This is a genomic window from Undibacterium sp. FW305-107 (assembly GCF_058788535.1).
Window position 1 is genome coordinate 1 of sequence record NZ_JBYTAV010000007.1, and the last position, 56958, is coordinate 56958.

Genomic DNA, 56958 nt, shown 5'->3' on the forward strand with positions numbered 1-56958 from the left:
TTTCTTCATCATGTTGAGGCCTCTTTGTGATTGAGTTTCCTCTTATTTCACTGTCCTGGCAAATTAGACCACTACATCCCTTTGCTGCAAGTCAAAAAATGGGAAATCCCCGAAACTCGCTTCGCTCAAGCACGGGTATTTCTTCATCCATTTTCCGCCTCGCATCAAAGGCATCGACACATCGGAATTCGACGTCAAAATCAACTGCAACGTCATCGCGACCGATATTTATATTTCTCAGGGACTCGGTTATTCATCCCTCCAGTAAAGATCGCGATTCCATTCGTCCTTTTAAATCTGCACCCAATTTCCCTTGAATATAATTGGCCCAGATGGTTTTTCAGGATTGCCCGATCCACCTTTTGGTTCCAGCGTCACCGCCAGCAAAGGCACGCTGTCTGCGGTCATGTCTTTAGGCATGGGCAGGGTGATGATGCCTTTGTCGGCCACCAGGCCCAGCGACTTGACCTTGCCGTCTTTGCCCACAGCCCACAGTTCCAGGCTCTTGTCGGCAGCGATGTTTTGCGCTGTCACCATACGTATCTGTAACTGGCCGCGCTTGCTGTCGCCGGTAATCACTGCGATAGCCTGTGCCTTGTCATCCAACAAAGTGGCGACATAATTAGCTTGTGGTGTTGCTTGCTGTTGATCCGCCTGTTTGCTTAGCAAGACTGATACCAGCACCACGGCGGCAGTGGTCGAGAACATGCCCAGGCCGCGCCAGAAGGCCAGGTCCTCGCGCAATTTGCCCCAGTTGCGCCAGTAGGCAAATGGATCTTTGGTGGTACTCAGGTTCAGGCGCTTTTCCAGTGCTGGCCAGACGGCTGCAGGTGCTGTGACAGCAGGTGCAAATTCAGCCATGGGAACCAGATGTGCCTCCCATTTGCCTACCACCTGGCGTAGGGCCGCATCCTGTTTGAGCCAGGCTTCAAAGCGGCGGCGTGCGCCACCGCGCAGGGTGCCCAGCACATATTCAGAGGCCAATTTTTCTTGCAAAGCCGGATTATTTTTTATCTGGTGCAAATTCATCATGCCTCCAGACGTGTGAGGCAGGTACGCAATTTGTCGAGTCCGCGCCTGATCCAGGTTTTTACTGTGCCTATCGGCAGTTTCATATGTTCTGCCACTTCGCTGTGCGAGAGATCATGGAAAAATGCCATCGCCATTGCCTGCCTGTGCAAACCTTCCAGACGTGACATGCAAGACGCCAGTGCTTTGGCATCCTCAGTCAATTCCAGCGTCTGTGCTGGTGTCGGCTCAGTGCTTTCCATGGCTTGCATGATTCCCATATCAAAATTGTCAGCATCTATTTCTACATCGTGATCAACACGGCGCAGGAGGTCGAAAGCGCGATTGCGTACTATCGTTGTCATCCAGGTCATCGGTGCTGCCAAACCGGCCTGATAACTGCCTGCGTTATTCCAGATGTTGACAAAACTCTCTTGTAAAACCTCTTCTGCCAACTCACGCTTAACTAATATACGCAGCGCGAAGCCAAACAGTTTCGCTGAAGTGGCGTCATACAGTAATTTAAATGCTTGCGCGTCTTTGCGGGCGACGGCGGCTAGCCAATGTTGTAACTGGCTGGTATCCAGAGCGGCAGTGGGCAATTGCTTATCCAATCTTGGCTGGCCCTATAAGTGATAAGGCTGACGTGGGTAGAGATGCGCTGATTTTAGTCGATTTCCAATTTGTACACAGTGCGTGTATCAGGATTTGTTGCTTTCCGTATGCATAAACAGGGAAGGGTGTTGCTCGGCATATTCACGCAAGAGATTCCAGACCACACGCACTCTTTGCAGACGGTACAAGTCACTGGGTGCAGCCAGCCAGTAAGAACGCTCGGTAAAGAAACTGTCCTGCAAAACCGGTACCAGAGTACCGCTAGCCGGGATGGCATACGGCGGTGCCATGATCAAGCCCATGCCAGCCGCTGCGGCTTCGCATTGCGCCATCATGCCAGTGCAGCACAAGCGCCTTTTTGGCGTAAAACCCAGCTTGTCAAGGAAATTGAGTTCATTGCTGGCCAAGCGATCTTGCACATAATCGACAAATTCATGCTCAGCCAGGTCAGCTTCACTGCGTATGGGAGGGTGGCGCGCCAAATAATCAGGCGAGGCATACAGGTTGAGGCGAAAGGTAGCCAGACGGGTAAACACATAGCGCCCGGTATTCGGCGGGTCTAGCATGACACCCAGGTCTGCCTCGCGGGTTGCCAGGTTGGCGAAACGGGGTTGTACCAATAAATCCACACTCAGTTCTGGATGGTCTTTGAGCAGATGTACCAATAAAGGGGCGATGACCAGGGTGCCAAACATTTCCGGCACTCCCAGGCGGACGACGCCGTGGGCGGAGACACTGGCAGCCCCCAATTGATCGGTGGCAGTCAGGGCAGCACTTTCCATGGCTTCGGCATGGGGGAGCAGGGCATGCCCCATCTCGGTCAGCTCATAGCCCTCACGGCTGCGGTCAAACAGGGTGGAGCCAAGCTGGCTTTCCAGCCTGTCTATGCGGCGTGCCACTGTTGTATGTTCGACCCCCAGCCGACGCGATGCACCCGAAAGCGTGCCAGCACGGGCAAGCTCCAGGAAGTAACGCAGGTCAGTCCATTCAGGCATGCTATTCATGCAGCCAATTGTGCGACAAAGCACATACAGCGGCAAGGTTTAATCCATTTCTTCTTTGCAAGAATGAAAGAATTGGGGGTTTTGCACAACAAGTGGGCAGTTTTAATAGTGCTGTCTTCACTCTGATGTGCATTTATGCACAAACGGTGGGCGTGCATGCGCTTTCTGGGTTTTTCCTTTCCGTGCACACTGCCTGCCATGCGACATACAACATGTAAGAACGTGTTTGCGATCTTACTGTGCGTGCGTGATCGGGGCTCATGCGCTGCTCAAAATGCTCATGTACTTAAGTACATTCCGCTTTTTGCGCTGCGTTTTTGTTACCCCGACCCCGCTGACGCTCGCTCGCTACAGATCGTAAACGCGTTCTAAAAGGCGCACATAAAAAATACAGGAGACATAAATGAACCAGAGCAAGAGAAAGCAGAAATTCTTACGTCAGTCCGCCGCTGCATTGTTGGTCGCATCAGGAACCGTTGCAGGCAGTGGCATCAGCCAGGCACAAACAACAACGCCTCCGGCAACGACTGAAACAGCCAATGCAGAACCGACCACGGTAGTCGTGACTGCCCGCCGCCGTGAAGAATCCCTGCAAGATGTGCCAGTATCCGTCACGGCTTTCTCTGCTGATCAGCTCTCTAAAACGGCAATACCTGACATCGTCGGTCTGGTACAAAGTTTGCCAAACACGACCATGAAAGCTTCGCGTGCGACGAATTCAACGCTGACAGCCTTCATCCGCGGTGTTGGTCAACAAGACCCGCTGGCCGGTTTTGAAGCCGGTGTTGGTATTTATCTGGATGATGTGTATATCGCCCGCCCGCAGGGTGCCGTGGCTGATATCTATGATGTAGAACGCATAGAAGTCTTGCGTGGCCCTCAGGGTACTTTGTACGGTCGCAATACCATAGGTGGTGCCGTCAAATATGTGACACGCAAACTGCGCCCGGAAACTGATGTACGCCTGAAAGCCACGGTAGGCACATATGGCCAGACCGATGCCGTATTGACGGCCAGTACTCCGGTATCAGACAGCCTCAGGGTTGGTGCATCGCTGGCAAAATTCAAGCGCAATGGCTTTGGTAAAAATCTGCTGACCGGTGCAGAAAATTATGACAAGGACGTAGCCGCTGCCCGTCTGAGTGCAGAATTCACACCAACTAATAACCTGTTCATACGCGTATCAGCCGATACCAGCCAGGATGATTCCAGCCCCAAGAACGGCCATCGCCTGACAGTCAGCAATGCCAGCAAGGCACCGATACTCGACAATGTATTTGATACCCGCGCCAATCTGACGACGGCGCTGGGTCATTTGCAGCAAGTAAAACAAAGCGGTGGTTCTGCCCTGATTGAATGGCAGATCAATAATGAGCTGACCTTGAAATCCATCACTGCCAGCCGCCGTGATACATCTTATGCGCCTATCGATTTTGATTCCCTGCCTGTGGTTGATCTGGAAGCACCGGCCGTCTACAAAAACCGCCAGTTCAGTCAGGAATTACAACTCAGTTATAGCGGCAAGACGATACAGGGTGTGGCCGGTGTGTATTACATAGACGCCAATGCCTATAACAAATTCGATACCCTCCTGAATGGTGCCTTGCCCCTGTCGGTGTATACCATGGGTGACGTTGATACCAAGGCCTGGGCGGTGTTTGCCGATGGCAGCATGAGTTTGTCGGACACGATCAGCGTTTCTGCTGGTGGCCGTTATACCTCGGACACGCGCCAGGCTGCAGTCTTGCGTCAGCTGTATCTGGGTACCAAGAGTTCACCTGAAATGGGTAATCCAAGTGCAGTGCTGTTCCGCACTGACACCAATCTGACCAAGAGCGATCTTGACCGTACGGATACCAAGTTCACCCCGCGCCTGTCGCTGAACTGGAAAGCCAATGCCGATAACAATGTGTATGCATCCTGGTCGCAAGGCTTCAAGGGCGGTGGCTTTGATCCGCGCATGAATGTGGTTGGCACCAAGATCAGTCTGGCCAAGGCAAAAATGGGTTACGAGCCGGAAGAAATCGAAACTGTGGAACTGGGCTTGAAGTCGCAATTCGACAAGGGCCGCATCATGACCAATGCCGCACTGTTCTTCAGTAATTACAAGAACGTGCAGATACCTGGCTCGGTCGCGGTGGATACAGATGGTGACGGCAAGGATGATAATTTTGCTGGCGTCACCACCAATGCAGGCAAGGCTCGCATCAAGGGTTTTGAGCTGGAAGCGACAGCGCGTGTTACTGACGCTTTCCGCTTGTCTGGTATGTTCAGCTATATCGACGCCAAGTACACGCAATTCATCGTGGCCGGTGTCGATGTCGCCAGCCAGAAAGTATTCCAGAATACGCCGAAGCAATCCGCCAACCTGACAGCGAGCTATGACTGGCCGCTCAACATGATAGGCAAGAATGGCACACTGTCACTGATCTCCAGCTATTCTTACCGTGGCGCGACCAACCAGTTCGAGACACCAAATGCCTTGCTGGATCAGGATGCTTATTCGCTGTGGGACGCCAGCCTGGTCTGGACCAGCACAGACAAGCGTCTGCGTGCCGGCCTGCATGGCAAGAACCTCAGCAATACCAAATACAAGGTTGCCGGTTATCTTTTCCCGACTTTGGGTTTGGAAGGCACTACCACTGCCTTCTATGGCAATCCACGGACAGTCTCGGCCACGGTTGAATACCGCTTCTAGTCTGTGACAGCGAGAGGAAATTGCGTGACTACTTTCACTGACATCAGCTTTACCAGTAGCGATGGCCTGCAGTTGTATGCGCGGGATTATCCGTCGCGTGGCGGCCAGGCCAAATGTGCAGTCATCTGCATCCATGGTCTGACCCGCAATTCTGGCGATTTTGAAGAGCTGGCACCGTGGATAGCAGAGCAGGGCAGGCGTGTGATTGCGGTCGATGTCAGGGGGCGCGGGCGCTCTCAGCATGACGCCGACCCCGAACACTACAATACTGTCATGTATGCGAATGATGTCATCAAGCTCGCCCGTGACCTGGGCATAGGCCGGGCAGTGTTTATAGGCACCTCCATGGGGGGGCTCATCACCATGACGGTGGCAGCGCGCAAATTGAACTTGATTGCTGCCGCCATCCTCAATGATGTGGGACCAGCCTTGTCTCCCAAGGGATTAGGCAGGATCGCCGGCTTTGCCGGCAAGACAGTGGAAGTGAATGACTGGGAAGAGGCTACACACTATATACGCCAGGTCAATCTGTCTGCTTTCCCGGATAATAGTGTGGAAGAATGGGGCAAGTGGGCCAGACGGGCTTTTGCGGCAAATGTCGAAGGCAAGCTGGCACTGCAATATGATCCGAATATTGCCAGGCCCTTGCAAACCGGTCAGTTGAAAAGCAAATCCTGGGTCGCCAATTTTGCTTTCCGGCGTCTTGCCAGAAACCGGCCTGTGCTGTTGATACGCGGCGATTTGTCGGATCTGGTCGAACCTGAACAACTCGCCTATATGCAAGACCTGGCACCCGACATGCAATATGCTGAAGTGAATGGCGTAGGCCACGCACCGATGCTGATGGAAGCGCAGGCACAAAAAGCTATCAGGGAATTTTTAGCCACAGTGGATTAGGCGATTTGCAGTATGCTTATGGGCACAGTCAAAAAAAAGAGCATGGAAAATGCCGTCTACAACATCTGCGTAATATGACAGTGACCACAGTGACCACAACGTAAAACTAGCAGGAGACAAAATGCAACAAAAAAACAGCTTTAAACTCGTCTGTCTGAGTCTGGCCCTGAGCAGCGTATTCGCCTCAGCCAGCAGTCTGGCGCAAGATTTGAAAATTGCCCTGATCGCAGGCAAGACCGGTGCACTGGAAGCCTATGCCAAGGAAACCGAAACCGGCTTCATGATGGGCCTGGAATACCTGACCGGCGGCAAGATGGAAATCAATGGTCGCAAGCTCAAGGTCATCGTCAAGGATGACCAAAGCAAGCCTGACCTGGGACGCACTGCACTGGCCGAAGCCTTTGGTGATGACAAGGCTGATATCGCAGTCGGGACCAGTTCTTCTGGTTCAGCGATTGCGATGCTGCCAGTGGCAGAAGAATATAAAAAGGTACTCATCGTAGAACCGGCAGTGGCTGATGCGATTACAGGTGAAAAATGGAACCGCTACATCTTCCGCACCAGCCGCAATTCCATGCAGGATGGCCTGGCTGCTGCCAGCACCATCAAGTCCGGTGGCAGTATTGCCTTCCTGGCGCAGGATTATGCTTTTGGCCGTGATGGCGTGAAAGCAGCCAAGGATGCATTGAGTGCAGTCGGTGCCAAGGCCAAGATAGTCCATGAAGAATATGCGGCACAAAACACGACCGACTTTACCGCAGCGGCTCAGCGCATTTTTGATGTGCTGAAAGACAAGCCAGAACCGCGAGTCTTGCAAATCATCTGGGCGGGTCCCAATCCCATGAACAAGCTGGCTGACATGAAGCCGGAACGCTTCGGCATTACTCTGGCTCCCGGTGGCAATATCCTGCCAGTCATGAAAAACTGGAAGACTTATGTAGGAACCCAGGGCACGATTTATTACTACTACGACTTCCCCAAAAACAAGATGAATGACTGGTTGGTGGCGGAGCATACCAAGCGTTTCAAGGCACCGCCTGATTTCTTTACTGCGGGCGGTTTTGCTGCCGCCAGTGCCGTGTATACAGCCATCAGCAAGGCCAAATCCACTGATACTGAAAAGCTCATCACGGCAATGGAAGGCATGGAATTTGACACACCTAAAGGCAAGATGAATTTCCGCAAGGAAGATCACCAGGCCATGCAATCCATGTACCATTTCAAGATCAAGAAAGACCAGAAGAGTGAATGGGATTTGCTGGAACTGGTCAGGGAAATACCCGCCAGCGAATTGCCAGTCCCGGTCAAGAACAAGCGCTGATGATGGCAGGCGAAGCTATGAGTGGTGCACCATCGCTATCTACACGTGATCTCAGCATAAGGTTTGGCGGTCATGTGGCCGTCAACCAGGTAACGGCAGACTTTTATCCCGGCACCCTGACTGTCATCGTCGGCCCTAACGGTGCGGGTAAAACCACTTACTTCAACCTGATGTCTGGGCAACTGCCTGCCAGTGCAGGCAGCGTGCATCTGTTTGGTGTGGACATCACCAGCAAGGGGGCGGCTGAACGCACGCGCAGAGGTATAGGCCGGGCTTTTCAACTGACCAATCTCTTTCCTAATTTGTCAGTCATAGAAAATGTGCGTCTGGCTGTGCAAAGCAGGGCAGGCCTGGGTTTGAATATTTTTTCTCTATGGTCATCCCATGCCAGCCTGTTGAAACGTGCAGAGCATTATTTGCAAAAGGTTGCACTGGCAGACCGCAAATCAGACAAAGTCGCCGCACTCTCACATGGCGACAAGCGCAAATTAGAAGTTGCGATCCTGCTGGCGCTGGAGCCTGAAATCATGATGTTCGATGAACCCACGGCAGGCATGAGTGTTGATGAAGTGCCGGTAGTGCTGGACCTGATCCATCAGGTCAAGGCAGAACGCAAGAAAACCATCTTGCTGGTAGAACACAAGATGGATGTTGTACGTTCACTCGCTGACCGCATCATCGTCCTGCATAACGGCGCGCTGGTGGCAGATGGTGAACCTGTCAGTGTCATGGCATCGGCCATCGTGCAGGAAGCCTATCTGGGCGTTGCCCCGGAAACCAAGGAAGAGCAACATGTCTGAAGCTTTACTGACATTGGCCGGTGTGCATACCCATATCGGTGAATACCATATCCTGCAAGGCGTGGACATGCAGGTGCCGCGTGGCGGTCTCTCGGTTTTGCTGGGGCGTAATGGCGCAGGCAAGACTACTACTTTGCGCACCATCATGGGCTTGTGGAAAGCCAGCCAGGGCAAGATACATTTCGATGGCCGCGATATCACTGCCATGGCAACGCCAGACATTGCCCAGCTGGGCATTGCCTATGTACCTGAAAGCATGGCGATATTCTCAGACCTGACAGTCAAGGAAAACCTGCTGCTGGCCGCACGCAATGGTCCGCTCGATAATCAGCGTGTTGAATGGATATGCGGCTTTTTTCCGGCCTTGAAAAAATTCTGGAACTACCCGGCAGGCAATCTGTCCGGTGGCCAAAAACAAATGGTCGCGATTGCCCGTGCCATCGTTGAGCCGCGCAAATTGATACTGGTGGATGAACCGACCAAGGGCCTGGCACCCGCCATCATCCTTAGCCTGATGGCCGCCTTCAATGAATTGAAAGCCAGCGACACCACCATCTTGCTGGTCGAGCAGAATTTCAATTTCGTGCGCAAGCTGGGGGATACTGTGGCCGTCATGGATGATGGCCGTGTCGTCCATACCGGCGGCATGCAGGCACTGGCTGAAGACAATGACTTGCAACAGCACTTGCTGGGCCTGTCACTGGCTGCGCATCAATAAAGCAAGAGGAAGAATAATGACAGATACTGTTCTGGACAATACCGCAAAGCCAGAAGTTGCCAGCCTGCCGACAGCGCCACGCGATATCTGGCCGCTGGTACTGGTGCCGGCCCTGGCCTTGCTGATGCTGCCGTTGGTGGGCAGTTTCCCGACCTGGATCACCCTGACCGTCGCAGGCCTGGCCATGGGCATGATGATCTTTATCATGGCCAGCGGCCTGACCCTGATCTTTGGCTTGATGGATGTATTGAATTTTGGTCACGGTGCTTTTGTATCCGTTGGTGCCTTTGTCGCCACGCTGGTTTTGTTGCCCATGCATGGCTGGATGGAAGCTGATTCGCTGCTCATGAACCTGACGGCACTTGGCCTGGCTATCCTGCTGGCGATGCTGGCAACCGGTTTGCTGGGCTGGGCGTTCGAGCGCGTTATCATCATGCCCGTATATGGCCAGCATCTGAAGCAAATCCTCATCACCATGGGCGGCATGATAGTCGCAGAACAGATGATCAATGTCATCTGGGGTGCAGAGCAAATTCCACTGCCATTGCCGACCAGCTTGCGTGGTTCAATCCTGTTGGGTGATGCTGCAATAGAAAAATACCGTCTGATCGCCGTCGTGGTTGGTTTGCTGGTATTTGTTGCCATGTTCCTGGTGCTGAACCGTAGCAAACTGGGTCTGCTGATACGGGCAGGGGTAGAAAATGGCGAGATGGTAGAAGCGCTCGGTTACCGCATACGCCGCCTGTTCGTGCTGGTGTTTGCTGCCGGTTCGGCACTGGCTGGCCTCGGTGGTGTCATGTGGGGTTTGTATAAAGAAAGTCTGACTGCAGCCATGGGCGGTGACATCATGGTCATGGTGTTTATCGTCATTATCATTGGTGGCCTGGGTTCGGTCGGTGGTTGTTTCATTGGCGCCTTGCTGATGGCACTGGTGGCCAATTATGCCGGCTTCCTGGTGCCCAAGCTGGCGCTGGTGTCGAATATCTTGCTGATGATCGCCGTGTTGCTGTGGCGTCCGACTGGCCTGTACACCGTGGTAAGGCGTTAAGACATGAATGCAATGAAACAAATCCTGTCGGATGATTTTCCGCGTAACCGCTGGCTGGCGGTGATCCTGGTGGCGATATTTTTCGGACTGGCTTGCGCGCCCTTCATCACCAGCGGTGCGCGGCCTTTGAACACTGCTGCCACCATCTGCGTCTACATCGTCCTGGTTGCATCTTATGACCTGTTGCTGGGTTACACCGGCATAGTCTCTTTTGCTCACACCATGTTTTTTGGCATAGGCGCATACGGTATAGGTCTGGCGCTGGCCAGTGGCACGCCATCATGGGGGCTGGCTGCTCTGGGTTTGCTGGCAGCATTGTTGGTGACGCTGGTACTGGCCCTGATCGTCGGCCTGTTTGCCTTGCGTGTAAGGGCGATTTTCTATGCCATGATCACGCTGGCGGTGGCTTCATCCTTTGCTGTGCTGGCATCGCAATTGTCAGATTTTACAGGCGGTGAAGACGGCAAGACTTTCAGCGCGCCTGCTTTGCTGTCACCTGCTTACCGCCTGTTCGAGGCTGAGATATTTGGTCGCGTTGTCGATGGCAAGGTGATTACCTATTACATCGTGTTCATAGGCTGCGCCCTGTTATTCCTGTTCTTGCTGCGCGTTGTCAATTCACCTTTTGGCCGGGTCTTGCAGGCCATACGCGAAAATGATTTTCGTGCCGAGGCACTGGGTTACCGCACTGTGTATTACCGCATTCTGGCGAATTGCATCGCGGCGCTGGTTGCGGCAATGGCGGGTGCCCTGATGGCTTTGTGGCTGCGCTATGTAGGACCCAAGACTATGCTGAGTTTTGAAGTCATGACAGACATTTTATTGATTGTCGTGATAGGCGGTATGGGGACGATGTATGGGGCGGTGGTTGGGGCGACCTTGTTCATACTCGCGCAAAATTATTTGAAGAGTTTGATGGGGGTGGCGTCGTCGTCTTTGGCTGATGCGCCGCTGCTGGCGAATGCTTTGCATCCGGACCGGTGGATGTTGTGGTTGGGGGTATTGTTTGTGGTGTCGATTTATTTTTTTCCTGTTGGCATAGTGGGAAAATTGAGGGGTAGTGGGAAGAGGGATTGATTACTCGCGTGGTATGTCCATAAGCGGCAATCTATATGTCGTCGCTCCAGCGCAGGCTGGAGCCCAGTGACGGTCGTTGTATTGCCGTACTTTGATTAAAGCGATTGCCCTACGTGGATACAAGCCGGGTCTCGGCCCGGCGGCCGAAGTACTTTCTTTGGTCGCCAAAGAAAGTACTCAAAGAAAGGCGACCCAGGCGTAGTCGCCCCTGCGGGGTTCCCGTTTGTGCAATACAAAAAATGGGAAAGTCCGAAAACTCGCTACGCTCAAACATCGGTCTTTCTTTTTCCATTTTCTGTACAGCACAAACGGCGTCTACACACGGGAACTACAAAATTCAAAAGCAGCTGCAACCCCAAAGTCAAACCCAACCGCAACAGCAACGCCACCGCTTTACGTGATTTATCTCCTAGCTTTTGCAACCCGGCAGGCCAACTGCGTACTCCCCATACAAAGCCTGGCCTGCCGTCCTTGCAAATCAGAGGCTACCCTGCTTAAAACCAAACTCCCTGTCCAGCAAGGAATAGCATTTAAGATCAACATAGCGCCCATGCTTGAATTCACATTCCCGCAACACTCCTTCAAGCCGGAACCCCAGTTTTTCTATCAAGCGCCAGCTGGCGATATTCTCTGGCTCTACCATGGCTTGCAAGCGGTGCAGGCCCAGGTGCTGGAAGCAGTGAGTGATCATGGCGTCCAGGCATTCCGGTATGACAGCCTTGCCCCAGTGGTCGGGCGAAAGCCAGAAGCCGGTTTCGGCGCAATGGTGTTCCTGTTCCCATTCGTGCAGGCCGCAAGTGCCTATCAATTGTTCAGGTTCCTCTTTGCTGCAAATGCCCCACCACAGGCCTGAGCCATCTAGCCAGACCTGTTCATACCAGTCCATTTGTTCCTGGCTTGATGCCAGGGTGTCATAGCTGATGCCATAATATTCAGTAACACGCGGGTCGGATAATCCGCGAAAAATTGCGGGCATGTCGGTGGCGACGATGCGGCGTAGTTGGTAGTTGGCGGTCTGTAGGGCGGGGAAGGTTTTGGTTTCAGACATATAAGCTTTGCAATAACAGGTAACAATCAGACATTCTAATGCCTGTAGAGGCATGGAGTTGCGCTGTTCCGTAACTCCTTAACAGAGCAAAATCTGGGATAATCCGTCTGCTCGTTATCAGCGAGTGAATTGATTAACAATATTGAAGAAATAATGAGCCCAGAGCAACGCAAAGAAGCTTCCGAACTGGAATTGCATAAACGTGGTATCCGCATCAATGTGCAATTGCATGTGATTGAGTCTGATGAAGAAGTGGAACTGCGCACGCCTGAAGAATTGATGCAGCGCATGCTGGCCTTGTGGGCGGTGACTGCGGTAGCTACTGGTGGTGATGTGGCACACTATCGCTCCTATCTGGACGCGCATGGTTTGGCTGCTTGTTTGTCAGCGCAGGAAAACGCATTTCTGTTTGCAGATGACATCACTGAAGAATTGCGTAAGCAGTTTCTGCAAAGGCACGAAGCTCTGTATTTCCTGGCATGGGCTGCGGGTTTGACCGACAAGCTGGCGGTACCTACGCAAGTAGCAAACCTCAAGCAAATCCTGAAATTCTTCCCGCATGCGATGGAAGCGCCCGAGCGTTTACAGGCAGCCATGAAGCCGCGCCGCAAGGGGCAGGTACTGGACTGGTCGGACTTATTGTATCGCTTGCACTGGGCAGTTCGCCACGCACATATCACTGGGCGGGATGCACCCGGCAATCTGAATGCAGATGCGGTGCGCGAATGGCACCAGGCGGCTAACTGGCTATGCCAGTATGAAGAAGAAAATGACTGGGACAAGGTCAGTACCGAAACTTGACCTAAGTCCTGGTCAATAAGCATGCTCAATAAGACTTGATGCTTATACGTCCAGTCTTGCAATCATTGACTTCTTCCAGCATCTTCTGGCAACGTGGGCCCGAGAATTCAGCCTGCAAGGAATCCAGGAAAACCCGTGTGCGGGCAGGCATCAGACGACGGCCAGGGAATACTGCCCAGACAGTGATTTCAGGCAGTTTCCAGTCTTCCAGCAAGGGCACCAGCTCTCCCTTGTGTACATGCTGACCAGCGAAATGATCCGCCAGCATGATGATGCCTTTGCCGCGAACAGCCAGGCGCGTCAGCAATTCGGGTGAGTTGGCGCTGGCCCGGCCAGGAGGTATGCCTTCCCAGACCGCACCATCTTTTTCCATGCGCCAGATCGAAGGTTCGCCATTACGTGCCGTCAGGCGCAGGCAATCATGCTCCATCAGGGCTTCTGGTTCTGCGGGCGCGCCATGTAATTTCAAATAGGCGGGTGAGGCATACAGGCCTATGCTGAAGCGCACCAGTCCCCTTGCTGCAAGTGAAGCGTCATCCGGCAGGTCACCCACCCGGATGGCCACATCAAAATTCTCTCCTATCAAATCCACCCGGCGTGGTGACAAATCCAGCTCCAGGTTCACGGAAGGGTATTTGCTGATGAAATCAGATAACAATTCACCCATCTGATGATTGGCAAAATCACCAGGCATCGATACTTTCAGTCTGCCATTCGGCTCTGCCTGCCTGTGCTGGGTCAGGGCCAGCGTTGCATCTACTTCTTCCTGCACATGTTGTGCATGCTGCAAGACACTTTGTCCCAAGTCAGTTACCGTCAGCTTGCGGGTGGTGCGCAAGATCAGGCGCTCACCTAGCTCGGCTTCAAGAGCAGATATGCGGCGCGACAAGGTCGATTTGGGCACCCCCAGCTTCTCTGCCGCCTTGCTGAAACTGCCTTCTTCAACCACGCGGGCAAATAGCAAAAGGTCATTGGCTTCCAGGGTCATGATCGCATCCTCATACTGATCCTCTATTTTCCTATTTTTGGAACAATGATATCCATTTTAACGCCTTCCGGAATATTTTTGGAACGATTAAAGTACGTCCATCAACTCTTTATCTGAAAGGAACACAAAATGAACATCCTGCAAATCAACTCCAGCGCCCGTGCTCAAGCTTCTCATTCCACGCAACTGGCAAATAGCCTGGTTGAGGCTTTATTGGAAACATCTTCTGGTGCCACCGTGAATGTACGTGACCTGGGCAGTAACCCCCACCCCATACTTGATGAAACAGCATTGCAAGCCCTGTTCACTCCGGCAGACCAGCGCACAGCAGAACAGCAAGCCCGCGTTGCTCTGGATGATGCCCTGATTGCTGAAATCCAGGTAGCAGACGTAGTAGTACTTGGCGCACCAATGTATAACTTTGGTATTTCTGCTCAATTGAAAAACTGGATAGATGCGATTTCCCGCGCACAGGTGACTTTCCGTTATACCGCCAATGGCCCTGAAGGTCTGCTGACTGGCAAGAAAGTGTATGTAGTACTGACACGTGGCGGCCTGTATCGCAATACACCAAATGACACACAAATGCCCTACCTGAAAACCTTCTTTGGTTTCCTGGGCATGACCGATGTAGAGTTTGTCTATGCAGAAGGCCTGGCCATGGGCCCGGATGCAGAAAAAGCATCACTGGCTTCAGCACACCAGCAAATTAATGATTTACTGCCTGCTTAATCGACAACATTAACGGGCCAATTACGAGGACGATGGATCATGGAAACGACAGATGTAGTTGCAAGCAACACAGTTCAGCAGGCTGAAATCGTGAGCAAATCGCGCACGGTAGAGCAACTGGTCGCCGGGCAGCCTACTTCAGATGGTGCCGGTGTCAAGCTGACACGGGTATTGACGCAGCCACTGCAATACCGGCTGGACCCCTTCCTCATGCTGGATGCTTTCGGCAGTGATGAGGCAGGTGACTACATCGCCGGTTTCCCCAGTCATCCGCACCGTGGTTTTGAAACCATCACCTATATGCTGGCGGGCCGCATGCGCCACCGCGACAGTGCAGGTAATGAAGGCCTGTTGCAAAACGGTGGCGTGCAATGGATGACGGCAGGTCGTGGCGTGATTCACTCAGAAATGCCGGAACAGGAAGAAGGCCGCATGGCAGGCTTCCAGCTTTGGTTGAACCTGCCAGCAAAATACAAGATGATCGCCCCCTGGTACCGCGACATCCAGAGCGACACCATCCCTGAATTGCTGACAGCAGCTGGCATCAAGGTACGCATCATCGCCGGTAGCAGTCATGGCGTGGCAGGTGCCGTGCAGCGTGAAGTCACTCAACCGCTGTATCTGGATATACATATGCCAGCCGGTAGCAGTTTTAGTCACAGTCTGCCTGCCAGTTTTAATGCCTTTGTGTATATGTATGAAGGTGAAGTGCAGATAGGCGAGCGTGAGGTACCAGTGCAACGCATGGCGATATTGAAAAAATCGCCGGATGTGGATGGAGTGGTGATTGTTGCCAAAGTCGATAGCAGGTTGTTGTTAATTGCCGGTCAGCCCTTGGGTGAAACCATCGTGCAGTATGGGCCGTTTGTGATGAATAGTCAGGCGGAAATTTTTAAAGCGATAAGTGATTTTCGCGAAGGTAAATTGGTGAGCACTGATTGAGCTACTGCGCGACGCGATTTTGAGCCTGCGATGCTCGCCGTACTAAAGTACGGCTGTGCTTCTTAACTCAAACTAGCGCCGCTCGCTACGCTCACTCAGCACTCACGAAGCATTAGTTATTTCGAGAACAAAAAATCAGTTGTAGGTTGGGCCGGGCCTCGCTAGGCTACGCCTTATCAGGCCAACACTCGGCGCTTAAATGACGTACACGTTTGCAGAGGCCTAGTGTTGGGCTGGTAAATCGTAGCCTAGCGAGGCCCGGCCCAACCTACGACATTACTAACGAACAAAATAAATTCTACATGTAAGGAAAACAAAATGAAACAAACAGAAACCATAGGCCCCGTCTTCGGTTCCTTCATTGCCCGCGTCTTGATCGCCTTGATCTTCGTGGCATCCGGTGCCAGCAAGATATCCGGCTTTGAGCAAACCGTAGGCTATATCGCCAGCAAGGGACTGCCTTTGCCAGCGTTGGGCGCAATTGCTGCCATCGTGGTGGAACTGGGTGGTGGCCTCATGGTCATCGTTGGCTGGCGTGCACGCTGGGCTGCAGCGGCAATGATCTTGTTCACACTGGCAGCAGCTTTCATCTTCCATAATTTCTGGGGTGTTCCAGCAGATGTGGCGCAAAACCAGATGATACATTTCATGAAGAATATCTCCATGGCGGGTGGCCTGCTGTATGTCCTGATACATGGCAGCGGTGGCTGGAGCCTGGATGGCAGTAAAGCCTGATCAGGAATATTTTGCCCGACTACAATAGTTGAAAACAGCGGATTTGTCTGACGGCAAATTCGCTGTTTTTTGTGTGGGAATGTCGTCGTTTCATCGTCCTGTAATCTTGCCTTCATACGCCTGACATATTCTTGTCCAATACTCCCGTGGATTAGCTCAATTGTCCAGGCGGGGTAAATGCGATGAAGATAGAAATCAACGGGATTTCCAAAACCTTTAAAGGTGGCTATCAGGCGCTGGATAATATTGCCCTGACTTTTGCGCCTGGTGAAATGGTCGCGCTCATCGGTGCTTCCGGTTCTGGCAAATCAACTTTATTGCGTCATATCTCTGGCCTGATCACAGCCAATGCCGACAAGAATGATATTCGTCTCGGCGAGCAAGTCTTGCAGGCGAATGGTGTGGTCGGCAGGCAGATACGTCACCTGCGTTCGCAAATCGGCTTTGTATTCCAGCAATTCAATCTGGTCGGACGTTTGCCTGTGCTGACCAATGTTCTCACTGGTGGCATCGCCCGCATCCCGCTGTGGCGCAGTTGTTTCCGTATTTTTACAAAAGAAGAAAAAGCTTTGGGTCTGGCCGCGCTGGCGCGTGTGGGTATCGCTGAACATGCTTACAAGCGCGCATCGGCCTTGTCTGGCGGCCAGCAACAGCGTGCAGCGATTGCCCGCACCATAGTTCAGCAAGCCAAGGTCATTCTGGCAGATGAACCAATAGCCTCGCTGGACCCTGAATCTGCACGCCGCGTCATGCAGACCCTGGCTGATTTGAATCGCCAGGATGGTACGACGGTGGTGGTATCTCTGCACCAGGTTGATGTGGCTTTTCGTTTTTGCCCGCGCACTGTTGCACTCTCGCGTGGCCGTGTCGTCTATGACGGCCCATCCAGCGAACTGACGGTGGCCATGTTGCGCGACCTGTATGGTGCTGAGGCAGAAGAATTGCTCAATCCTGTACCAGTCAATACTGCTAACGCCACGCCTGTTGCCGATACCCTCTCTTTACCCACTCTCGCGGCTGCCGCCTGAGTTTCTTTACCCTTCAGGAGTATTTCCATGTTTCGTCAATTCGTGCGCAGTCTGACCCTGGGCCTGGTGATGGCCGCAACTGCCAATGCTGTCATGGCAGAAGATGCAGTCAAGACTTTGAACTTTGGCATCATCTCTACCGAGTCTTCACAAAACCTGAAACAAGACTGGCAGCCAGTGTTGGATGATATGAGCAAAAAACTGGGCATCAAGATCAATGCCTTCTTTGCTCCTGACTATGCCGGCGTTATCGAAGGCATGCGTTTCAATAAAGTGCAATTCGCCTGGGTGGGTAACAAATCGGCTATCGAAGCTGTTGACCGTGCCAATTCTGAAGTGTTTGCGCAAACGGTGAATGCCGATGGTACTTTGGGTTATTACAGCATGATCAGCGTGCATAAAGACAGCCCTTATCAAACTGTGGAAGACGTCTTGAAAAATGCCAAAAACCTCAATTTTGGCATAGGTGATCCAAACTCTACTTCTGGCTTCCTGGTGCCCAGCTATTATGTTTTCGCGCAAAACAATGTGAATCCCAAGACAGCTTTCAAGACTGTGCGTGGCGCCAATCATGAAACCAATATCCTGGCCGTGGCCAACAAGCAGGTAGATGCGGCTGTCCATAGCTCCGACGTGCTGGATCGTATCAAGGCGCGCCAGCCAGAAACAGCCAGCCAGTTACGTCAGGTCTGGAAATCACCTCTGATCGCCTCTGATCCTTTGGTATGGCGTAAAGACTTGCCAGCCGATGTTAAAAACAAGATCAAGGATTTCTTTATCAGCTATGGCAAGAATGGCGTTGACGCAACACGTGAAAAAGCGCAGCTGAACAAGCTGACTTTGGGTGGCTTCCAGGATTCCAGTAATGCCCAATTGAAGCCAATACGCCAGCTTGAATTGTTCAAGGAAAAAATCAAGATCGAAGCTGATGTAGCCCTGAATGCAGATGAAAAGAAAGTAAAGCTTGACGACATCAACCGCAAACTGAATGACATCGCCAAGTCTTGATAGCATGAACATCACACCAACAGCCCGCCCGCAAGTCGTCATGAATTTGCCGGAAGCACCGAAGCGTGACACCGGTAAATTATTGGTCTGGGGCATAGTCCTCGCCATTCTTGCCATGTCATGGCAGGGCGCTGACATGCGTCCTCTGGAATTACTGCGCGACAGCGGCAATATGCTGACTTATGCTGCCAGCTTTTTTCCGCCAGACTTCCATGAATGGCGAATTTACTTACAAGAGCTGTTGGTGACTTTACAGATTGCGGCCTGGGGCACCGCTTTGGCCGTGGTCTGTGCAATTCCTTTGGGTTTGCTGAGTTCGTCGAATATTGCACCAGCCTGGGTCAGTCAGCCTGTGCGGCGCCTGATGGATGCTGCGCGTGCCATTAATGAAATGGTATTCGCCATGCTGTTTGTGGTGGCCGTTGGCCTTGGTCCTTTTGCCGGTGTACTGGCCTTGTTTGTGCACACGACCGGCATCTTGTCCAAACTGTTTTCTGAAGCCGTTGAGGCGATAGATCCGCAGCCAGTAGAAGGTATACGTGCCACTGGTGCGCATGCGCTGGAAGAAATAGTCTATGGTGTCCTGCCCCAGGTGATGCCGCTGTGGGTATCGTTCGCTCTGTATCGCTTTGAATCAAATGTACGTTCTGCCACTGTGGTCGGTATGGTTGGTGCCGGTGGTATAGGCGTGATCTTGTGGGAAGTCATACGCGCTTTTCAGTATGCGCAAACCTGTGCCGTTTTATTGATGATTGTGCTGACCGTCAGCATGATAGATGTGATTTCTTCCCGTCTCAGAAAAGTTTTTATCTGATATATAGCGGATATAGCTGATATGCAAACACAGAAACACCAAATTGTTCAAGGGATCAACCTCCCGCAAGTCATAGACTGGTTGCAAAACCGTGCCGGTGGTTTGTATGGCGGCGAAGCGATCACGCAATTGGAGCATGCTTTGCAATGCGCCAGCCTGGCCATGGAAGAAGGTGCAAGCGATTCCCTGGTCATCGCCGCGCTTTTGCATGACTTGGCGCATATGGCTGACGATGAAACGGATGAGACCTTCCCGCACGGCGAACTGGCAGCCTTGTTGCTGGCGGAGTTGTTTGACAAGGATGTAACAGAACCGATACGCATGCATGTCGATGCCAAGCGTTACTTGTGCGCGGCAGATCCCCTGTACTGGTCTGGTTTGTCCCATGCGTCACAGCGCAGCCTGATCTGGCAGGGTGGTCCATACTCAGTGACGCAAGCAACTGAATTCATAGGCCAGCAATATGCAGAAGATGCAGTCAGGTTGCGGCATTGGGATGACGCTGCAAAAATAGTCGGTGCAAAGACTGTGGACTTGCAAGTCTTCGTCGTGATGATGGAAAAGCTGAGTCTGGAATTCGCCCAGACAGAAACAGCATAAGTCAGACTAAAGCAGTGCCTGTTGACTACCATGTGATAGTCTCTGACTATTCTTTGGCAAATATCTTTAGCAGCTTCTGCCCAGCCACATGTATAGGGCCGCTATTGTCTATGCAGATAATATCCTGGTCATCAGGCACAGTAAATTTCAATCCGCGGTCAAGACGGTTCAGCAAGGCTGCACCAGATTCACGCTGGCGTTTTTCCATGCGCTGCCTGATTTGCTCAGGGTCAGCCATGATCCAGATAATGCGCGCATCCGGGAATAGCTGGCGCAATTGTGGCAGGTATTCACGCGAACCATTGACGATGACATCCTGGCCGCATTTGAGCTTGGCTTCTACGTTCCTGCGTATGCCATAGCATAGTCCATTGGCTTGCCACTGCATGCAAAAGTGACCGGCAGCAGCAGCCTGCCAATAGGCTTCCTGATTCAATACTTCATGCGCTTCACTGTCATGGGCGGGGCGGGTGATAGCACGTTGCGCAAATTCCAGGGTGGCATTGGCGGGCAGATTTTCTTTGACCCAGTGCAGCAGGGTATCCTTGCCAGCGCCTGAGGGGCCAACGACAAAATACAGACGGCCAGCGGCAGGCAGAGATTTTTGCTGCACCCTGGCCTGGAAGGGGAAGCGCATCCAGAAATTCAAAGGCGCACCAGGCCGCTCTTCACGGAATATCGTCAGCGCATCAATGTCAAGAGGTGCATTGTCGAGCAGGCGCGAGAACTGCTGTTCTGCTGCCTTGCGCAAGGCGTATTGTGCATCGGCATCCACATCCAGCAAGTCGTCGCTGAGTGTGAGGTGGAAGCGATATTCTTCTTCCGTGTATGGGTAACCCCATTGCTGTAATAGCGCTTCCTGCCTTGCACTGAGACCGGCATGACGGCGCTTGGTCAGATAAGCCGCATCAGGGGCGCGGCGTAACAAGTCAAAATAACTGACACACCGCATGGCCAGAGCATTGATTTCGGCTTCATCACCTTGCGGGCGCATTGCCAGAAAGTTACCCATCATGCGTATCTGCATTTCCCGGATGCTGATGACGGGCTGCACCTGGGCAAAAGCGCTGGCCATCTGTATCAGGTCTGCTTCCTGGAAGCCTTCGAGCAAGTTGAATGGGGCTTTCAGCGTCGCATGAAAACCATAACGTCGGGCTTCACTTGTGAGCTGGCTGAGCAGGATATCTGGCACGCCGTTAATGTGTGCTTGTGGTATTTTCCCTGCGTGCATGGGATCGCGTCCCAACCAGTTGGCACCGGCCTGCCACCATGGGCTGTCCGGTGCCGGGGAAAAGTAGAGGGCGTAGCGCATCAGGCTGCCAGTTCCAGAGGCTGTTGATATTGCAGGCGTTGCGGCTCGGCGCAAAATACCAGCTTGCCTGCTGCGATGGTGGCGATCAGACGCGGACTGCCATCAGCCTGTTTTTCTATCATGAGAATGTCGGCGCGTTGGCCAGCAGCGATATTGCCCCTGTCATGCAAGCCCAGTACGCGGGCAGGGTTCAATGATACCAGTTGCCATGCCTGCGCCAGGCTGCAAACATCTTCCTGTTCCAGGTGGAAAGGCGCATGCAGCAAGGCTGGATAGTAATAGTCAGATGCCAGCGTGTCACACAGGCCACGGCGTATCGCATCGCTGGCTGATAAGCCACCGCAATGGCTGCCACCGAGCAAGACATTTGGCGCACCCATGACGACATGGTTGCCCAGGGCTTTAGCCGCCTGCAAGGCTTCTTCGGTCTTAGGGAATTCACTGACATCGACGCCCAGTTCCTGGAAGCGCTCCCTGTCCATGCGGGTTTCATCATCGTGCGATGCCATGGCGATGCCGTGTTGGCGGCAAGCTGCAGCCAACTGGCTGATCGTCTGCGCTACTTTGGGTGAGCGTGATTGCGCCTTGTGCAGACGTTCCAGAAAGCCTGCAACGTCACAACGTGCGCGTTCAGCATAGGTCACCAGTTTTTCTGGGGATGCACTTTTCTTCAAGATGGATGGCAGATGTTCGTTGAAGACAAAGAAAGCAATCAGGCCAGATTCTATCCAGTTCAATGCATCATGTAAGCCATCGAGATGGTGGTTTTCAAAACGCAGATGTATCAGATGATCGGCATGCACACGGGACTTTTGTGTTGCGATTTGTTCCAGTGTGGCCAGTGCTGCTTCACGTCCGCGCAAACCACCTTCCCATGAAAAGGTCAGGCCATGGCAGGCGGTGGTAATGCCATTGCTGATCAGTTGTCTGTCTGTGTCGGCGAAGGCAATATTGTAGGCAAAACTGGTGGCCGGGCGCGGCTGTAACTGGCGCTCAAAAGCATCACCATGGATATCAACCAGACCGGGCAGTATCAGCAAACCTGTGGCATCAAAAAACTGTTGCTTGTCATGGTGTTGGAAGTGATTGCTGCCTGTGCTGGCAATGTGTAAACCTTGCAGATACAGGCTGTCTTCAGACCAGCCAGCGTGACCGTTCTGGTCTTGTTGCAGATACTTGCCACCTTGTATTGCGATATGCGTTTCCATCCTGATCCCCTTGGTCGCGATGACAAATCATAAACCCGAAATGTGACTGGAAATTGACAAGAAAATTCCAGCTCAGATGTCATCAAGACTTCATCTAAGCCTGCTGTAATATGGGGCTATGAATGTTGACCAAACCCCCAACTCTGCCCAGCAAGAGCGCGCCCGCTGGATGTCCATACTGGCGAAAACGCCTGCGCCAGAACTGGCTGCCAGTGCGCGCCAGTTCGGTGAACTGCCTTCCTATTTATGGTTAAGAAAACCTGAGACTGGCCTGGCGATGGTGCGTGCCAGAACCGGTGGCAGTGGCAGCCAGTTCAATCTCGGTGAAATGTCCGTGACGCGCTGTGCCCTGCGTCTGGCGACGGGTGAAACTGGCGTGGCCTATGTGGCTGGCCGCGACCAGCGTCATGCAGAATGGGCTGCGATTTTTGATGCCCTGATGCAAGGCGAACACAGGCTAGTGGTCGAAGAAAATGTCATCAAGCCACTGGAGTTGTTGTTGCAACAGAAGCGTGAACAATTACAGGCTGAAGCGCAAGCCACCAGGGTGGAATTCATGACCATGGTCAGAGGAGAAGATGCATGACATATACACTGGAAACTGCAGCGTCATCCATGCAGCAACTTTTGCCCGCATGGGAAGACACGGTTCAGGATGCGCAGACTGTTTTCCGTAGTTTGCTGAAAGCCTTGTCAGAGCCTGGCACTATCCAGCAACTCAGGGTGAACCTGCAAGCCCCTGCTCCTCTGCATATGGCGACAGCAGCAGCCTGCCTGGCCCTGATGGATTATGAAACCACAGCCTGGTTGGCAGATGAGCTGGATAATGATGCGGTGCGTACTTATCTGCGCTTCCATTGTGGCCTGCCGCTGGTACATGAAAAATCCTCAGCAAATTTTGCAGTACTGGGTAGCTCATTACTGCAACTGGATTTGCAGGGCTTTGCCCAGGGCAGCATGACTTACCCGGACAAGTCCGCGACCTTGCTGATACAAGTGGATGATTTTTCCAATGGTACTGAATACCAGCTCACTGGCCCCGGTATCAAGGATAAGCGCAGCATATGCATCAGTGGCTTGCCCGCAGATTTTGTCAGCAAATGGCAGATCAATCATGCCGCTTTCCCGCAAGGTGTGGATGTGATTTTTTGCAGTGGCGACGCAGTACTGGGTTTACCACGCACCAGCAAGATAGCAGCAGTGCAGTCTGAGGAGTTGCCATGTACGTAGCCGTCAAAGGTGGCGAAAAAGCCATTGCGCAGTCCTATGAAGCGCTGGCGAAAATGCGCCGTGGCGATACTGCTGTACCAGAACTCAGCATCGCCCAGATACGTGAGCAAATGTCATTGGCCGTGGCCCGCGTCATGGGTGAGGCATCGCTGTATGACAAAGATCTGGCGGCACTCGCCATCAAGCAAGCCAGTGGTGATTTGATCGAAGCCATCTTCCTGCTGCGTGCCTACCGCACAACCTTGCCACGCCTGATGGCGACCGTGCCTGTGGATACCGCCAATATGCTGATACAAAGACGCATCTCGGCGACTTTCAAGGATGTGCCGGGTGGCCAGGTATTGGGGGCTACTTATGATTACACACAGCGCCTGCTCGATTTTTCACTGACGGCAGAAGCCATGAGTAGTGGTGAGTCTGAGCCTGTGGCGCAGGAAAACATAACAGCAGAAGCTTGCCCGCGTGTACTCGACTTCTTGAATGCAGAAGGTTTAATCGAACCTGAACTGATACCTGAAGGTGATCCTGAGCCTTTTGACCTGACACGTGAACCTCTGCAATTCCCCGCCAGCCGTGCCCTGCGCCTGCAAAGCCTGGCCCGTGGTGATGAAGGTTTCTTGCTGGCGCTGGCCTATTCCACCCAGCGCGGTTATGCCCGCAACCATCCCTTTGCTGGCGAGATACGTTATGGCAAGGTCAGCGTGCAAGTCGTGCCTGAAGAACTGGGTTTTGCCATCGACATAGGTGAGATCGATATCACTGAATGCCAGATGGTGAACCAATTCGTCGGCTCACAAAATGAAGCACCTAAGTTCACCCGCGGTTATGGCCTGGGCTTTGGTCATTGCGAGCGCAAGACCATGGCCATGGGCGTGGTAGATCGTGCCTTGCGCGCCAGTGAATTGAAAGAAGAAATCACAGCACCGGCACAGATGGAAGAATTCGTCCTCTACCACGCCGACAATGTAGAAGCATCCGGCTTTTTGCAGCATCTGAAGCTGCCGCATTATGTGGATTTCCAGGCCGAACTCAGCCTCTTGCGTGGCATACGCGTAGCCATTGATGCCAAGGCTGCTGAAGCTGGCAAGCTTGAAGCAGCAGATGAACAAGTCGCTGAAAAATCCGGCAAGAAGGCTGCATGATGATGGAGATGGACACCATGGAAACTCAGGAATATCAAGAGACTACAGAGCAAGCCGCGCCTGCCAGGACTGAGCCTGAAGCTGGCTATAATTTTGCCTATCTCGATGAGCAAACCAAGCGCATGATCAGGCGTGCCATTTTAAAAGCAGTTGCCATACCTGGTTACCAGGTGCCATTCGGCGGGCGTGAGATGCCCTTGCCTTATGGCTGGGGTACGGGTGGCATTCAAGTCACTGCCGCCATCATAGGCCAGGATGATGTCTTGAAAGTCATCGATCAGGGGTCTGACGACACCACCAATGCGGTCAATATACGCCGCTTCTTCCGTCGCACCACGGGTGTGGCGACGACGAAAAAGACCACAGCAGCAACTGTCATACAAACCCGCCACCGCATCCCGGAAACACCTTTGGCTGAAGGCCAGATCATGGTGTATCAGGTGCCTATCCCTGAACCCCTGCGCTGGCTGGAACCCAGCGAAACAGAAACACGCAAATACCATGCGATGGCTGACTATGGCCTCATGAGCGTCAAACTGTATGAAGATATTGCCAGGCTGGGCAAGATAGAAACTGCTTATGATTATCCTGTCATCGTCAACGAGCGCTATCTGATGCGCCCTTCACCGATACCCAAGTTTGATAACCCCAAGATGGATAACAATCACGCTCTGCAATTATTCGGTGCCGGTCGCGAAAAACGCATCTATGCCGTGCCACCTTACACGCCTGTGAAGAGCCTGGACTTTGAAGATTATCCATTCGAGATAGAACACTGGGATCACCGCTGTGCCATGTGTGATGCGAATGACAGCTTCCTTGACGAAGTCATTGTCGATGATCAGGGTTCACGCATGTTTGTTTGCAGCGATACTGATTATTGCCGCACGCGCAGGGAAGAACAGGCATGAGCAATAACAATGGCAACAATACTTTGCCCCTGCTGCAGGCACGCAATGTCAGTAAATTTTATGGCGGCAAGACGGCTTGCGAACAAGTCAACTTGAGGCTGTATCCGGGTGAAGTGCTGGGCATAGTCGGTGAATCCGGCTCCGGAAAATCCACATTGCTGAATTGCCTGGCAGGCCAGTTACAGCCAGAGCGGGGCGAAGTCTTGTTCAATACCCGCGATGAAGGCGTGGTGGAATTGTTCACCATCAGCGAGGCACGCCGCCGCTTGCTGGCACGCACTGACTGGGGCTTTGTTCACCAGAGTGCCAGGGATGGTCTACGGGTAGAAGTCTCTGCCGGTGCCAATGTCGGTGAGCGCCTGATGGCCGTCGGTGCCCGCCATTATGGTCAGATACGCGCCGAAGCGCAGGACTGGTTGCACAGGGTGGAAATTGATGCTGCCCGCATAGATGACTTGCCGCGTGATTTTTCAGGCGGCATGCAACAGCGTTTGCAGATCGCCCGCAACCTGGTGACCAAACCGCGTCTGATTTTCATGGATGAGCCGACGGCCAGCCTCGATGTTTCCGTGCAGGCCCGTCTGCTGGATTTATTGCGTCAGCTGGTATCGCAATTGCAGGTGGCAGCTGTCATCGTCACCCATGATTTGGCGGTGGCGCGTTTGCTGGCGCACCGTCTCATGGTCATGCGTCAGGGGCAGGTAGTCGAAGAGGGTTTGACTGATCAGGTACTCGATGATCCGCAGCATCCTTACACCCAGTTGCTGGTGTCATCCGTCTTGCAGGCTTGAGGAATACATGTTGAAACGTATCGTAGTTGAAGGTCTTTCCAAGGACTTTACCCTGCATCTGCAAGGCGGGCAGGAAATGTCCATCCTTTCCAAAATCGACATGCAGGTAGATGCTGGTGAATGTGTAGTCATCCATGCGCCCTCAGGTGCAGGCAAGAGTACCCTGCTGCGCTGCCTGTATGCGAATTACCGTGCCAGCAGTGGCAGCGTAAATGTTTGGCATAAGGGTGATGCGGATGACGGTGGCTGGGTCGATGTGCAATCGGCACCTGCACAACAGGTGCTGGCAGTCAGGCATAGTACCCTGGGTTTCGTGACACAGTTCCTGCGTGTGATACCCCGCATCAGCACGCTCGATCTGGTGGCGGAACCCTTGCTCATGCGCGGCGTGGAAAAGCAGGCTGCCTATGAACGGGCAGAAGAATTATTGTCACGCCTGCGCATACCCAGGCGCCTGTGGCAAATCCCGCCTGCGACTTTTTCTGGTGGTGAACAACAGCGCGTGAATATTGCCCGCACCATGATCTGCGATTACCCCATACTCTTGCTTGATGAACCAACTGCCTCACTGGATGAAGCCAATCGCACTACTGTCATCGACATGATCAATGCCGCACGCGAACGCGGCGCTGCTGTCGTCGGCATCTTCCATGATGAAGTGGTGCGTCAGGCACTGGCGACCAGAATTTTTTCCATCCCCGCAGCAGTCTCTTTGGTGGCAGCATGATGACCAGAATAGAAAACGCAAAAATTGTTTTGGCCGATGAAGTCATCAGTGGCTCCATGCTGGTAGAGCAGGGCAGGATAGCTGATTTGTCTGAAGCGGCGCGTGCTTCCAGTGTCACAGATACAGATGACTGGCAGGGTGATTATCTCTTGCCCGGCATGGTGGAGCTGCATACAGACAATCTGGAAAAACACCTGATGCCACGTCCCAAGGTAGTCTGGCCTACACTGCCTGCGATACTGGCGCATGATGCCCAGATCACTGCGTCCGGCATCACGACCGTGCTTGATGCAATTTCAGTCGGTGATATCGATTCTGACAGCCTGCGCAATGACACTCTCGATTCCTGCACTCAAGGTTTGCGCATGGCGGCAGATTCAGGCATCTTGCGGGCAGACCACTTCCTGCACATGCGCCTGGAGCTGGCAGAAGAAGGCTTGCTGGATATGTTCGCCCCTTATCTGCATGACGAGCGCCTGAAGCTGGTTTCCCTGATGGATCATACGCCCGGCCAAAGACAGTGGACAGACCTGACACATTACCGCGTTTATGTATCCGGCAAGCGTGGCTGGAGTGAAGAAAAAGTCGATTCCATGCTGGAGCGTTTGCTGCTCAGGCAAGTGGCTTATGCCGCCTCCAACCGCCGCGCCATCGTCGCCAGTTGCCGTGAACTGGATGTGCCTGTACCGCTGGCTACGCATGACGACACAACGGTGGAACATGTGGCCGAAGGCGTCGATGATGGCGTGACGATATCTGAATTTCCCACCACCGTTGCTGCTGCCAGGGCTGCCCGTGAACAGGGCTTGGGCATCATCATGGGCGCACCGAATATGGTGCGAGGTGGTTCACATTCCGGCAATGTATCGGCAGCAGAACTGGCCAGGCTGGATTTGCTGGATGTACTCTCTTCAGACTATGTACCAGCCAGCCTCTTGCATGCAGCTTTCCTGCTGCAAAATGAAGGCTTTAACTTGCCCAAGGCTATGGCGACCGTGACACGCAATCCGGCGCGCATGGTAGGTCTGCATGACAGAGGGGAGATTGCTGTGGGATTGCGGGCTGACTACATGCGTGTACGCGTTGTCAGTGGCATACCCGTAGTCATGGGGGTATGGAAAGCGGGCAACAGAATAGCTTGATAGTTTTGAATGAAACATAGGCTGCCAGCAAGCAGCCTGTGTTTTTACAAATTACAGCTTAATCCTGATCTAGGTGCAAAGAAATCACACCCGCAGCCGGTGTCGCGCAAGGCTCATCATCAAAAGCGATGTCACCATTCGGATTCGCCTCACCATCGATTTTCAAATCCTTGAAGTTGAACAAGTTCTTGTCCATCAGATGTGAGGGTGCGACGGTCGATAATGATGCAAAGATATTGTCCACGCGGCCAGGGAATTTTTTGTCCCATTCACGCATCAGTCCCTTGATTTGCTTGCGTTGCAGATTCTCTTGTGAGCCGCATAAATCGCAGGGGATGATGGGGAAGTTTTTGACTTCTGCATAGCGTTCAGTATCCGACTCTTTGACATAGGCCAGAGGGCGAATGACGATGTGTTTGCCGTCGTCAGATTGCAGCTTGGCGGGCATGCCCTTGAGTTTGCCACCAAAGAACATGTTCAGGAAAAAAGTTTCCAGGATATCGTCACGATGATGGCCAAGCGCGATCTTGGTGGCCCCCAGTTCATCAGCCACGCGATACAAAATACCACGGCGCAGGCGTGAGCACAGTGAGCAAGTCGTCTTGCCCTCAGGGATCAGGCGTTTGACTATGCTATAGGTATCCTGGTTTTCTATATGATAGGGTATGCCCAATTTTTCCAGATAGGCTGGCAGGATATGGTCAGGGAAGTTCGGTTGCTTTTGATCGAGATTGACCGCGACGATATCGAAATTGATGGGCGCACGTTCGCGCAGTGTCATCAGTATATCCAGCAGGGCATAACTGTCTTTGCCACCAGACAGGCACACCATGACCTTGTCGCCTTCTTCTATCATATTGAAATCACCTATCGCCTGGCCAACCAGACGGCATAAGCGCTTGTGCAGCTTATTGTTTTCGTAGGTGATTTTTTCTTGTGACTTGACCGTGGCTTTTACTTCGGCCGGGGCGTTCGTCAATGTTTCAGTGAGTGTTTCAGTAAGGGCTTGCATGATAGTGTTTAAATATCTGTTTTGATCTTGAATACTTCTACCCCTACGCCTTCACAATCTGCGTAGACATCAGGCTTCATGGTAGAGATGCGTACTGCGCGTACTTTAGGATGTGCCAGCATGATCGTGGCGACATCATCACACAGGGTTTCCTGCAGGTGTACATGGCCTTTGGAAATGCGGTCGGCTATGGTGCAACGCATGAAATCATAATCGACGACTTCTTCCAGCTGGTCATCCTTGGGTGTGGACAGGGCCAACGGGATATACAGGTCCACATTGAAGAGCACGCGTTGCTCGCCCTTTTTCTCGAACTCATGTACGCCGATGTTGATGGAGATTTCATAATTGCGCAAGAACAGGCGGCGGCAGTCTGAGAGCTGGGGGTGGTGCAGGATGGATAACATGGTGGTCCCGGGATTAAGGTGAAATAGCTTGGTTTGCAGTCGCCAAAAACATGACATCGCGCTGCAAGGGAATAAGGTGCTGGCCGCCATCAACGAGGATGGTGGTGCCTGTCATGGCAGGGCTATCAGCCAGAAAACAGACTGTGCGGGCAATATCTTCAGGCGTGCTGGACCTGCCCAATGGCGTGACCTGGTGTGCCTGCTGGAAATCTGCCGTGCTTTGATGACCGGATTCCATGGTGATGCCGGGTGCAACGCCAACTACACGCACTTTAGGCGCCAGCGCCTGCGCCAGTGTCGTGGTCGCACATAGCAGTGCTGCTTTGGACAGGGTGTAAGACAAAAAATCGGGGTTCAGGTTGTACAGCTTTTGATCCAGCAGATTGATGACGCAGGTTTGCTCGCCATCTGCTGTTGCCGCATGCAGTGCTTGCGCCAGTATGATGGGTGCGGCCAGATTGGCATGCATATGCCTGTCCAGGCTGGCGTGGCTGAAGCTGTGCACATCATCTTCTGCAAACAGCGAGGCATTATTGACGATGCAATCTATCTTGCCCATCGCGGCTATCGCTGCGGGTAACAATGCGTGCGTTGCTGTTTCATCTGCCAGGTCTGCCTGCAAGGCATGGGCGCGGCGGCCCAGTGCCTGGATTTCTGTCACCAGGGTCTGCGCTTCCACTGCCGAATTGCCATAATGGACAAGAATATCCCAACCCTGCCGCGCCATATGCAGGGCGATATGCCGCCCTATGCGTTTGGCGGCACCGGTGATCAGTGCTGTGCGGTTTGTGCGGCTATTGCTGCTCATACGTCTCTCATGGAAATTCTTGACAAGGGGTACTGCGTTTTCAATACAATGCGGCTATGCATAAATTATCTCTACCTGTGCCAGGCGATGATGCGCTGGCCGCTTCATCTGCTTTGCAACAACTGATTATCGACGACATCCATCAACATCAGGGCTGGATACCGTTTTCGCGCTACATGGAACTGGCGCTGTATGCGCCTGACCTTGGTTATTACAGCGGTGGTGCCACAAAATTAGGCAAAGACGGTGATTTTACAACCGCACCGGAAATGTCGCCGCTATTTGGAGCCACCCTGGCCAGGTTGGCAAGTCAGTTATTCAGTCAAACTGCAGCCGAAGTCATGGAGTTCGGTGCAGGCACGGGCAAGCTTGCCTTGGATTTTTTGTCGGAATGTCAATTGTCTGGAATCGCGATAGAGCGCTATTTTATCGTGGAATTGTCTGGCGAACTGCGTGCACGTCAGGAAGAATTGCTGAAAGACTTCCCACAAGTGCAATGGTTGCAAAAAATGCCAGACTCTTTTTCCGGCCTGGTGCTGGGGAATGAGGTGCTCGATGCCATGCCGGTTGACCTTGTTATCAAGACAGCTGATGGCTGGCATGAAGTCGGAGTGGCAGTGGTGGACGAGGACAGCATGCCAAGACTGATTTTCCGCGAACAGCCACAGGCCTGCAGTCCTGACAAGACTGCGCAAATCCCTAATGCAGATGAATTGCCGGTCGGTTATCTGACGGAAGTCCATGCGATCTCCAGCGGTTTCATGCATAGCCTGGCATCCATGCTGCTCGCCAGCGGCAAGCCAGCAGCAGCGATACTGATAGATTATGGTTTCCCAGCTGCCGAGTATTATCACCCGCAGCGCCAGCAAGGCAGCCTGATGTGCCATTACCGCCATCATGCCCATCCCGATCCATTTTATCTGCCAGGCTTGCAGGACATCACCGCCCATGTTGACTTTACCGCCATGGCCAGGGCTGGTCTGGCAGCAGGGCTGGAGTTATTGAATTACACCAGCCAGGCCAGCTTTTTGACGGCGGCAGGCATCGCCGATGTATTGGCGCGCACCTCGGCAGAGCAGGTCATGGACTACTTGCCAAAGGCAAATGCCCTGCAAAAACTGGTTTCGCCCGCGGAAATGGGGGAGTTGTTCAAAGTGCTGGTCATGGGGTATGGCATGGAATTGCCAGAAAATTTATTGCGTCTTGATCGTAGCCATCGCTTATGATGGCCGACAGTTGAATTTGCAATGCAGGAAATTTCCTTTGGGAAATTAAACCGAAGAAACAGGAGCAGGTTTTGTTACGCTGGGTATTGACCATCTTTCTCGCCGTCGTGGTTTTTTCCAGCTTGTTGCCCTGGCTGGAAAAGCTGGGCATAGGCCGTTTGCCGGGGGATGTGCGTTTCAAACTGTTTGGCCGTAATTTTTCCTTCCCCTTTGCGTCCACCATACTGATCTCTTTATTTGTCCTGCTGTTGGCAAGGATATTCAAGTAAATGCGTTAAATATGTTAAAGCCTTGCAACATTGTTGTCATATGGGGGTAAAGTTTCCATATTATTGCGCCGTCACTTTAATATAATGAAATTGCCTGCTTATGCATAAAGTAAGCACAAAGTAAGCATAAAGCCTTAATCAGGTTGGTCAGGAAGACGGCCAGGCACGCACTGCAGCGAGATCAACAATAAATTACGCTAAAGGTTGAAATGAGCGAACTCAGCGACATCAGGGCATTGCTCGTTGAACCGCATGCAGGTATGCGGGTCAGTTTGCACAACATGCTCAATTTGTGCGGCATTACCAAGATAGAACACGGGCTTTCTGCCGGGACGGCTGTGCGCACTATACAAGCCAAGGTATTTGACCTGATCTTGTGCGAATATGACCTGGGTGTTGGTCAGGACGGCCAGCAACTGCTGGAAGACATGCGCCATCACAAGCTGGCACCTTTATCGACCATCTTTATCATGGTGACGGCTGAGCGCTCTTATGCCAAGGTAGTCAGTGCGGCTGAACTTGCGCCCTCGGATTATCTGCTCAAACCATTCACTGCCGATATGCTGCTGGAGCGCGTTATCCGTGCGCTGGAAAAACGCAAGGCCTTTGTCGATGTCCATGGCCTGATGGAACAGGGCCTGATCCCGGAAGCCATCATGGCTTGCCATCATGGTGAACGCGATCATCCCAAATACGCGATAGACTTCATGCGCCTGCGTGCTGAATTGCATGTGATACAGGGGGAAGCGGCTGAGGCGGAAGAATTATATAAATATTTATTTGAATTAAAGGCCGTGGCCTGGGCGCGACTGGGCCTGGCCAAGACTCTGTTCATGCAGGGTAAATACCAGGAAGCAGAAGATATTTTAAAAAATCTGGTGTCCGAAAATAATAAATATATGGATGCTTACGACTGGCTGGCCAAGACCCACGAAATGGTCGGAGAATTGCCTGAGGCGAAGGAAGTACTGGATGTGGCTGTCAGCGTTTCACCTCATGCCGTCAGGCGTTTGCGCAAGCTGGGCCAGATCGCTCTGGAAACCGGGGACATAGAAACAGCTGAAAATGTCTTGAAAAAAGTGGTCAGCAAAGCCAAGTTTTCTGAATTCCGCGATCCTGAAGACCATATGAATCTGGTTGATGCCCTGGTCAAGAAGGGGGATACGGAACAAGCCAAATCTGTCATCCGCGATCTTGAAAAAAACATGGTGGGCATGAAAAAAACTGCTGCCGTCAGGGCGATTTCTGCAGCCATGGTACATGCCAAGACGGGTGATGCGAGGTTGGGTGAAGAGCTTGACAATGCAGTCGCCGCTTCGCGTGAAGACATAGGCCTGTCTACAGAAGCCAAGTTGGGGCTGGCAAAAAGCTGTCTTGAAAATGATCAGGAAGACAACGCTTCCGAGATTATTCTCGACGTTATGAAAAACGCCAGTAACCAGCAAGTCATGAGCAAGGCCATGGGCGTGTTTGAGAGCGCAGGCAAGGGACATCTTGCCAAGGAACTGGCGCAACGCAGCCAGAAAGAAGTCATGGACTTGGTTGCCCTGGGTGTGCAAAAAGCCAAACAAGGCGATTTCCGCGGTTCGGTAGAATTGATGGCAGCGGCTGCACGCAAGTCGCCAGATAATCCGCAAGTGATCTTGAATGCCGCGCTGGCAGCCTTGAAATGTCTGGAAAACATGGGTTGGGACCATGCCACTGGTGAGCTGGCGCGCAGCCTGATCGAGTCGGCACGTCGCCTTGATCCCATGAATCCGCGCCTGAAAGCGATACGTGGCCTGTATGACGAATTGCAGAAAAAATACGGCATCAATGCTGCCCGTGTTGCCAAGTAAAGATTAAATATAAAAAATTAGATACAAAAGATTAAACAACCAGACTTCAGAATGGTTTTGTTAAGAAAATAGGTAGTTGCGGAGACCATGGCCATTCAACCTTCTGTTCATTTAGGCGAACACGCACCGGTGACGGCGCGTGATCTGTTGCTCAAGCAAATCAATGAAGAGAGTAATTTACCAACTTTGGGTGTGTCGATTACCAAAGTCGTTGAAATTACCTCATCGAGTGAAGACCCGGTTGCCAAGCTCGCACATTTTGTGCTTGCCGATGTCGCCCTGACACAAAAAATACTCAGGTTATCGAATACCATCCATTACCGCACCAGTTCAGGCGCACCTGTCACTACCATCTCCAGGGCGATATTTTTACTGGGGTTTAACAGCATCAAGACCAGTGCCATGGCGATGCTGCTGGTCGACTGTTTCAAGGATAAAAGCCATGCCAATAGCGTCAGGCGCGAACTGGTACAGGCGCTGTGTGCCAGTATAGTAGGACGTGAAATGGCTGCGCGTGGGCGCTTCCAGGATGGCGAAGAAGCCGCAGTGGCTGCCTTGTTCAAGAATGTCGGCAAGATACTGGTGGCATCCTATGACCACCCCTTATATAGCCGCATACAAGCCATGTTGCAGACCGGGCAGACTACTTCGCAGGAAGCTGCTTCCACACTGCTGGGTTGCAGCTATGAACGCTTTGGCGAAATGGCACTGCAGGAATGGAAAATACCTGACACCATCATACAATCTCTGGTGCCTTTGCCAGGCGGTGAATTGAAGAAAGTGAATACTCGTGCTGAATGGTTGCGCCAGGTTGCCAGCTTCAGTGACGCCCTGGCATCTACCATTATGAGTTCCGGTGGGGCCAATCTCAGTGAAAAAGCCAAGCCCCTGCTGCTCAAATATGGCAAGGCGCTGGACTTTGATCAGGCCATACTAGATGAGATGCTGGTCAAGGTAGAAACGGAAACCCGGCAACTGGCCAAGAGCATGGATATTGCCATGGGTGATATCCATATCGGCGAAGCCGACGCCAACACTACCAATGGTGTGCCGAATGATCTTTTACTGAAAAATTATGAGGCTGGCGAAATACAGAGTGATGAACGTCACCCTAGTGGCAAGCCCAAGCATGCACGCGATCTTTTATTGGCTGGTGTGCAGGATGTCACGCAAATGCTGGCATCTGACAGCTTCAAACTGAATGACTTGATCCTCCTGGTGCTGGAAACCCTGTATAGCAGCATGGGCTTTCGCTTTGCCACTGTTTGCCTGCGCGACCTGCAGACCGTGCGTTATGTTGCGCGCCTGGCGATAGGTGAAAATTACCAGGAAAGACAAAGAGGCTTTGCCTTTAGTGGCAAACCTGACCAGAATTTATTCCATCTGGCGATGAGCAATAATGTGGATCTGATGATCTCCGATGCTTCTGTCCCCAAGATACAAAACCTGTTGCCTGATTGGCACAAACAATTGCTGCCAGATGCACGCAGCTTCATCATCCTGCCTTTGGTGATACAGAAAAAACCACTGGGCCTGTTTTATGCCGACCGCGCCGTGAACGCGGATGAAGGTGTACCGCCAGATGAAACAGCGCTCATCAAGACCCTGAAGAGTCAATTGCTGGCCGCCATGATGCGTGGCTAAGCACCAGAGTAAGTGCTTGTACGGACTGCAAGGATGAAACCTGCAGGTTACAATGTCCTGTCATCATCTCAGCGGGACGAATCTCATGCACTTCACTACATGGCTTACTTTCTTCTTTGCGGCCTGCGTCATCGCCGTTTCACCTGGCTCCGGCGCTGTGCTGTCCATGTCGCACGGCTTGAATTATGGTGTCAAAAAAACCAGTGGCACCATCATGGGTTTGCAAGCGGGCTTGTTGCTGATACTGGCTATTGCCGGTGCAGGTGTTGGTTCCATCCTGATGGCTTCAGAGTTCGCTTTCAGTGTTGTCAAGACGGTGGGCGCGCTTTACCTGATTTATCTGGGGATCAGTCAATGGCGTGCCAAAATTGATGTCGCGGCTGAAAGCGATGCGGGTGCTGATCATGCCGCTAGTACCGTTAATATTCAGGTGCCAGCCATGTCCAAACGCTTTTTGACGGGCTTTTTGACGAATGCCACCAATCCCAAGGGTATTATCTTCATGGTGGCCGTACTGCCGCAGTTTATTTCGCATGATGCACCGCTGTTGCCGCAGTTGTTGATACTGGGTGTGACCATGTGTGCGATTGATCTGGTTGTCATGCATGGCTATGCATTTGCGGCATCGACCATGCAGCGTTACTTCCGTGATCCCAAATGGCTGAAGAGCCAGAACCGTTTCTTTGGCGGGATATTGATGGCGATAGGTGCGGCGCTGTTTTTCGTCAAACGCAGCCCGTCCAATTAAAAAATGCCGCCAGTGAATATTCACGGCGGCATGTTTTATTCCAGTTTTTTTCAGGCCAAGGGGATTTGCTGTTTCTTCGCCAGCGCATCGATGTCTTGCCAGATCGTCATTTGATTCAACAGGCGTGTTGCCGGGTCCAGCATGGGGTTCAGGTTGAAGAAACGCTCCAGAGCAGTTTCATCAAAATTACTGTGCTGGGAAAAATTGATACGTCCGTACTGCTTGCGGAATGCATGCAATAAATCGGCTGGCGTATCCTTGTGCCAGGATTGCATGAGGCCGCCCACCATCAGGGCAGTATCGGTAGTCTGCTCAAGTGAGCGCGGGCTGCGTGAACTGCTGACATCGCGATAGTCGAGCAGACGGGGAAAGTAAAATTTCTTGATCCATGCGGCAGGTATACCGCCTTCACGCAAGAGCGCACCACTACGCCACAGCTTCCAGCTTTTTTCTGCTTCGCTGTCGGATACAAAGTGCGTATCTGCTGTGAGTACGCAATCTTCGCCCAGCTCTATTTCCAGTATCACAGGCAGACCGGCAGCAAGGGAAATGTTTTCCAGTTCTGGCATCTGTGGTTTTTCACCATGCTGGCTTTGCAGCGCATTCACGAATTCACCCAGCACTTGCTGATGTTCATGATGCAGGCTGCTGGTCGCTTTGCAAAAAGCGGCGCAGGCAGCAAAATAAGCCATCAGTTCGCCCACCATAATGCCGTGTGCGGGCAGGTTTTCTTCTTCCTGAAAGCCCTGGCGTGGCATGTCTGCTGCCATGCCCTGGCGCAGGATAGGATACAACTGGGTGGAGACACAACCAAATTTGACGTGGCTGCCAGCGGCAAGTTTAAATTCTGACATGGCGGCTCAGGCTTTCTTGAACAGGGTGAGGACGTGTTCCGGCGGACGTCCTATTGCCGCTTTATTTTGATAAGTCACTATCGGTCTTTGCAATAAGTGCGGGTGCGTTGCGATGGCTGACAGGGTCGTTGCCGTATCTGCATTAGCCAGTTTCAGACTGGCATATTCAGGCTCATTATTGCGCAGCATGGCCTGTACATCACCAGTATCCAATACCCTTAGCAGACTTTGCAGTTCAGCAAAATTCAAAGGTGTTTTTTGATAATCAATCACTTGCAGGTCTAACTGGCTCTCATCCGCATGCGCCTGCACCAGTGCCAGGGTTTCGCGGGATTTTGAACAGCGTGGATTGTGGTAAATCGTGATCATGTCTGTATCATCATTCTATGGTGCTGCCGTGTCAACACGGCTTATTTAAATTGAAGTTGCAAATTTGAGTTCCATACCAAACAACACTAGCACGCCCAGTACCGCAAAAACTGCCGCAGCACACCAGCGCACATACTTGAAAGGAAAATTCGGTGCAGCTATCTTGCCCAGGAAGACTGCTGGCACATCGGCAATCAGCATGCCCAGTGTGGTGCCGGCGATCACCATCGTCAGGTCAGAATATTTGGCTGCCAGTGCTACTGTCGCCAGCTGGGTTTTGTCGCCAATTTCTGCCAGGAAGAAGGTCGCGCATGTCAGCATGAAAACGCCATAACGGCTTTCACTGATGCCACCATCATCCATCTCATCCGGTTTCAGCGTCCAGGCAGCAATTGCCAAAAAAGACAGGCCCAGCAGATAACGCATTACGCTGCTATCAACATGCGCTGCCACCAGTTGTCCCAGCAAGCCAGCCAGAGTATGGTTGGCCAGTGTCGCGACGAGAATGCCAAGTATGATAGGGCCAGGCTTCTTGTAGCGGGCAGCCAGCAACAACGCAAGCAATTGAGTTTTGTCACCAATTTCACCAACGGTGACAGCAAGGGCAGAGACGAGGAAAGCTTCCATGAGAATAGGCGGGATGGGGCGATTTGTCCGATGACAGCTATATCCCGCCCCATCCCTGGTCAGCGGAAACATAACTATCAAAGGTCTTGCCCAATACAATCAGCGCACTTACTACTTGCTGCTGACTGAACCAAACGCACCATGACCGGCTGGCCAAGTATGTTGATGCGTTTCCCCCGGACTTAACCGGAGCGGGCTACTCCCCAATGAAAGAGAGGCGAAATTATAACCCATACCGCCTGTCAAGTGAGCTTGTATGTGTTTGATGCTGGTTCGATACTGGAATTTGATGATGCATTTGACTATGTTTTACTGGTTCAGCGCTCGTCTGCTTGCTACACTGCGTAGATATAATTTAGTCAATTTGGGGCGACGCGATGACACAATCCTTCTCAAGCTATTTCATGAGTTTTTGGTCGCAGTCTGAATTGCATGCGAATGCAATTATCTTCCTGAATCTGGCTGGGGCCATGTTGCTGGGTTTTGTGGTTGGATATGAACGTTCTTATCATGGCCGCGCTGCCGGCATGCGTACTTATGGCCTGGTCTGTATGGCATCTGCGGCCCTGGTAGTGATAGCTGGCTATCCGGATTTCTGGTTCGGTGCACGCGCCCAGTATCCTGTCAATCTTGATCCTTCGCGTACCATACAGGGCATAGTCACCGGTATCGGTTTTCTTGGCGCTGGTGTGATCATGCGTGAAGGTTTCACTATCAGCGGCTTGACAACCGCTGCGTCTTTATGGGCTTCGTCAGCCATAGGTGTCATGGTCGGTGTCGGCTTTTATGCAGCAGCAATTTTGCTGGCATTTTTATCGGCCGCCTGCATGATTTGGGTATCAAAAATTGAGGCCTGGTTGCCTTCGAGGCCAGCGGTGGCGATTACCATGCAATTTCGCCAGGGTTTCATACCCAGAGAAGATGCCTTGCGCAAAATGGCCTTTGCACGTGGCTATGAAATTGCCACCGGCACCCTGAACATCAGTTGCAGGGACGGGCGTGCTGAATGGCGTTTTGTGGCGGTGGGGTTGAGTCGCAAACTGGCCACTCGCATCAGCGAGCTTTCATTGGAACTGGGGGCGTTTGAAGGTATGGAGTTTTATCAAATTGCCCATGCCCGTAACTAGCTGGAATTAACCGGAATTATCAGGAAATTTGGTGCCAGCTTACTTCTCTCCTGAGGTAACAGGCACACCCAGCATGCCTTGCATGAAAATCTGCGTGACCAGCACGGCAAAGTCAGCATACGATATTTTGTCGGCATCCTGATGCGGTTTCAACCAGGTGAATGTCCAGTTGATCATGCCAAACAAGAGCATGGTGATGGCGCTGCGGTTTTGCGCCGTGGTGCGGTCTGGAAAGCTGCGCTGTATCGCGCCAGCAAACAAGTCGACGATTTTTCTTTGCGCATCGAGTATCAGCTTGCGCTGTGGCTCTTCCAGGAATTTCACATCATTGAGCAAGGCAATATGGCGGGTTTGGGAATGCTCATATTCCGCCAGGAAGGCCGCGATCAGCGTTGGCAAATCATGATGACTCTCAGCCAGGCGTATCAGCACCTGTGTATAACGGTTCAGCAAATCAAACAATATGGCTTCTTTGCTGGGATAGTAATGGTACAGCCTGGCTTTGGAGGTGCCGCAGGTCTGTGCCAGCACACTCATGGACGTACCGGGATAGCTATAGTTGGCAAAGGCAGTCGCCGCCTTTTCCAGGATATCGTCGCGCTGCAATTGATAATCGGATGCGAGGGTGCGGGCCATGGCTAAGGTGTTTGATAGGATGTCAACATCATACCTTGAGCTTGCCAGCAATGGTGATTGTAGGCAAGTTGCAACAAAGGCATGGTGAAGAAATCAATCTGTCTCATCTGCTGCGGATTTTCCTCGTATCTTTTTAATACATATGATTTTATAAATAATCAATAAAATCAAATATTTAGAGAATTTTTCGATAAATCGCGCTTTTGTTTGAGTAAGAAATTCTCAAAAGGGTGTTGACAGTTGGGTCGAGTATCTCCATAATTCGGGGTTCCCTGCGGAGAGGTGGCCGAGTGGTTAAAGGCGACAGACTGTAAATCTGTTCTCTTACGAGTACGCTGGTTCGAATCCAGCCCTCTCCACCACAGGTAAAGAATTGAATTTAGAAATTAGCGGCTGAAGTGGTGGCCTTTGCGGGTGTAGCTCAATGGTAGAGCTGAAGCCTTCCAAGCTTATGACGAGGGTTCGATTCCCTTCACCCGCTCCAGTTTTACTTGCGCGGGGTTTTGCGCAGCAAGCTGCCCTTGTAGCTCAGTGGTAGAGCACTCCCTTGGTAAGGGAGAGGCCACGTGTTCAATCCACGTCAAGGGCACCAAGGTTAGTCTGGTGTTTTCAAGTCTGATTTGTCGGGCGCGTGCCTGAGCATTCTCATCAAAATCGTTAGGAGTCCAAAATGGCAAAAGGTAAGTTCGAGCGCACCAAGCCGCACGTCAACGTCGGTACAATTGGCCACGTTGATCACGGTAAAACCACACTGACAGCAGCGATTGCAACAGTTCTGTCGAAAAAATTCGGCGGCGAAGCTAAAGCATACGACCAGATCGACGCAGCACCAGAAGAAAAAGCGCGCGGTATTACAATCAATACAGCCCACGTTGAGTACGAAACAGCCGGTCGTCACTATGCCCACGTTGACTGCCCAGGCCATGCTGACTATGTTAAAAACATGATCACTGGCGCGGCACAAATGGACGGCGCCATCCTGGTTTGCTCCGCAGCAGACGGCCCAATGCCACAAACTCGCGAACACATCCTGTTGGCCCGCCAGGTTGGCGTTCCATACATCATCGTATTCCTGAACAAATGCGACATGGTGGATGACGCTGAGTTGCTGGAACTGGTTGAAATGGAAGTGCGTGAATTGCTCTCCAAATACGAATTCCCGGGCGACGACCTGCCGATCATTCAAGGTTCCGCCAAACTGGCCCTCGAAGGCGACAAAGGTCCTCTGGGCGAAGAAGCCATCATGAAACTGGCTGATGCTCTGGATTCCTACATCCCAACACCAGAACGTGCTGTTGACGGCGCTTTCCTGTTGCCAGTAGAAGACGTATTCTCCATCTCCGGTCGCGGTACAGTTGTTACTGGCCGTATCGAACGCGGTATCGTCAAAGTTGGCGAAGAGATCGAAATCGTCGGTATCAAAGACACAGTCAAAACAACATGTACTGGTGTTGAAATGTTCCGCAAACTGCTCGACCAGGGTCAAGCAGGTGACAACGTCGGCGTATTGCTGCGTGGTACAAAACGTGAAGATATCCAACGTGGTCAAGTGTTGGCAAAACCAGGCTCAATCAAGCCTCACGCCCACTTCACAGGCGAGATCTATGTTCTGTCCAAAGATGAAGGTGGCCGTCATACACCATTCTTCAACAACTACCGTCCACAGTTCTACTTCCGTACAACGGACGTAACTGGTTCGATCGAGTTGCCGAAAGACAAAGAAATGGTCATGCCAGGTGATAACGTTTCTATCACTGTAAAACTGATCAACCCGATCGCGATGGAAGAAGGCTTGCGCTTCGCTATCCGTGAAGGTGGTCGTACAGTCGGTGCTGGCGTTGTTGCTAAAATCATCGAGTAATAAATAAGTAGTAAAATGCATGCATTACCTGACCTGTGCAGGTAATGCATGCATTAATGTCAAGATGTAGGGGTGTAGCTCAATTGGCAGAGCGTCGGTCTCCAAAACCGAAGGTCGCGGGTTCGATTCCCTCCGCCCCTGCCACCATCAAGGCCACAGGCCACCGAAAGTAAATAAAGTATGTCTAATCATCCCGTTCAAACAGTTAGTACATCCAATGACAAGTACAAAGTCATTCTGGCGGTAGTGGCTGCAATTGCCGGTGTTGCTGCTTTTTATATTCTCGCTGGACAGGCAACGTGGATACGTGCCATCGCTTTGGTAGTTGGTTTGTTGGTTGCTGTTGGATTTGTTGCAACTTCTGAAGTGGGTCGCGACTTTGTCAGCTTTGCAAAAGAAGCTGTGCGCGAAACTAAGAAAGTTGTATGGCCAACCCGCAAAGAAGCGGGTCAGATCACTGCCGTCGTATTCGGTTTTGTTCTGGTGATGGCGATTTTCCTGTGGGGCACCGATCAGTTGATCGGATTTGTGTTGTATGACGTAATCCTCGGATGGAAAAAATAATGAGCGAGAACATTCAGGAAAACGAAGAAGGTACAGCGCCAACGGTGTCTGTACCTAAAAGTGCTAAAAGATGGTACGCCGTGCATGCTTATTCCGGTATGGAAAAGAGCGTGCAACGTGCATTGGTGGAGCGTATAGAACGCGCAGAGATGCAAGATAAATTCGGTCAGATTCTGGTTCCGACTGAAGAAGTGATAGAGCCAAAGAATGGCAAGAAAGTCGTCACTGAGCGTCGTTTGTTCCCCAGCTATGTATTCGTAGAAATGGAAATGACTGACGATACCTGGCATCTGGTAAAAAATACCAGCAAGGTAACCGGTTTTATCGGTGGTAAATCAAACAAGCCTTCTCCGATACCACAACACGAAGTCGACAAGATCTTGCAGCAGATGCAAGAAGGCGTTGAAAAGCCAAGGCCAAAAGTCTTGTACGAAGTAGGCGAAGTAGTCCGCATCAAGGATGGTCCTTTCACTGACTTTAACGGCAATGTTGAAGAAGTCAATTATGAAAAATCCAAAGTGCGCGTGACAGTCACTATTTTTGGCCGTGCTACACCAGTAGAGCTGGAATTCTCCCAGGTCGAAAAGGTTTAACAGGATTCACGTTTGACCAGTACGTAACAAAGCAATTTGTTGAAACTGATCAGAGCGTTGCTTGCTTAATGCAGGTAATTCTCAGCAGGCGGAGGAGCCTGCTGGTGTGAAAAGATACCGGCAGGCGCTACTACTCATTTTTTGAAGGAGCCAAACATGGCAAAGAAAATCATTGGTTTTATCAAGCTGCAAGTGCCAGCTGGTAAAGCAAACCCATCCCCACCTATCGGTCCAGCTCTGGGTCAACGTGGTCTGAATATCATGGAATTCTGCAAAGCGTTCAACGCACAGACCCAAGGTATGGAACCAGGCATGCCTATTCCTGTTGTGATCACCGCATTTGCTGACAAGTCTTTCACTTTCGTGATGAAGACTCCTCCGGCAACTTACATGATCAAAAAAGCAGCTGGTATCACTAAAGGTTCTGCAAAACCACATACAGACAAAGTTGGCAAAATTACTCGCCAGCAAGCTGAAGAAATCGCGACAGTTAAACGCGCTGATTTGACAGCAGCCGATATGGACGCAGCAGTGCGTACTATCGCTGGTTCTGCTCGTTCCATGGGCATCACGGTGGAGGGTCTGTAATGGCTAAGTTATCTAAAAAAGCAAAATTGCTGGCAACGAAAGTTGACCGTTTGAAAGTGTATCCATTTGACAATGCTATCGCCTTGATCAAAGAATGCGCAACAGCAAAATTCAACGAATCCATCGACGTATCCGTACAACTGGGCGTTGATCCTAAGAAATCTGACCAGGTTGTTCGTGGCGCGGTGGTATTGCCAGCTGGTACAGGCAAGACAGTACGCGTAGCCGTATTTGCACAAGGTGCAAAAGCGGAAGAAGCGAAAGCTGCCGGTGCTGATATCGTTGGTATGGAAGATTTGGCTGAACGCGTTAAAGCTGGCGATATGCCATTTGACGTCGTTATCGCTTCTCCAGACACTATGCGTATCGTTGGTACTCTGGGTCAGATCCTGGGTCCACGCGGTTTGATGCCTAATCCTAAAGTCGGCACAGTAACTCCTGACGTAGCTAATGCAGTTAAAAATGCAAAAGCTGGTCAAGTTCAATACCGTACAGACAAAGCAGGTATTATCCACACAACAATCGGCCGTAAGTCGTTTGCTGATGGTGACCTGAAGTCCAACCTGGTTGCACTGATCGATGCTTTGAACAAAGCAAAGCCAGCATCCAGCAAAGGTGTGTATCTGCGTAAAGTATCCATCTCATCCACTATGGGTGCAGGTGTACGTGTAGATCACGCTAATCTGGCAGGCTAAGAATTAAGTCCCTGCATCCTTTGATGTGGGGCGCATCTTTGGGCTGGATGTTTTGAACAAACATCCAGAGTGTCAAAGACCGTTGGGCCGAGTGTGCGAGAGTAGTTTTTCAAGCATGAGGTTAATATCTGAACAGCAATCGACAGATCCCAACGCAGATGGTGTACCCGAACAAGTTTTGTAGTGATTACTGGTCCCCCAGTGAAACTCCTAACTTCGGACGCCGTGTTCGAAACGATATGAGGGAAGTACATCATTCCGGTGTATGGACTGAATATCATTAATGGAGGTTGACCGTGAGTCTCAATCTGAATGACAAAAAAGCCGTCGTCGCTGAAGTCTCTGCAAAAGTAGCAACTGCACAGACTATCGTCGTGGCCGAATATCGTGGCATCCAGGTCGGTCATTTGACGCAATTGCGTGCTAGCGCACGCGCTCAAGGCGTATACATGCGTGTGTTGAAAAACACATTGGCACGTCGCGCTGTTGAGGGAACTGCATTTGCAAGTCTCGCTTCTGAAATGACTGGTCCGTTGATTTATGCAATCTCGGAAGATGCTGTTGCTGCTGCTAAAGTCGTTCAAGACTTTGCAAAAAGCAATGACAAACTGGTTGTTAAAGCTGGTAACTATGCAGGCAAATCGCTGGATAAAGCTGGCGTTGTCGCATTGGCAAGCATTCCTAGCCGTGAAGTATTGTTGGCGCAAGTGGTTGGTATGATGCAGGCTCCTGTATCTGCTTTCGCACGTGCTCTGGCAGCCGTCGCAGCACAGAAAGAATCCGGTTCTCCTGCAGCACCAGTAGCTGAAGCTGCTGAAGCTGTCGCAGAATAAGATTGTTTTCGTCAAATACCGTATCAATGTAATTAATTAATTGGAGTTTCAAATGGCACTTAGCAAAGACGATATCCTGGAAGCCGTAGGCGCGATGTCCGTAATGGACCTGAACGACCTGGTAAAAGCTTTCGAAGAAAAATTTGGTGTATCCGCAGCAGCAGTTGCAGGCCCAGCAGCAGCCGGTCCAGCAGCAGCAGTTGAAGAGCAAACAGAATTCAACGTAATTCTGGCTGAAGTTGGCGCAAACAAAGTTGGCGTTATTAAAGCAGTTCGCGAAATCACTGGCTTGGGCTTGAAAGAAGCTAAAGACCTGGTTGATGGCGCACCTAAAGCAGTTAAAGAAGGCGTTTCTAAAGCTGATGCTGAAGCCGCTAAGAAAAAACTGGAAGAAGCAGGCGCGAAAGCAGACCTCAAGTAATTCAGGTATTATGGCAAATCTCCGGATTTGCCCAAGTCAAAGACAGGAATCCTCTTGGAAGAGAGGGTTCCTCTTTGGCTTCTTTGTCGTTCAGGGTTGTTTAGCTGTTTATTAAGACCGAGGGTTGAGACTTGAGGTTTTTTTGTCACAGAGTTGCTATGCGTTGTTTTTGTGACAAAAATCCTGAATTCTCTATCCTTCCTTGCCACTCACGGAGTGTCCATGCACTACTCATTTACTGAGAAGAAGCGTATTCGTAAATCTTTTGCGAAGCGCGCCAACGTCCACAACGTTCCGTTCTTGCTGGCGACTCAAATCGAGTCGTACCAGAGTTTTTTACAAGAAGACAGAACACCGCCAACTCGTAAGAACGAGGGTTTGCAGTCTGCCTTCACCTCGATTTTCCCGATTGTTTCGCACAACGGCTTTGCACGTCTTGAATTCCTGTCCTACGTTTTAGGCGATCCTGCGTTCGACGTCAAGGAATGTCAATTGCGTGGCCTGACTTATGCGTCACCTTTGCGTGCAAAAGTCCGCCTGGTCATTCTGGACAAGGAATCACCAACCAAGCCGGTTGTCAAAGAAATGAAAGAACAGGAAGTCTACATGGGCGAATTGCCTCTGATGACTACCACTGGTTCTTTTGTTATCAACGGTACTGAGCGCGTTATCGTGTCCCAGTTGCACCGTTCCCCTGGCGTGTTCTTTGAGCATGACCGTGGCAAGACACATTCTTCCGGTAAATTGCTGTTCTCGGCAAGGATCATTCCTTACCGTGGTTCCTGGCTCGACTTCGAATTCGATCCTAAAGATATCCTGTTCTTCCGTATTGACCGCCGTCGCAAGATGCCAGTCACTATCCTGCTGCGCGCCATAGGCATGAGCAATGAACAGATTCTGGCTAATTTCTTTGTCTTCGATAACTTCAATCTGCACAGTGATGGCGCAGAAATGGAATTCGTTGCAGAACGTCTGCGTGGCGAAGTTGCCCGTTTTGACATCAGCGACAAGTCCGGCAAGGTTATCGTTGCCAAGGACAAACGTATCAATGCCAAGCATGTACGTGAAATCGAAGCCGGTGGTATCAAGCACATTTCCGTGCCTGAAGATTACCTGTTGGGTCGCGTCCTGGCCAAGAACATCGTTGATGCAGACACTGGTGAAGTTATCGCCAATGCCAATGATGAGCTGACAGAAGAATTGCTGGGTCGTTTGCGCGATGCCAAAGTGACTGACATCCAGACTCTGTACACCAATGACCTGGATCAGGGTGCTTACATTTCCCAGACTCTGCGTGCTGATGATACTGCTGATCAGATGGCTGCCCGCGTTGCCATCTATCGCATGATGCGTCCTGGCGAACCACCGACAGAAGATTCTGTTGAAGCCCTGTTCAATGGCCTGTTCTACAGTGAAGACCGTTACGATCTGTCCGCAGTCGGCCGCATGAAGTTCAACCGCCGTATTGGCCGTGATGAACTGACTGGCGCCATGACTTTGTCGAATGAAGACGTACTGGCTGTGATCAAGATCCTGGTTGAGCTGCGCAATGGCCGCGGCGAAGTCGATGATATCGATCACTTGGGTAACCGCCGTGTACGTTGCGTTGGTGAATTGGCTGAGAACCAGTTCCGTGCCGGTCTGGTACGTGTTGAGCGTGCTGTCAAAGAGCGTCTGGGTCAGGCTGAAGCCGACAACCTGATGCCGCATGACCTGATCAACTCCAAGCCTATCTCTGCTGCGATTCGTGAGTTCTTCGGTTCTTCACAATTGTCCCAGTTTATGGATCAGACCAACCCATTGTCAGAGATCACGCATAAGCGTCGTATTTCCGCCCTGGGACCTGGTGGTTTGACACGTGAGCGCGCCGGTTTTGAAGTCCGCGACGTTCATCCAACCCACTATGGCCGCGTCTGCCCGATTGAGACACCAGAGGGACCAAACATTGGTCTGATCAACTCGCTGGCTCTGTATGCGCGTCTGAACGAATATGGTTTCCTGGAAACACCATACCGTAAAGTGGTCGATAGCAAAATCACGACACAGATCGATTATCTGTCCGCGATTGAAGAAGGTCGTTACATCATCGCTCAGGCGAATGCGACGATCGATGGCGAAGGCAAACTCATCGATGAACTGGTCTCTGCCCGTGAAGCTGGCGAAACGATCCTGGTATCCCCAGAGCGTATCCAGTACATGGACGTTGCTACTGGTCAGGTGGTTTCTGTTGCGGCATCTCTGATCCCGTTCCTTGAACACGATGATGCGAACCGTGCGTTGATGGGTGCCAATATGCAACGTCAAGCTGTTCCTTGCTTGCGTCCAGAAAAAGCATTCGTTGGTACAGGTATCGAACGTACTGTGGCAGTTGACTCCGGTACCACAGTACAGGCACTGCGTGGCGGTAAAGTTGATTACATCGATGCGGGCCGTATCGTTATTCGTGTAAATGATGCTGAAGCACAGGCTGGTGAAGTCGGTGTGGATATTTACAACCTCATCAAGTACACCCGTTCCAACCAGAACACCAATATCAACCAGCGTCCTATCGTCAAAGTTGGTGATCTGGTCGCAAAAGGTGACGTATTGGCCGACGGCGCATCGACAGATCTGGGCGAATTGGCCCTGGGTCAGAACATGCTGGTCGCGTTCATGCCCTGGAATGGTTATAACTTCGAAGATTCGATCCTGATCTCTGAAAAAGTTGTGGCTGATGACCGCTATACCTCGATTCATATCGAAGAGTTGTCGGTTGTTGCCCGTGACACCAAGCTGGGTGCGGAAGAAATCACACGTGATATCTCCAACCTGGCAGAAAACCAGCTGGCACGTTTGGATGAATCCGGTATCGTCTACATCGGCGCTGAAGTAACCGCTGGTGATACCCTGGTTGGTAAAGTGACACCAAAAGGTGAAACTCAACTGACACCAGAAGAAAAACTGCTGCGCGCCATCTTCGGTGAAAAAGCTTCTGACGTTAAAGATACTTCCCTGCGCGTGCCTTCCGGCATGGTAGGTACAGTTATCGACGTACAAGTGTTTACCCGCGAAGGCATACAACGCGACAAACGTGCACAACAGATTATCGATGATGAATTGAAGCGTTATCGCCTCGATCTGAACGATCAGTTGCGTATTGTTGAAGGCGATGCATTTGAGCGTCTGGAACGTATGCTGGATGGCAAGATCGCTGACGGCGGCCCGGCCAAACTGGCTAAAGGCAGCAAGATCACCAAGGAATACCTGGCCAGCGTGGATAAATACCACTGGTTCGATATTCGCCTGGCATCTGATGAAGCAGCCAATGCATTGGTCGCGATGAAAGATTCCATCGCTGAAAAACGTCATCAGTTCGATCTGGCCTTTGAAGAAAAACGTACCAAGCTGACGCAAGGCGATGAATTGCCGCCAGGCGTACAAAAAATGGTCAAGGTTTACCTGGCTGTTAAACGTCGCCTGCAACCTGGTGACAAAATGGCGGGTCGTCACGGTAACAAGGGTGTGGTTTCCCGTATCGTGCCTATCGAAGACATGCCTTACATGGCTGACGGTACACCAGCAGACATCGTATTGAACCCATTGGGTGTTCCATCACGGATGAACGTGGGTCAGGTTCTGGAAGTGCATCTGGGCTGGGCAGCTAAAGGCCTGGGCTTGCGTATAGGCGAAATGCTGAAAGCCAAAGCCAAGGTAGAAGAACTGCGTGAATTCCTGAAGAAGATTTATAACGAATCTGGCAAGAAGGAAGACATCGACGGCTTCTCCGACGCCGAGATTCTGGAATTGACGAACAACCTGAAGCATGGCGTGCCATTTGCTACACCAGTGTTTGACGGTGCGCATGAAAGCGAAATCCGCCGCATGCTGGATCTGGCCTTCCCTGACCATATCGCAGCGCAACTGGGTATGACACCATCGAAAAACCAGGTCACCCTGTTTGATGGCCGTACCGGTGAAGCGTTTGAGCGTAAAGTCACGCTGGGTTACATGCACGTTCTGAAATTGCACCATCTGGTTGATGACAAGATGCATGCACGTTCGACCGGTCCTTACTCTCTGGTCACGCAACAACCTCTGGGCGGTAAAGCTCAGTTCGGTGGTCAGCGTTTTGGTGAGATGGAAGTCTGGGCACTGGAAGCTTACGGCGCGTCTTATGTCTTGCAAGAGATGTTGACCGTCAAGTCCGATGACGTGAATGGCCGTACCAAAGTGTACGAAAACCTGGTCAAGGGTGACCATGTGATCGACGCCGGCATGCCTGAGTCCTTCAACGTTCTGGTAAAAGAAATCCGCTCTCTGGGTATCGATATCGATCTCGAACGTAGTTAATGTATTAAGGAACATCTGAGTAAGCGTTGCGCAGTAGCTTAATCAGATGTTCCGATTTGTAATTGCAGTAAAATCATCGCCCGGATAGCATTCGGGCGATGGCCGTTAAACCTGGCAAGCAGTTTGGAAGTAATGTCGTTCCCGGTATCAGCGGAACCTGTGTCGAAAAGACCTGGCTCTCCCGCTCATGCGAACAGGGTAAAGCGGCGAAGCTTCTGTTGCAGCACCATTCAGCCACCAAGCGTTTGCGCGCTTAACTGGAGTGATACACATGAAAGCTCTGCTCGATCTATTCAAGCAAGTCCAACCCAACGAACAATTCGACGCGATCAAGATTGGTCTGGCGTCTCCGGAAAAAATTCGTTCCTGGTCCTACGGCGAAGTTAAAAAGCCGGAAACCATCAACTATCGTACTTTCAAGCCTGAGCGCGACGGTCTGTTCTGCGCCAAGATTTTTGGTCCTATCAAGGATTACGAATGCCTGTGCGGCAAGTACAAACGTCTGAAACACCGCGGCGTTATCTGCGAAAAATGTGGCGTTGAAGTGACTCTGGCCAAAGTGCGTCGTGAACGCATGGGCCATATCGAGCTGGCTTCCCCAACTGCACATATCTGGTTCCTGAAATCCCTGCCATCCCGTCTGGGTATGGTATTGGACATGACCTTGCGTGATATCGAACGCGTTCTGTATTTTGAAGCATACGTCGTCACCGATCCAGGCATGACTCCGCTGAAAAAATGCCAGATCATGTCTGAAGATGATTACGCTGCCAAGTACGAAGAATTCGGCGACGAATTCACGGCATTCATGGGTGCTGAAGGTATCCGCGAATTGCTGCGTTCCATCGACATCGACCGTGATGCAGAAACCCTGCGCACAGAGTTGAAAGAATCCAAATCTGAAGCCAAGATCAAGAAATACGCAAAACGTCTGAAAGTACTGGAAGCATTCCAGCGCTCAGGCATCAAGCCAGACTGGATGATCATGGAAGTTCTGCCGGTCCTGCCGCCAGAACTGCGTCCATTGGTCCCGCTGGATGGTGGCCGTTTCGCGACTTCCGATCTGAATGATCTGTATCGCCGCGTCATCAACCGTAACAACCGTCTGAAGCGTCTGATGGAATTGCGCGCTCCTGAAATCATCACACGCAATGAAAAGCGTATGTTGCAGGAAGCTGTCGATTCCCTGCTGGATAACGGCCGTCGCGGTAAGGCAATGACAGGTGCCAACAAGCGTCCCCTGAAATCCCTGGCAGAAATGATCAAGGGTAAGGGCGGTCGTTTCCGTCAAAACTTGCTGGGTAAACGCGTCGATTACTCTGGCCGTTCCGTTATCGTGGTTGGTCCACAGCTGAAATTGCATCAGTGTGGTCTGCCAAAACTGATGGCGCTGGAACTGTTCAAACCTTTCATTTTCAATAAACTGGAATTGATGGGTCTGGCTACAACCATCAAGGCAGCGAAAAAACTGGTAGAGATACAAGAACCAGTCGTATGGGATATCCTGGAAGAAGTCATCCGTGAACATCCTATCATGCTGAACCGTGCGCCTACGCTGCATCGTCTGGGTATCCAGGCTTTTGAGCCGGTCCTGATTGAAGGTAAAGCGATCCAGTTGCACCCACTCGTCTGCGCGGCTTTCAATGCCGACTTTGACGGTGACCAAATGGCGGTTCACGTTCCTCTGTCTATCGAAGCACAGATGGAAGCACGCACTTTGATGCTGGCATCCAACAATATTCTGTTCCCATCCAATGGTGAGCCGTCTATCGTTCCTTCCCAGGATATCGTGTTGGGTCTGTACTACGCTTCCCGTGAAAAAATCAACGGCAAGGGCGAAGGCATGATGTTCCCTGACGTTTCAGAAGCGATCCGCGCCTGGGACAACAAGGAAGTCGAACTGAGCACACGTATCACAGTACGTATTACTGAATACCCTAAGAATGTAGAAACTGGTGAATTCGTTAAAACCATCAAGCGTTATGAAACGACTGTTGGCCGTGCGATTCTGTCCGAGATTCTGCCTAAGGGCTTGCCATTCACCGTACTGAACCGTGCGTTGAAGAAAAAAGAAATTTCCAAACTCATCGATACCTCATTCCGCAAGTGCGGTCTGCGTGCCACGGTAGTGTTTGCTGATCAATTGATGCAAATGGGTTTCCGCCTGGCGACACGCGCCGGTATCTCCATCTGTATCGATGACATGCTGGTTCCACCACAAAAAGTGACTTTGCTGGCAGCAGCAGAACACGAAGTCAAACAGATCGAACAGCAATATGCGTCCGGTCTGGTGACTGCGGGCGAACGTTATAACAAAGTGGTCGATATCTGGGGCAAAACCGGTGATGAAGTCGGCAAGGCCATGATGGAACAACTCAAAGTTGAACCAGTCACACGCCGTGACGGTACTGTCGGTACACAAGAATCTTTCAACGCCATTTACATGATGGCCGACTCTGGTGCGCGTGGTTCTGCAGCCCAGATTCGTCAGTTGGCAGGTATGCGTGGTCTGATGGCGAAACCGGATGGCTCGATTATCGAAACGCCGATCACCGCGAACTTCCGCGAAGGTCTGAACGTTTTGCAGTACTTTATTTCTACTCACGGTGCGCGTAAAGGTCTGGCCGATACGGCGTTGAAGACAGCGAACTCCGGTTACCTGACACGTCGCCTGGTTGACGTGACGCAAGATCTGGTCGTGGTTGAAGATGACTGCGGTACAGCCAATGGTTCGTCCATGAAGGCCATCGTTGAAGGCGGTGAAGTTAACGTGCCTTTGCGTGACCTGATTTTGGGCCGCGTTTGCGCCAATGACATCGTCAATCCTGAAACTCAGGAAACGCTGTACGAAGCAGGTTCCCTGCTGGACGAAACAATGGTAGAACGCATCGAAGCCCTGGGCATCGATGAAGTCAAGGTACGTACACCACTGACATGCGACACACGCTATGGTCTGTGCGCAATGTGCTATGGCCGTGATCTGGGTCGTGGTTCCCTGGTGAATGCTGGTGAGGCAGTTGGTGTTATCGCTGCGCAGTCCATCGGTGAACCAGGTACACAGTTGACGATGCGTACCTTCCACATCGGTGGTGCGGCATCCCGTGCAGCGATTGCATCTTCTGTTGAAGCCAAGTCCAACGGTACTATCCGCTTCACAGCGACCATGCGTTATGTCACCAACGGTAAAGGCGACCAGATCGTTATTTCCCGTTCTGGCGAAGTGCTGATCACTGATGACCACGGTCGTGAACGTGAACGTCATAAAGTACCTTACGGTGCAACCCTGATCGTTAAAGACGGTCTGGTTATCAAGGCTGGTACAGCATTGGCAACGTGGGATCCATTGACGCGTCCTATCATTACCGAATACACCGGTACGGTGAAATTCGAAAACGTCGAAGAAGGCGTGACTGTTGCCAAGCAGGTTGATGAAGTAACAGGTTTGTCCACTCTGGTGGCCATCGATGCGAAACGCCGTGGTAGCGCTGCTGGTAAAACACTGCGTCCACAAGTCAAGCTGTTGAACGAACAAGGCGAAGAAGTCAAGATCGCTGGCACAGAACACGCAGTAACGATCGGCTTCCAGGTGGGCGCGCTGATTACCGTGAAAGACGGTCAGCAAGTACACGTGGGTGAAGTTCTGGCGCGTATCCCGACAGAATCACAAAAAACCCGTGATATTACCGGTGGTCTGCCACGCGTTGCCGAGTTGTTCGAAGCCCGTTCACCAAAAGATGCCGGTATGCTGGCAGAGGTAACAGGTACGGTTGCGTTTGGTAAAGAAACCAAAGGTAAGCAACGTCTGGAAATCACAGACATGGACGGCGAGAAACACGAGTTCCTGATCACCAAAGACAAACAAGTCCTGGTGCATGACGGCCAGGTCGTGAACAAGGGTGAGATGATTGTTGACGGCCCAGCCGATCCACAAGACATCCTGCGTTTGCTGGGTATCGAAGCGCTGGCACGTTACATCGTTGATGAAGTTCAGGACGTGTACCGTTTGCAAGGCGTTAAGATCAATGACAAGCACATTGAAGTTATTGTTCGTCAGATGTTGCGTCGCGTTGTCGTGGTTAATCCAGGCGATGCCAACTACATCGTTGGTGAACAGGTAGAACGCTCTGAATTGCTGGATGAAAATGATCGCGTAACAGCAGCTAATGGTATCCCTGCAACATATGAAAATATCTTGTTGGGTATTACCAAGGCTTCCCTGTCTACAGATTCCTTCATCTCTGCGGCGTCCTTCCAGGAAACCACACGTGTTCTGACCGAAGCTGCGATCATGGGCAAAAAAGACGGTCTGCGTGGTTTGAAAGAAAACGTCATCGTTGGTCGCCTGATCCCTGCTGGTACAGGTCTGGCATTCCATCGCGCCCGCAAGTTGAAAGAAACTTGGGAAGCAGATGAACGCGTAGCCTTGCTGGAAGCGGAAAAAGCAGCATTTGCTCCGATACCAGAAGTAACAACAACTGATGTGGTGGATGGCGGCGAAGCATAAGCAGCCAATGCGCTAACACAGCGTAAATACCGCAGCATCAAGATGTTGATGTAATAAAGAACGGCACCTGCATAAGGTGCCGTTTTTTTTGGCCTGAATATTTGTTCAGGCAGCAGTACAATACGGCTGCTAACCATAGACAGATTATGCAAGAGAATAAAAACCTGGAACTGAATGCGGCTGCCATAGAAAAACTCTGTGACGGTGCAGCCCGCGAAGTTGATATTGAAGTCGTCGCAGAAACTGGCTCCACCAATGCCGACCTGATGGCACGCCTGACTGCCAGCTCGTTAACACCGGTGCGCCCAGTGCTGCGGGTGGCTGTGCATCAGACTGCGGGGCGTGGCAGGGCAGGTCGCCCATGGCTGACCGTGCCTGGTGGCATGTTGACTTTTTCGCTGGCCTGGCATTTGCCGCAAGCGCCGCATAACCTGCTGGGCTTGCCATTGGCAATAGGCGTTGCCTTGGCTGAATGCCTGAATGCCCTGAACCAGAACGTGCAACTCAAATGGCCAAATGACCTCTTGCGCGATGGTAAAAAACTCGCCGGTATCTTGCTCGAATCAGCCGCCGCCAGTGAAGGAGGTACCTGGATAGTTGCTGGAATAGGTCTGAACCTGCAAGTGTCGGATGAGCTGGAGGCACAAGTAGGCCGTGCCCTGGCAGATGCACCCTGGCTGGCACAAATGGATAGAAACCTGCTGCTGGCGCAGTTGCTGAACGCACTGGCAACAACATTGCAGCAATTTGGCCAGCAGGGTTTTTCAGTCTATTTGCCGCGCTGGAATGCCTTGCATGCCTACGCCAACCAAACCGTGCATATACTTGATCATGGTCAGGTCTTGCACACAGGCAAAGCGCTCGGTGTGGATCTGCATGGCTGCCTGGTATTACAGACTGAACAGGGCCAGGTCAATGTACTGGCCGGTGATGTGTCCTTACGACCTGTCGCATAAAATAAGGAAAACCAGGGCATGATGCAGTTGTTAATAGATGCTGGTAATACGCGCATAAAATGGGCTACAGTTAATCTGGATGCTGCACTGACGAAGTCAGTAGCGGTCAAGTCTGCTGCAGTCTGGCAGCAGATCGCCTCCGTCAGCCATGCCGAACTGGATAGCTTGAAAGCCAGTTGGCAAGGGATGCACTTTGTACGTGTCCTGATTTCCAATGTAGCCGGTGCCAGCATCAAAGAAAAACTCACGGATTTACTGCAAGAAGTACAGCCAGACTTACACATAGACTGGTTTGCTTCGCAAGAAGATATCGCAGGTCTGCACAATGGCTACCGCAATCCGGCCCAACTAGGCTGTGACCGCCTCGCCTCCATGATAGGTGCGCATTACCTGTTCCCGCAACAAAGCCTGATTGTCGCTACTTGTGGAACTGCCACCACAGTCGATGCAGTGACAGCGCAAGGCATATTCAAGGGGGGAATGATCTTGCCCGGCCTTAAACTCATGGCAGAGTCGCTGGCACGCAATACCGCGCAATTGCCGCAGGTGGCAGAATCAACTGATATAGCCAAAGTCTTCGCCGATAATACTGATCAAGCCATCGTCAGCGGCTGCATCAGCGCTCAGGTAGGTGCGATTGTACGTGCCGTCAATACCCTTGAGCAGCTGGAAAACCAGGCCATCAATTGCGTGATTTCTGGTGGTGCTGCCCCGTATTTACTGAGCCATCTGGGCATTCCTTATCAATATGTAGATAATCTGGTCTTGACGGGGCTGTTTGTCGTGGCACAATCAAGCCCGGACTGATAACACTGACACTTACCATGCTGAGATTCTTTTTCTGGAGCCTGCTCATACTGAATGCCTTCTTGTTGGCATTTAATCTCGGCTATCTGGGACACTGGTCCCTCGATACCCATGAGCCCGAGCGCTTGAAAAAACAGCATCATGCCGATCAACTAAAGCTCCTGACTGCGACCGAAGCAGCTTCGCCAAGTGAGCCGGCAAACGAAAAGAAAGCCGAAGTCATCGCCTGCCTGGAAGTGGGTAACTTCCAGCAAAGTGATATTCCCAAGATAGAAGAAAAATTAAAAACCCTGGCCCTGGGTGACCGCCAGTCGCGCATCAACGTCGTCGATGTCGCCACCCACATGGTGTTCATTCCTTCACAAGGCAGCAAAGAAGGCGCTGACAAAAAAGCCGGTGAGCTGCGCCGCCTTGGCATCAATGATTTCTATATCGTGCAAGACCAGAGCAATCTGCGCTGGGGTATTTCGCTGGGTGTGTTCAAGACCGAAGAAGCAGCAAAACTGCATCTGAATAATCTCAGCAATAAAGGCGTGCGCTCAGCCCGCATAGGCCCACGCACAGTCAGCACGAACAAGTTTGCCTACCAATTCAGGGCGCTGAATGCAGAAGAAAAGAGCAAGTACGATGTTATCAAGGCTGACTTCCCGGCGCAGGAAAACCGTAATTGTCAGATGACGCCGTACAGCAGGAGCTAAGCGCTTTCGCGGCCCACCTTTTATTCTCGGAATATGGATACTCTTTCAGTTGTGACAATATGTATAGTCGGTCTTGTACTGGCCTTGAACCTATACATTAGCTTTTTGGTTGTGAAGAGCGATTTCTATGAACCAGGCCAAAAATACGCGCAATATGCGCTGATCTGGCTGCTTCCAGTGTTAGGAGCGATAGCTTGTT

General features: G+C 51.7%; 54 protein-coding genes, 4 tRNA genes and 1 riboswitch. Of the genes, 44 read left to right on the forward strand and 14 right to left on the reverse strand.

Annotation, left to right across the window (positions count from 1 at the left end; translation table 11 throughout):
• Positions 1–291: 291 nt before the first annotated feature.
• The 3 genes from AC3WQT_RS15980 to AC3WQT_RS15990 all read right to left on the reverse strand — a co-directional run bounded on the left by AC3WQT_RS15980 (position 292) and on the right by AC3WQT_RS15990 (position 2618).
• Positions 292–1032 carry an anti-sigma factor gene (locus AC3WQT_RS15980; RefSeq protein ID WP_492705075.1) on the reverse strand — a complete coding sequence of 247 codons (741 nt, stop codon included), beginning with the start codon at positions 1030–1032 and terminating at the stop codon, positions 292–294.
• Complete coding sequence (locus AC3WQT_RS15985; protein WP_492705077.1) at positions 1029–1610, reverse strand: sigma-70 family RNA polymerase sigma factor; 582 nt, start codon at positions 1608–1610, stop codon at positions 1029–1031. The genes AC3WQT_RS15980 and AC3WQT_RS15985 overlap by 4 nt, the downstream gene beginning before the upstream one ends.
• Positions 1611–1709: 99 nt before the next feature.
• Positions 1710–2618, reverse strand: coding sequence for a LysR family transcriptional regulator (locus AC3WQT_RS15990; RefSeq protein WP_492705079.1), 909 nt, complete (start codon positions 2616–2618; stop codon positions 1710–1712).
• A 412-nt stretch (positions 2619–3030) separates the two neighbouring features.
• Here AC3WQT_RS15990 and AC3WQT_RS15995 point away from each other — a divergent pair, with 412 nt between their 5' ends.
• The 7 genes from AC3WQT_RS15995 to AC3WQT_RS16025 all read left to right on the forward strand — a co-directional run bounded on the left by AC3WQT_RS15995 (position 3031) and on the right by AC3WQT_RS16025 (position 11186).
• Positions 3031–5325: a TonB-dependent receptor gene (locus tag AC3WQT_RS15995; RefSeq protein ID WP_492705081.1), complete on the forward strand. Its 2295-nt coding sequence runs from the start codon at positions 3031–3033 to the stop codon at positions 5323–5325.
• 24 nt (positions 5326–5349) lie between these two features.
• Complete coding sequence (locus tag AC3WQT_RS16000) at positions 5350–6222, forward strand: alpha/beta fold hydrolase (protein WP_492705083.1); 873 nt, start codon at positions 5350–5352, stop codon at positions 6220–6222.
• Positions 6223–6343: 121 nt separating this feature from the next.
• Entirely contained in the window at positions 6344–7543 is a 1200-nt protein-coding gene (locus tag AC3WQT_RS16005) for a substrate-binding domain-containing protein (RefSeq protein ID WP_492705085.1), read from the forward strand.
• Positions 7544–7560: 17 nt separating this feature from the next.
• Complete coding sequence (locus tag AC3WQT_RS16010) at positions 7561–8343, forward strand: ABC transporter ATP-binding protein (protein ID WP_492705087.1); 783 nt, start codon at positions 7561–7563, stop codon at positions 8341–8343.
• On the forward strand, positions 8336–9061 hold the full coding sequence (locus tag AC3WQT_RS16015; RefSeq protein WP_492705089.1) for an ABC transporter ATP-binding protein: 726 nt from the start codon (positions 8336–8338) through the stop codon (positions 9059–9061). The genes AC3WQT_RS16010 and AC3WQT_RS16015 overlap by 8 nt, the downstream gene beginning before the upstream one ends.
• A 16-nt stretch (positions 9062–9077) precedes the next feature.
• Positions 9078–10109, forward strand: a complete 1032-nt coding sequence (locus tag AC3WQT_RS16020) for a branched-chain amino acid ABC transporter permease (protein WP_492705091.1) — start codon at positions 9078–9080, stop codon at positions 10107–10109.
• A 12-nt stretch (positions 10110–10121) separates the two neighbouring features.
• A complete protein-coding gene (locus AC3WQT_RS16025) occupies positions 10122–11186 on the forward strand; it encodes a branched-chain amino acid ABC transporter permease (RefSeq protein WP_492705636.1) in 1065 nt (354 codons plus the stop codon).
• A gap of 478 nt (positions 11187–11664) precedes the next feature.
• Here AC3WQT_RS16025 and AC3WQT_RS16030 read toward each other — a convergent pair whose 3' ends face one another.
• Complete coding sequence (locus AC3WQT_RS16030) at positions 11665–12234, reverse strand: GNAT family N-acetyltransferase (RefSeq protein ID WP_492705093.1); 570 nt, start codon at positions 12232–12234, stop codon at positions 11665–11667.
• Positions 12235–12387: 153 nt separating this feature from the next.
• Here AC3WQT_RS16030 and AC3WQT_RS16035 point away from each other — a divergent pair, with 153 nt between their 5' ends.
• Positions 12388–13035 carry a DUF4272 domain-containing protein gene (locus AC3WQT_RS16035; RefSeq protein WP_492705095.1) on the forward strand — a complete coding sequence of 216 codons (648 nt, stop codon included), beginning with the start codon at positions 12388–12390 and terminating at the stop codon, positions 13033–13035.
• A 25-nt stretch (positions 13036–13060) separates the two neighbouring features.
• On the opposite strand, the gene AC3WQT_RS16040 is transcribed toward AC3WQT_RS16035, so the two are convergent.
• The gene (locus AC3WQT_RS16040; protein ID WP_492705097.1) at positions 13061–14023 is read right to left on the reverse strand and encodes a LysR family transcriptional regulator; all 963 of its coding nucleotides are present in this window, start codon (positions 14021–14023) and stop codon (positions 13061–13063) included.
• Between the two features lie 129 nt (positions 14024–14152).
• On the opposite strand from AC3WQT_RS16040, the gene AC3WQT_RS16045 reads away from it, so the two are divergent.
• From AC3WQT_RS16045 to AC3WQT_RS16075, 7 genes are all read left to right on the forward strand, one after another.
• The gene (locus AC3WQT_RS16045) at positions 14153–14755 is read left to right on the forward strand and encodes an FMN-dependent NADH-azoreductase (RefSeq protein ID WP_492705099.1); all 603 of its coding nucleotides are present in this window, start codon (positions 14153–14155) and stop codon (positions 14753–14755) included.
• Positions 14756–14794: 39 nt separating this feature from the next.
• On the forward strand, positions 14795–15697 hold the full coding sequence (locus AC3WQT_RS16050; protein ID WP_492705101.1) for a pirin family protein: 903 nt from the start codon (positions 14795–14797) through the stop codon (positions 15695–15697).
• Between the two features lie 318 nt (positions 15698–16015).
• Positions 16016–16432: a DoxX family protein gene (locus AC3WQT_RS16055; RefSeq protein WP_492705103.1), complete on the forward strand. Its 417-nt coding sequence runs from the start codon at positions 16016–16018 to the stop codon at positions 16430–16432.
• 182 nt (positions 16433–16614) lie between these two features.
• Positions 16615–17460 carry a phosphonate ABC transporter ATP-binding protein gene (gene phnC, locus AC3WQT_RS16060; RefSeq protein WP_492705105.1) on the forward strand — a complete coding sequence of 282 codons (846 nt, stop codon included), beginning with the start codon at positions 16615–16617 and terminating at the stop codon, positions 17458–17460.
• 27 nt (positions 17461–17487) lie between these two features.
• Complete coding sequence (gene phnD, locus AC3WQT_RS16065; RefSeq protein ID WP_492705106.1) at positions 17488–18468, forward strand: phosphonate ABC transporter substrate-binding protein; 981 nt, start codon at positions 17488–17490, stop codon at positions 18466–18468.
• Positions 18469–18508: 40 nt separating this feature from the next.
• Positions 18509–19282 (forward strand): phosphonate ABC transporter, permease protein PhnE, encoded by a 774-nt coding sequence (gene phnE / locus AC3WQT_RS16070; protein ID WP_492705638.1) that lies wholly within the window; start codon positions 18509–18511, stop codon positions 19280–19282.
• A 21-nt stretch (positions 19283–19303) separates the two neighbouring features.
• Entirely contained in the window at positions 19304–19882 is a 579-nt protein-coding gene (locus AC3WQT_RS16075; protein WP_492705108.1) for an HD domain-containing protein, read from the forward strand.
• Between the two features lie 46 nt (positions 19883–19928).
• Here AC3WQT_RS16075 and phnN read toward each other — a convergent pair whose 3' ends face one another.
• Entirely contained in the window at positions 19929–21194 is a 1266-nt protein-coding gene (gene phnN / locus AC3WQT_RS16080; protein WP_492705109.1) for a phosphonate metabolism protein/1,5-bisphosphokinase (PRPP-forming) PhnN, read from the reverse strand.
• Positions 21194–22402 carry an alpha-D-ribose 1-methylphosphonate 5-triphosphate diphosphatase gene (locus tag AC3WQT_RS16085; RefSeq protein ID WP_492705110.1) on the reverse strand — a complete coding sequence of 403 codons (1209 nt, stop codon included), beginning with the start codon at positions 22400–22402 and terminating at the stop codon, positions 21194–21196. The genes phnN and AC3WQT_RS16085 overlap by 1 nt, the downstream gene beginning before the upstream one ends.
• A gap of 118 nt (positions 22403–22520) precedes the next feature.
• Between AC3WQT_RS16085 and phnG the strand changes: the two genes are divergently transcribed.
• Genes phnG through AC3WQT_RS16120 form a run of 7 tightly spaced genes read left to right on the forward strand, consistent with a single transcriptional unit; the run spans position 22521 to position 28345 of the window.
• Positions 22521–22988 carry a phosphonate C-P lyase system protein PhnG gene (gene phnG / locus AC3WQT_RS16090; RefSeq protein WP_492705112.1) on the forward strand — a complete coding sequence of 156 codons (468 nt, stop codon included), beginning with the start codon at positions 22521–22523 and terminating at the stop codon, positions 22986–22988.
• Positions 22985–23632: a phosphonate C-P lyase system protein PhnH gene (gene phnH, locus AC3WQT_RS16095; protein ID WP_492705114.1), complete on the forward strand. Its 648-nt coding sequence runs from the start codon at positions 22985–22987 to the stop codon at positions 23630–23632. Before phnG ends, phnH begins: the two co-directional genes overlap by 4 nt.
• The gene (locus AC3WQT_RS16100) at positions 23623–24774 is read left to right on the forward strand and encodes a carbon-phosphorus lyase complex subunit (protein ID WP_492705116.1); all 1152 of its coding nucleotides are present in this window, start codon (positions 23623–23625) and stop codon (positions 24772–24774) included. The genes phnH and AC3WQT_RS16100 overlap by 10 nt, the downstream gene beginning before the upstream one ends.
• Positions 24771–25685, forward strand: a complete 915-nt coding sequence (locus AC3WQT_RS16105) for an alpha-D-ribose 1-methylphosphonate 5-phosphate C-P-lyase PhnJ (protein ID WP_492705117.1) — start codon at positions 24771–24773, stop codon at positions 25683–25685. Before AC3WQT_RS16100 ends, AC3WQT_RS16105 begins: the two co-directional genes overlap by 4 nt.
• Complete coding sequence (gene phnK / locus AC3WQT_RS16110; protein WP_492705119.1) at positions 25682–26476, forward strand: phosphonate C-P lyase system protein PhnK; 795 nt, start codon at positions 25682–25684, stop codon at positions 26474–26476. The genes AC3WQT_RS16105 and phnK overlap by 4 nt, the downstream gene beginning before the upstream one ends.
• A 7-nt stretch (positions 26477–26483) precedes the next feature.
• Positions 26484–27203, forward strand: a complete 720-nt coding sequence (gene phnL, locus AC3WQT_RS16115; protein ID WP_492705121.1) for a phosphonate C-P lyase system protein PhnL — start codon at positions 26484–26486, stop codon at positions 27201–27203.
• On the forward strand, positions 27200–28345 hold the full coding sequence (locus AC3WQT_RS16120; RefSeq protein ID WP_492705123.1) for an alpha-D-ribose 1-methylphosphonate 5-triphosphate diphosphatase: 1146 nt from the start codon (positions 27200–27202) through the stop codon (positions 28343–28345). Before phnL ends, AC3WQT_RS16120 begins: the two co-directional genes overlap by 4 nt.
• 58 nt (positions 28346–28403) lie before the next feature.
• Here AC3WQT_RS16120 and ttcA read toward each other — a convergent pair whose 3' ends face one another.
• The 3 genes from ttcA to AC3WQT_RS16135 are packed head-to-tail and all read right to left on the reverse strand — an operon-like array spanning position 28404 to position 30572.
• Entirely contained in the window at positions 28404–29357 is a 954-nt protein-coding gene (gene ttcA / locus AC3WQT_RS16125; RefSeq protein ID WP_492705124.1) for a tRNA 2-thiocytidine(32) synthetase TtcA, read from the reverse strand.
• A gap of 8 nt (positions 29358–29365) precedes the next feature.
• Positions 29366–29764 (reverse strand): dihydroneopterin aldolase, encoded by a 399-nt coding sequence (locus tag AC3WQT_RS16130; protein ID WP_492705126.1) that lies wholly within the window; start codon positions 29762–29764, stop codon positions 29366–29368.
• Positions 29765–29777: 13 nt separating this feature from the next.
• Positions 29778–30572: an SDR family oxidoreductase gene (locus AC3WQT_RS16135; protein ID WP_492705128.1), complete on the reverse strand. Its 795-nt coding sequence runs from the start codon at positions 30570–30572 to the stop codon at positions 29778–29780.
• Positions 30573–30628: 56 nt separating this feature from the next.
• On the opposite strand from AC3WQT_RS16135, the gene AC3WQT_RS16140 reads away from it, so the two are divergent.
• From AC3WQT_RS16140 to AC3WQT_RS16160, 5 genes are all read left to right on the forward strand, one after another.
• Positions 30629–31798 carry a class I SAM-dependent methyltransferase gene (locus AC3WQT_RS16140; RefSeq protein WP_492705129.1) on the forward strand — a complete coding sequence of 390 codons (1170 nt, stop codon included), beginning with the start codon at positions 30629–30631 and terminating at the stop codon, positions 31796–31798.
• A gap of 71 nt (positions 31799–31869) precedes the next feature.
• Complete coding sequence (locus AC3WQT_RS16145) at positions 31870–32067, forward strand: DUF2905 domain-containing protein (RefSeq protein ID WP_492705131.1); 198 nt, start codon at positions 31870–31872, stop codon at positions 32065–32067.
• 209 nt (positions 32068–32276) lie between these two features.
• Positions 32277–33905, forward strand: a complete 1629-nt coding sequence (locus tag AC3WQT_RS16150; protein ID WP_492705132.1) for a tetratricopeptide repeat protein — start codon at positions 32277–32279, stop codon at positions 33903–33905.
• 87 nt (positions 33906–33992) lie between these two features.
• Positions 33993–35549, forward strand: a complete 1557-nt coding sequence (locus AC3WQT_RS16155) for an HDOD domain-containing protein (protein WP_492705133.1) — start codon at positions 33993–33995, stop codon at positions 35547–35549.
• Positions 35550–35634: 85 nt separating this feature from the next.
• On the forward strand, positions 35635–36297 hold the full coding sequence (locus tag AC3WQT_RS16160) for a LysE family transporter (RefSeq protein ID WP_492705135.1): 663 nt from the start codon (positions 35635–35637) through the stop codon (positions 36295–36297).
• Positions 36298–36347: 50 nt separating this feature from the next.
• On the opposite strand, the gene AC3WQT_RS16165 is transcribed toward AC3WQT_RS16160, so the two are convergent.
• From AC3WQT_RS16165 to AC3WQT_RS16175, 3 genes are read right to left on the reverse strand one after another with little or no spacing between them, the layout of a single operon-like run.
• Entirely contained in the window at positions 36348–37151 is an 804-nt protein-coding gene (locus tag AC3WQT_RS16165) for a hypothetical protein (protein ID WP_492705136.1), read from the reverse strand.
• Between the two features lie 6 nt (positions 37152–37157).
• On the reverse strand, positions 37158–37520 hold the full coding sequence (gene arsC, locus AC3WQT_RS16170; RefSeq protein WP_492705137.1) for an arsenate reductase (glutaredoxin): 363 nt from the start codon (positions 37518–37520) through the stop codon (positions 37158–37160).
• Positions 37521–37565: 45 nt separating this feature from the next.
• The gene (locus AC3WQT_RS16175; RefSeq protein ID WP_492705139.1) at positions 37566–38147 is read right to left on the reverse strand and encodes a TMEM165/GDT1 family protein; all 582 of its coding nucleotides are present in this window, start codon (positions 38145–38147) and stop codon (positions 37566–37568) included.
• Between the two features lie 51 nt (positions 38148–38198).
• Positions 38199–38364, reverse strand: a riboswitch (yybP-ykoY riboswitch).
• Positions 38365–38524: 160 nt separating this feature from the next.
• On the opposite strand from AC3WQT_RS16175, the gene AC3WQT_RS16180 reads away from it, so the two are divergent.
• Entirely contained in the window at positions 38525–39274 is a 750-nt protein-coding gene (locus tag AC3WQT_RS16180; RefSeq protein WP_492705141.1) for an MgtC/SapB family protein, read from the forward strand.
• Between the two features lie 39 nt (positions 39275–39313).
• Here AC3WQT_RS16180 and AC3WQT_RS16185 read toward each other — a convergent pair whose 3' ends face one another.
• Positions 39314–39910: a TetR/AcrR family transcriptional regulator gene (locus AC3WQT_RS16185; RefSeq protein ID WP_492705143.1), complete on the reverse strand. Its 597-nt coding sequence runs from the start codon at positions 39908–39910 to the stop codon at positions 39314–39316.
• Positions 39911–40186: 276 nt separating this feature from the next.
• Between AC3WQT_RS16185 and AC3WQT_RS16190 the strand changes: the two genes are divergently transcribed.
• From AC3WQT_RS16190 to AC3WQT_RS16265, 16 genes are all read left to right on the forward strand, one after another.
• A tRNA-Tyr gene (locus AC3WQT_RS16190) sits at positions 40187–40272 on the forward strand.
• 48 nt (positions 40273–40320) lie between these two features.
• A tRNA-Gly gene (locus AC3WQT_RS16195) sits at positions 40321–40394 on the forward strand.
• 33 nt (positions 40395–40427) lie between these two features.
• Positions 40428–40502: transfer RNA gene (locus tag AC3WQT_RS16200), tRNA-Thr, on the forward strand.
• A 78-nt stretch (positions 40503–40580) separates the two neighbouring features.
• A complete protein-coding gene (tuf, locus tag AC3WQT_RS16205; protein ID WP_423018072.1) occupies positions 40581–41771 on the forward strand; it encodes an elongation factor Tu in 1191 nt (396 codons plus the stop codon).
• A 68-nt stretch (positions 41772–41839) separates the two neighbouring features.
• Positions 41840–41915, forward strand: a tRNA-Trp gene (locus AC3WQT_RS16210).
• Positions 41916–41951: 36 nt separating this feature from the next.
• Positions 41952–42335: a preprotein translocase subunit SecE gene (gene secE, locus AC3WQT_RS16215; RefSeq protein ID WP_492705144.1), complete on the forward strand. Its 384-nt coding sequence runs from the start codon at positions 41952–41954 to the stop codon at positions 42333–42335.
• On the forward strand, positions 42335–42928 hold the full coding sequence (nusG, locus tag AC3WQT_RS16220) for a transcription termination/antitermination protein NusG (protein ID WP_492705146.1): 594 nt from the start codon (positions 42335–42337) through the stop codon (positions 42926–42928). Before secE ends, nusG begins: the two co-directional genes overlap by 1 nt.
• A gap of 156 nt (positions 42929–43084) precedes the next feature.
• Positions 43085–43516: a 50S ribosomal protein L11 gene (gene rplK, locus AC3WQT_RS16225; RefSeq protein ID WP_186956792.1), complete on the forward strand. Its 432-nt coding sequence runs from the start codon at positions 43085–43087 to the stop codon at positions 43514–43516.
• A complete protein-coding gene (gene rplA / locus AC3WQT_RS16230) occupies positions 43516–44211 on the forward strand; it encodes a 50S ribosomal protein L1 (protein WP_110258377.1) in 696 nt (231 codons plus the stop codon). The genes rplK and rplA overlap by 1 nt, the downstream gene beginning before the upstream one ends.
• A gap of 296 nt (positions 44212–44507) precedes the next feature.
• Positions 44508–45044, forward strand: a complete 537-nt coding sequence (gene rplJ, locus AC3WQT_RS16235) for a 50S ribosomal protein L10 (RefSeq protein WP_162039459.1) — start codon at positions 44508–44510, stop codon at positions 45042–45044.
• Between the two features lie 52 nt (positions 45045–45096).
• A complete protein-coding gene (rplL, locus tag AC3WQT_RS16240; RefSeq protein ID WP_423050760.1) occupies positions 45097–45465 on the forward strand; it encodes a 50S ribosomal protein L7/L12 in 369 nt (122 codons plus the stop codon).
• 222 nt (positions 45466–45687) lie between these two features.
• Positions 45688–49794: a DNA-directed RNA polymerase subunit beta gene (gene rpoB, locus AC3WQT_RS16245; RefSeq protein WP_492705149.1), complete on the forward strand. Its 4107-nt coding sequence runs from the start codon at positions 45688–45690 to the stop codon at positions 49792–49794.
• Positions 49795–50065: 271 nt separating this feature from the next.
• On the forward strand, positions 50066–54298 hold the full coding sequence (rpoC, locus tag AC3WQT_RS16250) for a DNA-directed RNA polymerase subunit beta' (RefSeq protein WP_492705151.1): 4233 nt from the start codon (positions 50066–50068) through the stop codon (positions 54296–54298).
• Positions 54299–54444: 146 nt separating this feature from the next.
• The gene (locus AC3WQT_RS16255; protein ID WP_492705153.1) at positions 54445–55254 is read left to right on the forward strand and encodes a biotin--[acetyl-CoA-carboxylase] ligase; all 810 of its coding nucleotides are present in this window, start codon (positions 54445–54447) and stop codon (positions 55252–55254) included.
• Between the two features lie 18 nt (positions 55255–55272).
• Entirely contained in the window at positions 55273–56061 is a 789-nt protein-coding gene (locus AC3WQT_RS16260; protein WP_492705155.1) for a type III pantothenate kinase, read from the forward strand.
• Positions 56062–56078: 17 nt separating this feature from the next.
• Positions 56079–56759 carry an SPOR domain-containing protein gene (locus AC3WQT_RS16265; protein ID WP_492705157.1) on the forward strand — a complete coding sequence of 227 codons (681 nt, stop codon included), beginning with the start codon at positions 56079–56081 and terminating at the stop codon, positions 56757–56759.
• Positions 56760–56958: the final 199 nt, after the last annotated feature.

Excerpts from the sequence above, each read along its gene's own strand:
- AC3WQT_RS15980 (WP_492705075.1), bottom strand. The coding sequence starts at position 1,032 with ATGATGAATTTGCACCAGATAAAAAATAATCCGGCTTTGCAAGAAAAA.
- AC3WQT_RS15990 (WP_492705079.1), bottom strand. The coding sequence starts at position 2,618 with ATGCCTGAATGGACTGACCTGCGTTACTTCCTGGAGCTTGCCCGTGCT.
- AC3WQT_RS15995 (WP_492705081.1), top strand. The coding sequence starts at position 3,031 with ATGAACCAGAGCAAGAGAAAGCAGAAATTCTTACGTCAGTCCGCCGCT.
- AC3WQT_RS16005 (WP_492705085.1), top strand. The coding sequence starts at position 6,344 with ATGCAACAAAAAAACAGCTTTAAACTCGTCTGTCTGAGTCTGGCCCTG.
- AC3WQT_RS16010 (WP_492705087.1), top strand. The coding sequence starts at position 7,561 with ATGAGTGGTGCACCATCGCTATCTACACGTGATCTCAGCATAAGGTTT.
- AC3WQT_RS16015 (WP_492705089.1), top strand. The coding sequence starts at position 8,336 with ATGTCTGAAGCTTTACTGACATTGGCCGGTGTGCATACCCATATCGGT.
- AC3WQT_RS16020 (WP_492705091.1), top strand. The coding sequence starts at position 9,078 with ATGACAGATACTGTTCTGGACAATACCGCAAAGCCAGAAGTTGCCAGC.
- AC3WQT_RS16025 (WP_492705636.1), top strand. The coding sequence starts at position 10,122 with ATGAAACAAATCCTGTCGGATGATTTTCCGCGTAACCGCTGGCTGGCG.
- AC3WQT_RS16030 (WP_492705093.1), bottom strand. The coding sequence starts at position 12,234 with ATGTCTGAAACCAAAACCTTCCCCGCCCTACAGACCGCCAACTACCAA.
- AC3WQT_RS16035 (WP_492705095.1), top strand. The coding sequence starts at position 12,388 with ATGAGCCCAGAGCAACGCAAAGAAGCTTCCGAACTGGAATTGCATAAA.
- AC3WQT_RS16040 (WP_492705097.1), bottom strand. The coding sequence starts at position 14,023 with ATGACCCTGGAAGCCAATGACCTTTTGCTATTTGCCCGCGTGGTTGAA.
- AC3WQT_RS16045 (WP_492705099.1), top strand. The coding sequence starts at position 14,153 with ATGAACATCCTGCAAATCAACTCCAGCGCCCGTGCTCAAGCTTCTCAT.
- AC3WQT_RS16050 (WP_492705101.1), top strand. The coding sequence starts at position 14,795 with ATGGAAACGACAGATGTAGTTGCAAGCAACACAGTTCAGCAGGCTGAA.
- AC3WQT_RS16055 (WP_492705103.1), top strand. The coding sequence starts at position 16,016 with ATGAAACAAACAGAAACCATAGGCCCCGTCTTCGGTTCCTTCATTGCC.
- phnC (WP_492705105.1), top strand. The coding sequence starts at position 16,615 with ATGAAGATAGAAATCAACGGGATTTCCAAAACCTTTAAAGGTGGCTAT.
- phnD (WP_492705106.1), top strand. The coding sequence starts at position 17,488 with ATGTTTCGTCAATTCGTGCGCAGTCTGACCCTGGGCCTGGTGATGGCC.
- phnE (WP_492705638.1), top strand. The coding sequence starts at position 18,509 with ATGAATTTGCCGGAAGCACCGAAGCGTGACACCGGTAAATTATTGGTC.
- AC3WQT_RS16075 (WP_492705108.1), top strand. The coding sequence starts at position 19,304 with ATGCAAACACAGAAACACCAAATTGTTCAAGGGATCAACCTCCCGCAA.
- phnN (WP_492705109.1), bottom strand. The coding sequence starts at position 21,194 with ATGCGCTACGCCCTCTACTTTTCCCCGGCACCGGACAGCCCATGGTGG.
- AC3WQT_RS16085 (WP_492705110.1), bottom strand. The coding sequence starts at position 22,402 with ATGGAAACGCATATCGCAATACAAGGTGGCAAGTATCTGCAACAAGAC.
- phnG (WP_492705112.1), top strand. The coding sequence starts at position 22,521 with ATGAATGTTGACCAAACCCCCAACTCTGCCCAGCAAGAGCGCGCCCGC.
- phnH (WP_492705114.1), top strand. The coding sequence starts at position 22,985 with ATGACATATACACTGGAAACTGCAGCGTCATCCATGCAGCAACTTTTG.
- AC3WQT_RS16100 (WP_492705116.1), top strand. The coding sequence starts at position 23,623 with ATGTACGTAGCCGTCAAAGGTGGCGAAAAAGCCATTGCGCAGTCCTAT.
- AC3WQT_RS16105 (WP_492705117.1), top strand. The coding sequence starts at position 24,771 with ATGATGATGGAGATGGACACCATGGAAACTCAGGAATATCAAGAGACT.
- phnK (WP_492705119.1), top strand. The coding sequence starts at position 25,682 with ATGAGCAATAACAATGGCAACAATACTTTGCCCCTGCTGCAGGCACGC.
- phnL (WP_492705121.1), top strand. The coding sequence starts at position 26,484 with ATGTTGAAACGTATCGTAGTTGAAGGTCTTTCCAAGGACTTTACCCTG.
- AC3WQT_RS16120 (WP_492705123.1), top strand. The coding sequence starts at position 27,200 with ATGATGACCAGAATAGAAAACGCAAAAATTGTTTTGGCCGATGAAGTC.
- ttcA (WP_492705124.1), bottom strand. The coding sequence starts at position 29,357 with ATGCAAGCCCTTACTGAAACACTCACTGAAACATTGACGAACGCCCCG.
- AC3WQT_RS16130 (WP_492705126.1), bottom strand. The coding sequence starts at position 29,764 with ATGTTATCCATCCTGCACCACCCCCAGCTCTCAGACTGCCGCCGCCTG.
- AC3WQT_RS16135 (WP_492705128.1), bottom strand. The coding sequence starts at position 30,572 with ATGAGCAGCAATAGCCGCACAAACCGCACAGCACTGATCACCGGTGCC.
- AC3WQT_RS16140 (WP_492705129.1), top strand. The coding sequence starts at position 30,629 with ATGCATAAATTATCTCTACCTGTGCCAGGCGATGATGCGCTGGCCGCT.
- AC3WQT_RS16150 (WP_492705132.1), top strand. The coding sequence starts at position 32,277 with ATGAGCGAACTCAGCGACATCAGGGCATTGCTCGTTGAACCGCATGCA.
- AC3WQT_RS16155 (WP_492705133.1), top strand. The coding sequence starts at position 33,993 with ATGGCCATTCAACCTTCTGTTCATTTAGGCGAACACGCACCGGTGACG.
- AC3WQT_RS16160 (WP_492705135.1), top strand. The coding sequence starts at position 35,635 with ATGCACTTCACTACATGGCTTACTTTCTTCTTTGCGGCCTGCGTCATC.
- AC3WQT_RS16165 (WP_492705136.1), bottom strand. The coding sequence starts at position 37,151 with ATGTCAGAATTTAAACTTGCCGCTGGCAGCCACGTCAAATTTGGTTGT.
- arsC (WP_492705137.1), bottom strand. The coding sequence starts at position 37,520 with ATGATCACGATTTACCACAATCCACGCTGTTCAAAATCCCGCGAAACC.
- AC3WQT_RS16175 (WP_492705139.1), bottom strand. The coding sequence starts at position 38,147 with ATGGAAGCTTTCCTCGTCTCTGCCCTTGCTGTCACCGTTGGTGAAATT.
- AC3WQT_RS16180 (WP_492705141.1), top strand. The coding sequence starts at position 38,525 with ATGACACAATCCTTCTCAAGCTATTTCATGAGTTTTTGGTCGCAGTCT.
- AC3WQT_RS16185 (WP_492705143.1), bottom strand. The coding sequence starts at position 39,910 with ATGGCCCGCACCCTCGCATCCGATTATCAATTGCAGCGCGACGATATC.
- tuf (WP_423018072.1), top strand. The coding sequence starts at position 40,581 with ATGGCAAAAGGTAAGTTCGAGCGCACCAAGCCGCACGTCAACGTCGGT.
- secE (WP_492705144.1), top strand. The coding sequence starts at position 41,952 with ATGTCTAATCATCCCGTTCAAACAGTTAGTACATCCAATGACAAGTAC.
- nusG (WP_492705146.1), top strand. The coding sequence starts at position 42,335 with ATGAGCGAGAACATTCAGGAAAACGAAGAAGGTACAGCGCCAACGGTG.
- rplK (WP_186956792.1), top strand. The coding sequence starts at position 43,085 with ATGGCAAAGAAAATCATTGGTTTTATCAAGCTGCAAGTGCCAGCTGGT.
- rplA (WP_110258377.1), top strand. The coding sequence starts at position 43,516 with ATGGCTAAGTTATCTAAAAAAGCAAAATTGCTGGCAACGAAAGTTGAC.
- rplL (WP_423050760.1), top strand. The coding sequence starts at position 45,097 with ATGGCACTTAGCAAAGACGATATCCTGGAAGCCGTAGGCGCGATGTCC.
- rpoB (WP_492705149.1), top strand. The coding sequence starts at position 45,688 with ATGCACTACTCATTTACTGAGAAGAAGCGTATTCGTAAATCTTTTGCG.
- rpoC (WP_492705151.1), top strand. The coding sequence starts at position 50,066 with ATGAAAGCTCTGCTCGATCTATTCAAGCAAGTCCAACCCAACGAACAA.
- AC3WQT_RS16255 (WP_492705153.1), top strand. The coding sequence starts at position 54,445 with ATGCAAGAGAATAAAAACCTGGAACTGAATGCGGCTGCCATAGAAAAA.
- AC3WQT_RS16260 (WP_492705155.1), top strand. The coding sequence starts at position 55,273 with ATGATGCAGTTGTTAATAGATGCTGGTAATACGCGCATAAAATGGGCT.
- AC3WQT_RS16265 (WP_492705157.1), top strand. The coding sequence starts at position 56,079 with ATGCTGAGATTCTTTTTCTGGAGCCTGCTCATACTGAATGCCTTCTTG.